Annotated in this window: 56 protein-coding genes and 1 tRNA gene (1 of these 57 cut by a window edge); 30 read left to right on the top strand and 27 right to left on the bottom strand. The window is 68.5% G+C overall.

The genetic code is table 11. From position 1 onward, the window contains the following. Nucleotides 1-309 carry the 3' portion of an META domain-containing protein gene (locus tag ACTZWU_RS11635; protein ID WP_444737528.1) on the top strand. The gene continues 141 nt to the left of window position 1, outside the view, so only the last 309 of its 450 coding nucleotides appear in the window; its start codon lies beyond the left edge, outside the window; its stop codon occupies nucleotides 307-309. Nucleotides 310-339: 30 nt separating this feature from the next. On the opposite strand, the gene recO is transcribed toward ACTZWU_RS11635, so the two are convergent. Genes recO through ACTZWU_RS11620 form a run of 3 tightly spaced genes read right to left on the bottom strand, consistent with a single transcriptional unit; the run spans nucleotide 340 to nucleotide 2,539 of the window. After that, complete coding sequence (gene recO, locus ACTZWU_RS11630; RefSeq protein WP_444737527.1) at nucleotides 340-1,059, bottom strand: DNA repair protein RecO; 720 nt, start codon at nucleotides 1,057-1,059, stop codon at nucleotides 340-342. Between the two features lie 6 nt (nucleotides 1,060-1,065). Further along, entirely contained in the window at nucleotides 1,066-1,761 is a 696-nt protein-coding gene (locus tag ACTZWU_RS11625) for a CDP-alcohol phosphatidyltransferase family protein (protein ID WP_444737526.1), read from the bottom strand. A 49-nt stretch (nucleotides 1,762-1,810) separates the two neighbouring features. Beyond that, entirely contained in the window at nucleotides 1,811-2,539 is a 729-nt protein-coding gene (locus ACTZWU_RS11620) for an SseB family protein (protein ID WP_444737525.1), read from the bottom strand. A gap of 122 nt (nucleotides 2,540-2,661) precedes the next feature. On the opposite strand from ACTZWU_RS11620, the gene ACTZWU_RS11615 reads away from it, so the two are divergent. Continuing rightward, nucleotides 2,662-3,663, top strand: coding sequence for a serine hydrolase domain-containing protein (locus tag ACTZWU_RS11615; RefSeq protein WP_444737524.1), 1,002 nt, complete (start codon nucleotides 2,662-2,664; stop codon nucleotides 3,661-3,663). A 12-nt stretch (nucleotides 3,664-3,675) separates the two neighbouring features. Here the strand turns inward: ACTZWU_RS11615 and ACTZWU_RS11610 are convergent, their stop codons facing one another. Next, nucleotides 3,676-4,125, bottom strand: coding sequence for an outer membrane protein assembly factor BamE (locus ACTZWU_RS11610; RefSeq protein WP_444737523.1), 450 nt, complete (start codon nucleotides 4,123-4,125; stop codon nucleotides 3,676-3,678). A gap of 134 nt (nucleotides 4,126-4,259) precedes the next feature. Here ACTZWU_RS11610 and ACTZWU_RS11605 point away from each other — a divergent pair, with 134 nt between their 5' ends. From ACTZWU_RS11605 to ACTZWU_RS11555, 11 genes are all read left to right on the top strand, one after another. After that, nucleotides 4,260-4,811, top strand: coding sequence for a YceD family protein (locus ACTZWU_RS11605; protein WP_444737522.1), 552 nt, complete (start codon nucleotides 4,260-4,262; stop codon nucleotides 4,809-4,811). Nucleotides 4,812-5,042: 231 nt separating this feature from the next. Next, a complete protein-coding gene (gene rpmF, locus ACTZWU_RS11600; protein WP_304617709.1) occupies nucleotides 5,043-5,249 on the top strand; it encodes a 50S ribosomal protein L32 in 207 nt (68 codons plus the stop codon). Nucleotides 5,250-5,297: 48 nt separating this feature from the next. Then, entirely contained in the window at nucleotides 5,298-6,374 is a 1,077-nt protein-coding gene (plsX, locus tag ACTZWU_RS11595; protein WP_444737600.1) for a phosphate acyltransferase PlsX, read from the top strand. Further along, entirely contained in the window at nucleotides 6,371-7,345 is a 975-nt protein-coding gene (locus ACTZWU_RS11590; RefSeq protein WP_444737521.1) for a beta-ketoacyl-ACP synthase III, read from the top strand. Before plsX ends, ACTZWU_RS11590 begins: the two co-directional genes overlap by 4 nt. A gap of 172 nt (nucleotides 7,346-7,517) precedes the next feature. Continuing rightward, nucleotides 7,518-8,033 carry a TRAP transporter small permease subunit gene (locus tag ACTZWU_RS11585; protein ID WP_444737520.1) on the top strand — a complete coding sequence of 172 codons (516 nt, stop codon included), beginning with the start codon at nucleotides 7,518-7,520 and terminating at the stop codon, nucleotides 8,031-8,033. After that, nucleotides 8,023-9,345 (top strand): TRAP transporter large permease, encoded by a 1,323-nt coding sequence (locus ACTZWU_RS11580; protein ID WP_444737519.1) that lies wholly within the window; start codon nucleotides 8,023-8,025, stop codon nucleotides 9,343-9,345. Before ACTZWU_RS11585 ends, ACTZWU_RS11580 begins: the two co-directional genes overlap by 11 nt. A 29-nt stretch (nucleotides 9,346-9,374) precedes the next feature. Next, nucleotides 9,375-10,460 (top strand): TRAP transporter substrate-binding protein DctP, encoded by a 1,086-nt coding sequence (dctP, locus tag ACTZWU_RS11575; RefSeq protein WP_444737518.1) that lies wholly within the window; start codon nucleotides 9,375-9,377, stop codon nucleotides 10,458-10,460. A 109-nt stretch (nucleotides 10,461-10,569) separates the two neighbouring features. Further along, complete coding sequence (gene ihfA / locus ACTZWU_RS11570) at nucleotides 10,570-10,878, top strand: integration host factor subunit alpha (protein WP_444737517.1); 309 nt, start codon at nucleotides 10,570-10,572, stop codon at nucleotides 10,876-10,878. 10 nt (nucleotides 10,879-10,888) lie between these two features. Next, nucleotides 10,889-11,452, top strand: a complete 564-nt coding sequence (locus tag ACTZWU_RS11565; RefSeq protein WP_444737516.1) for a MerR family transcriptional regulator — start codon at nucleotides 10,889-10,891, stop codon at nucleotides 11,450-11,452. A 77-nt stretch (nucleotides 11,453-11,529) separates the two neighbouring features. Continuing rightward, nucleotides 11,530-11,607 (top strand) — tRNA-Pro (locus ACTZWU_RS11560). An 87-nt stretch (nucleotides 11,608-11,694) separates the two neighbouring features. Further along, nucleotides 11,695-12,765 (top strand): 2'-deoxycytidine 5'-triphosphate deaminase, encoded by a 1,071-nt coding sequence (locus ACTZWU_RS11555; RefSeq protein WP_444737515.1) that lies wholly within the window; start codon nucleotides 11,695-11,697, stop codon nucleotides 12,763-12,765. Here the strand turns inward: ACTZWU_RS11555 and ACTZWU_RS11550 are convergent. The 7 genes from ACTZWU_RS11550 to argS form a co-directional block, all read right to left on the bottom strand. Then, nucleotides 12,762-13,868 (bottom strand): THUMP domain-containing class I SAM-dependent RNA methyltransferase, encoded by a 1,107-nt coding sequence (locus ACTZWU_RS11550; RefSeq protein WP_444737514.1) that lies wholly within the window; start codon nucleotides 13,866-13,868, stop codon nucleotides 12,762-12,764. The two genes, ACTZWU_RS11555 and ACTZWU_RS11550, sit on opposite strands and share 4 nt — an antisense overlap. Nucleotides 13,869-13,908: 40 nt before the next feature. Further along, nucleotides 13,909-14,130: a hypothetical protein gene (locus ACTZWU_RS11545; protein ID WP_444737513.1), complete on the bottom strand. Its 222-nt coding sequence runs from the start codon at nucleotides 14,128-14,130 to the stop codon at nucleotides 13,909-13,911. Next, nucleotides 14,127-14,825, bottom strand: a complete 699-nt coding sequence (scpB, locus tag ACTZWU_RS11540) for an SMC-Scp complex subunit ScpB (protein WP_444737512.1) — start codon at nucleotides 14,823-14,825, stop codon at nucleotides 14,127-14,129. Before scpB ends, ACTZWU_RS11545 begins: the two co-directional genes overlap by 4 nt. Then, nucleotides 14,809-15,657, bottom strand: coding sequence for a segregation and condensation protein A (locus ACTZWU_RS11535; protein WP_444737511.1), 849 nt, complete (start codon nucleotides 15,655-15,657; stop codon nucleotides 14,809-14,811). The genes scpB and ACTZWU_RS11535 overlap by 17 nt, the downstream gene beginning before the upstream one ends. 52 nt (nucleotides 15,658-15,709) lie before the next feature. Beyond that, nucleotides 15,710-16,699: a glycoside hydrolase family 3 N-terminal domain-containing protein gene (locus ACTZWU_RS11530; RefSeq protein ID WP_444737510.1), complete on the bottom strand. Its 990-nt coding sequence runs from the start codon at nucleotides 16,697-16,699 to the stop codon at nucleotides 15,710-15,712. A 1-nt stretch (nucleotide 16,700) separates the two neighbouring features. Continuing rightward, nucleotides 16,701-17,834 carry an SPOR domain-containing protein gene (locus ACTZWU_RS11525; RefSeq protein WP_444737509.1) on the bottom strand — a complete coding sequence of 378 codons (1,134 nt, stop codon included), beginning with the start codon at nucleotides 17,832-17,834 and terminating at the stop codon, nucleotides 16,701-16,703. 66 nt (nucleotides 17,835-17,900) lie between these two features. Continuing rightward, nucleotides 17,901-19,643: an arginine--tRNA ligase gene (gene argS, locus ACTZWU_RS11520; RefSeq protein WP_444737508.1), complete on the bottom strand. Its 1,743-nt coding sequence runs from the start codon at nucleotides 19,641-19,643 to the stop codon at nucleotides 17,901-17,903. A gap of 257 nt (nucleotides 19,644-19,900) precedes the next feature. Between argS and ACTZWU_RS11515 the strand changes: the two genes are divergently transcribed. Both ACTZWU_RS11515 and lnt read left to right on the top strand, forming a co-directional pair. Continuing rightward, nucleotides 19,901-22,045, top strand: coding sequence for a DEAD/DEAH box helicase (locus ACTZWU_RS11515; protein WP_444737507.1), 2,145 nt, complete (start codon nucleotides 19,901-19,903; stop codon nucleotides 22,043-22,045). After that, complete coding sequence (gene lnt, locus ACTZWU_RS11510) at nucleotides 22,045-23,628, top strand: apolipoprotein N-acyltransferase (protein WP_444737506.1); 1,584 nt, start codon at nucleotides 22,045-22,047, stop codon at nucleotides 23,626-23,628. The genes ACTZWU_RS11515 and lnt overlap by 1 nt, the downstream gene beginning before the upstream one ends. Nucleotides 23,629-23,674: 46 nt before the next feature. On the opposite strand, the gene ACTZWU_RS11505 is transcribed toward lnt, so the two are convergent. Beyond that, entirely contained in the window at nucleotides 23,675-24,304 is a 630-nt protein-coding gene (locus ACTZWU_RS11505; RefSeq protein WP_444737505.1) for a DnaJ domain-containing protein, read from the bottom strand. Between the two features lie 69 nt (nucleotides 24,305-24,373). Between ACTZWU_RS11505 and ACTZWU_RS11500 the strand changes: the two genes are divergently transcribed. The 5 genes from ACTZWU_RS11500 (at nucleotide 24,374) to ACTZWU_RS11480 (ending at nucleotide 30,050) form a co-directional block, all read left to right on the top strand. Continuing rightward, nucleotides 24,374-24,628, top strand: coding sequence for a BolA family protein (locus ACTZWU_RS11500; RefSeq protein WP_444737504.1), 255 nt, complete (start codon nucleotides 24,374-24,376; stop codon nucleotides 24,626-24,628). 82 nt (nucleotides 24,629-24,710) lie between these two features. After that, nucleotides 24,711-25,676: a class II fructose-bisphosphatase gene (gene glpX, locus ACTZWU_RS11495; protein WP_444737503.1), complete on the top strand. Its 966-nt coding sequence runs from the start codon at nucleotides 24,711-24,713 to the stop codon at nucleotides 25,674-25,676. A 70-nt stretch (nucleotides 25,677-25,746) separates the two neighbouring features. Next, nucleotides 25,747-27,495, top strand: coding sequence for a single-stranded-DNA-specific exonuclease RecJ (recJ, locus tag ACTZWU_RS11490; RefSeq protein ID WP_444737502.1), 1,749 nt, complete (start codon nucleotides 25,747-25,749; stop codon nucleotides 27,493-27,495). Nucleotides 27,496-27,564: 69 nt separating this feature from the next. Beyond that, entirely contained in the window at nucleotides 27,565-28,257 is a 693-nt protein-coding gene (locus ACTZWU_RS11485) for a metal-dependent hydrolase (protein WP_444737501.1), read from the top strand. Continuing rightward, entirely contained in the window at nucleotides 28,254-30,050 is a 1,797-nt protein-coding gene (locus tag ACTZWU_RS11480; RefSeq protein WP_444737500.1) for an aminopeptidase P family protein, read from the top strand. The genes ACTZWU_RS11485 and ACTZWU_RS11480 overlap by 4 nt, the downstream gene beginning before the upstream one ends. 12 nt (nucleotides 30,051-30,062) lie before the next feature. Here the strand turns inward: ACTZWU_RS11480 and ACTZWU_RS11475 are convergent, their stop codons facing one another. Together ACTZWU_RS11475 and kynU are read right to left on the bottom strand one after the other, a co-directional pair. Beyond that, nucleotides 30,063-30,686 carry a DsbA family protein gene (locus tag ACTZWU_RS11475; RefSeq protein WP_444737499.1) on the bottom strand — a complete coding sequence of 208 codons (624 nt, stop codon included), beginning with the start codon at nucleotides 30,684-30,686 and terminating at the stop codon, nucleotides 30,063-30,065. Between the two features lie 90 nt (nucleotides 30,687-30,776). After that, nucleotides 30,777-31,964, bottom strand: coding sequence for a kynureninase (gene kynU / locus ACTZWU_RS11470; protein ID WP_444737498.1), 1,188 nt, complete (start codon nucleotides 31,962-31,964; stop codon nucleotides 30,777-30,779). A 61-nt stretch (nucleotides 31,965-32,025) separates the two neighbouring features. Between kynU and ACTZWU_RS11465 the strand changes: the two genes are divergently transcribed. Further along, the gene (locus ACTZWU_RS11465) at nucleotides 32,026-32,811 is read left to right on the top strand and encodes an alpha/beta hydrolase (RefSeq protein WP_444737497.1); all 786 of its coding nucleotides are present in this window, start codon (nucleotides 32,026-32,028) and stop codon (nucleotides 32,809-32,811) included. Here ACTZWU_RS11465 and ACTZWU_RS11460 read toward each other — a convergent pair. Continuing rightward, nucleotides 32,808-33,278 carry a YbaK/EbsC family protein gene (locus ACTZWU_RS11460; RefSeq protein WP_444737496.1) on the bottom strand — a complete coding sequence of 157 codons (471 nt, stop codon included), beginning with the start codon at nucleotides 33,276-33,278 and terminating at the stop codon, nucleotides 32,808-32,810. The two genes, ACTZWU_RS11465 and ACTZWU_RS11460, sit on opposite strands and share 4 nt — an antisense overlap. A 118-nt stretch (nucleotides 33,279-33,396) precedes the next feature. On the opposite strand from ACTZWU_RS11460, the gene ACTZWU_RS11455 reads away from it, so the two are divergent. Together ACTZWU_RS11455 and ACTZWU_RS11450 are read left to right on the top strand one after the other, a co-directional pair. Beyond that, entirely contained in the window at nucleotides 33,397-33,723 is a 327-nt protein-coding gene (locus ACTZWU_RS11455) for a hypothetical protein (protein ID WP_444737495.1), read from the top strand. Between the two features lie 123 nt (nucleotides 33,724-33,846). Then, nucleotides 33,847-35,106, top strand: a complete 1,260-nt coding sequence (locus ACTZWU_RS11450) for a lytic murein transglycosylase (protein WP_444737494.1) — start codon at nucleotides 33,847-33,849, stop codon at nucleotides 35,104-35,106. Nucleotides 35,107-35,164: 58 nt separating this feature from the next. Here the strand turns inward: ACTZWU_RS11450 and ACTZWU_RS11445 are convergent, their stop codons facing one another. From ACTZWU_RS11445 to ACTZWU_RS11420, 6 genes are all read right to left on the bottom strand, one after another. Then, a complete protein-coding gene (locus ACTZWU_RS11445; RefSeq protein WP_444737493.1) occupies nucleotides 35,165-36,166 on the bottom strand; it encodes an ABC transporter ATP-binding protein in 1,002 nt (333 codons plus the stop codon). Nucleotides 36,167-36,176: 10 nt separating this feature from the next. Beyond that, entirely contained in the window at nucleotides 36,177-37,220 is a 1,044-nt protein-coding gene (locus ACTZWU_RS11440; RefSeq protein ID WP_444737492.1) for a Gfo/Idh/MocA family protein, read from the bottom strand. Then, a complete protein-coding gene (locus ACTZWU_RS11435) occupies nucleotides 37,217-38,056 on the bottom strand; it encodes a carbohydrate ABC transporter permease (protein ID WP_304617642.1) in 840 nt (279 codons plus the stop codon). The genes ACTZWU_RS11440 and ACTZWU_RS11435 overlap by 4 nt, the downstream gene beginning before the upstream one ends. Before the next feature lie 9 nt (nucleotides 38,057-38,065). Continuing rightward, entirely contained in the window at nucleotides 38,066-38,983 is a 918-nt protein-coding gene (locus tag ACTZWU_RS11430) for a carbohydrate ABC transporter permease (protein WP_444737491.1), read from the bottom strand. A gap of 82 nt (nucleotides 38,984-39,065) precedes the next feature. Beyond that, nucleotides 39,066-40,325, bottom strand: a complete 1,260-nt coding sequence (locus ACTZWU_RS11425; RefSeq protein ID WP_444737490.1) for an ABC transporter substrate-binding protein — start codon at nucleotides 40,323-40,325, stop codon at nucleotides 39,066-39,068. 50 nt (nucleotides 40,326-40,375) lie between these two features. Continuing rightward, nucleotides 40,376-41,263 (bottom strand): N-acetylmuramic acid 6-phosphate etherase, encoded by an 888-nt coding sequence (locus ACTZWU_RS11420; RefSeq protein ID WP_444737489.1) that lies wholly within the window; start codon nucleotides 41,261-41,263, stop codon nucleotides 40,376-40,378. 155 nt (nucleotides 41,264-41,418) lie between these two features. On the opposite strand from ACTZWU_RS11420, the gene ACTZWU_RS11415 reads away from it, so the two are divergent. From ACTZWU_RS11415 to nagA, 4 genes are read left to right on the top strand one after another with little or no spacing between them, the layout of a single operon-like run. After that, a complete protein-coding gene (locus ACTZWU_RS11415; RefSeq protein WP_444737488.1) occupies nucleotides 41,419-42,264 on the top strand; it encodes a BadF/BadG/BcrA/BcrD ATPase family protein in 846 nt (281 codons plus the stop codon). After that, nucleotides 42,261-43,028: a GntR family transcriptional regulator gene (locus tag ACTZWU_RS11410; protein ID WP_444737487.1), complete on the top strand. Its 768-nt coding sequence runs from the start codon at nucleotides 42,261-42,263 to the stop codon at nucleotides 43,026-43,028. The genes ACTZWU_RS11415 and ACTZWU_RS11410 overlap by 4 nt, the downstream gene beginning before the upstream one ends. Beyond that, nucleotides 43,028-44,053, top strand: coding sequence for an SIS domain-containing protein (locus ACTZWU_RS11405; protein WP_444737486.1), 1,026 nt, complete (start codon nucleotides 43,028-43,030; stop codon nucleotides 44,051-44,053). The genes ACTZWU_RS11410 and ACTZWU_RS11405 overlap by 1 nt, the downstream gene beginning before the upstream one ends. Then, nucleotides 44,053-45,213: an N-acetylglucosamine-6-phosphate deacetylase gene (nagA, locus tag ACTZWU_RS11400; protein ID WP_444737485.1), complete on the top strand. Its 1,161-nt coding sequence runs from the start codon at nucleotides 44,053-44,055 to the stop codon at nucleotides 45,211-45,213. Before ACTZWU_RS11405 ends, nagA begins: the two co-directional genes overlap by 1 nt. Here the strand turns inward: nagA and ACTZWU_RS11395 are convergent. From ACTZWU_RS11395 to rsfS, 6 genes are all read right to left on the bottom strand, one after another. Beyond that, the gene (locus ACTZWU_RS11395) at nucleotides 45,171-45,653 is read right to left on the bottom strand and encodes an RNA pyrophosphohydrolase (protein WP_444737484.1); all 483 of its coding nucleotides are present in this window, start codon (nucleotides 45,651-45,653) and stop codon (nucleotides 45,171-45,173) included. The genes nagA and ACTZWU_RS11395 overlap by 43 nt on opposite strands. Then, nucleotides 45,646-47,049 carry a S41 family peptidase gene (locus ACTZWU_RS11390; RefSeq protein WP_444737483.1) on the bottom strand — a complete coding sequence of 468 codons (1,404 nt, stop codon included), beginning with the start codon at nucleotides 47,047-47,049 and terminating at the stop codon, nucleotides 45,646-45,648. The genes ACTZWU_RS11395 and ACTZWU_RS11390 overlap by 8 nt, the downstream gene beginning before the upstream one ends. A 15-nt stretch (nucleotides 47,050-47,064) precedes the next feature. Further along, complete coding sequence (locus ACTZWU_RS11385; protein WP_444737599.1) at nucleotides 47,065-48,174, bottom strand: murein hydrolase activator EnvC family protein; 1,110 nt, start codon at nucleotides 48,172-48,174, stop codon at nucleotides 47,065-47,067. Nucleotides 48,175-48,299: 125 nt separating this feature from the next. After that, on the bottom strand, nucleotides 48,300-49,814 hold the full coding sequence (gene gpmI / locus ACTZWU_RS11380) for a 2,3-bisphosphoglycerate-independent phosphoglycerate mutase (RefSeq protein ID WP_444737482.1): 1,515 nt from the start codon (nucleotides 49,812-49,814) through the stop codon (nucleotides 48,300-48,302). Nucleotides 49,815-49,964: 150 nt separating this feature from the next. Then, on the bottom strand, nucleotides 49,965-50,432 hold the full coding sequence (gene rlmH, locus ACTZWU_RS11375) for a 23S rRNA (pseudouridine(1915)-N(3))-methyltransferase RlmH (RefSeq protein WP_444737481.1): 468 nt from the start codon (nucleotides 50,430-50,432) through the stop codon (nucleotides 49,965-49,967). Nucleotides 50,433-50,442: 10 nt separating this feature from the next. Beyond that, nucleotides 50,443-50,793 (bottom strand): ribosome silencing factor, encoded by a 351-nt coding sequence (gene rsfS, locus ACTZWU_RS11370; protein ID WP_444737480.1) that lies wholly within the window; start codon nucleotides 50,791-50,793, stop codon nucleotides 50,443-50,445. A 390-nt stretch (nucleotides 50,794-51,183) separates the two neighbouring features. Here rsfS and leuC point away from each other — a divergent pair, with 390 nt between their 5' ends. The 3 genes from leuC to ACTZWU_RS11355 are packed head-to-tail and all read left to right on the top strand — an operon-like array spanning nucleotide 51,184 to nucleotide 54,242. Beyond that, the gene (leuC, locus tag ACTZWU_RS11365; RefSeq protein WP_444737479.1) at nucleotides 51,184-52,617 is read left to right on the top strand and encodes a 3-isopropylmalate dehydratase large subunit; all 1,434 of its coding nucleotides are present in this window, start codon (nucleotides 51,184-51,186) and stop codon (nucleotides 52,615-52,617) included. 9 nt (nucleotides 52,618-52,626) lie between these two features. Further along, nucleotides 52,627-53,232, top strand: coding sequence for a 3-isopropylmalate dehydratase small subunit (leuD, locus tag ACTZWU_RS11360; RefSeq protein ID WP_444737478.1), 606 nt, complete (start codon nucleotides 52,627-52,629; stop codon nucleotides 53,230-53,232). Next, entirely contained in the window at nucleotides 53,223-54,242 is a 1,020-nt protein-coding gene (locus tag ACTZWU_RS11355; RefSeq protein ID WP_444737477.1) for an endonuclease/exonuclease/phosphatase family protein, read from the top strand. Before leuD ends, ACTZWU_RS11355 begins: the two co-directional genes overlap by 10 nt. The last annotated feature ends 158 nt before the right edge of the window (nucleotides 54,243-54,400 follow it).

Genomic DNA, 54,400 nt, shown 5'->3' with positions numbered 1-54,400 from the left:
CTGCGCAACATCACCCTGACGCTGCGCCCCGAGGGCGTGTCGGGCCGCACGCCCTGCAACGGCTATGCCGCGCGCAACACCGTGCCGCTGCCCGCCGTCGCCTTCGAGGCGATCCAGACGACCGGCGTCACGAACTGCAAGGATGCCGCGATCGAAGAGCGTTACCTGAACGCTCTGCAACAGGCCAACGAGATGGAATATTTCGGCGGCGTGCTGCGGATCAAGGGGCCGACCTGGCTGATCTTTGAAAGCGGCCGTCCCGCCGACATGGCGACCGACGCCCTGTCGCAGGCGCGCGGCAACCAGTAAGCGGGCGGGCGCGTTCCGACGCGCCCTGCCTCACGTCCGGGCCAGCCGGCGCATCAGGCGCGCGCGGGCCTCGGGCAGGGGGCGGCCCACCATCTCGCCGGCCAGCCGCGCATGCAGGAAATGGCCGGTGATCGCCAGACCCTCGGCCAGACCCTTGCCGCGATTGTCGCCCGCGCCCCCCATGATCGCGGGCAGGGGCAGCAGCCGATCCGCCCATTCCCCCGCCCCCGCCCGGCTGACCGCACGCCCCGAACGCGGGCTGACATAGGCCAGCCCGTCCCGCGCACCGGTCACCGCGCAGGCCGTCAGGTCGAGGCCAAGCCCAAGCTCGTCCAGCAGCAGCATCTCCCATTGCAGGTAATCCGTGGGCCAGTCGGCGGTGGATTCGATCAGGTCCAGAAGCCGCTCGGTCGCCAAAGCCAGCCTTGGATGGGGGTCGCGTTCGGGCAGGGCAAAGACCAGAAGCGCGCAGATCGCATTCAGACCGGCCAGCGCCAGCGGGTCCGCCATCAGGCCCGCGCGCAGGCGCAGGGGCTCGGCCGTCAGGGTGCCCAGCTGGTCATCGCGCCGCGCCCGCCAGCGCAGGGCCAGCCGCGCGCCCGGTTGCAGCATCGCAGCGCGTTTCTGGGACGCTCCGCCCGGCACGAGGCCCGCATGGCGGCCATGTTCGGCGGTCAGCACGTCGATGATCACGGCATTCTCGCCATGGGGCCGGCGCATCAGGACGGTGCCCTCGGCCTGCCACTCCAATGGCGGTCAGGCCCGGCGCGGGGGGATCAGCTGCTGCGCGGCTCCGGCGACCAGCAACCAGATCGAGGTGGCGATCAGCCCCGTGACGACCAGCGCAGGTGCGTCGAAATCAAGCCATGCGGCCCAGCCTGCAAGGATCGTCCAGGCCACCGCCACGGGCAGCGACACGACCCGCCAGCGTTCGGTGCGGACGGGGTGGATGAACTTGATGTTGGTGAACATCGCGATCGTCAGGACCGAGACGATCAGCAGGATCACCTCCCACACCGGCTGGGTGGCAAAGAGGACCAGCACGACCATGTTCCAGCAGCCTGGAAAGCCCGCAAAGGAATTGTCGCGCGTCTTCATGCGGGTATCGGCGAAATAGACGACGCTGCCGAAGACGATGACGATGATCGCGAACCAGCCCGTCCAGCCCGATAGCAGATCCGACTGGAACAGCGCGAAGGCGGGGATGAACACATAGGTCAGGTAGTCGATGATAAGGTCCATCAACTGCCCGTCATAGGCGGGCCAGTTGCGTTTGACCTCGTATCGACGCGCAAGGGGGCCGTCGATCCCGTCCACGACGAAGGCGACGACCAGCCACAGGAACATCAGCGACCATTCGGCATTCGCGGCGGCCAGCATGGCAAGCATCGACAGGACCGCGCCCGAGGCGGTCAGAAGATGGACGGACAGGGCCTTGTGACGCAATTGCATGGGCGCTCTTGTTGCAGGTTGGCGCGCGGCGTGCAACCGGGCCCGCGCCTCAGCGCAGGATGGGGGGGCCCTTGGGGCGGGGCGCGGGCGGCTCTGCCTGCGGCGGCGTCAGATCAAAGCGCAGCGCGGTCGCGGGCGGGGCCGCGTCGGTGAAGCTGATATCGACGCCGCCCGCTTGCGGGGGCAGGAAGGCCAGCGCCTCGGCCAGGGCCTTGGCGATGGCGGGCTGGCGGTCGGGGTCCGCGCCCCCGATCAGCAGGACATGGCCGCCCCCCGCGATACCGGCCAAAGCGGCGCCCGAGATCAGCGCATGCATGTCCAGAAGCCGCGCGCCAAGCGGTTCGGCCAGGGCCGCGACCGTGTCGGGATGCGGGCCGGTCAGGCGCAGCCGCGCCTCGTCGGGCTGGGGTTCGGCGGCCAGTGCGCCGGTCAGCCAGTCCAGCATCGCGGCATCCAGCAGCATTTCCGACGGCGCGCCGGGATTGACCAGCAGGCCCGCGCCCTCGGTCCGCAACAGGGCGGCCAGCGCCCGGCCCGGCATCGCGACATAGGCGACGGGCGCGCCGAAGAAGCCCGCCAGTCGATCCTCGGCATCGCAGGCCAGCGCGACATTGGCGCCGTCCAGCGGGAACAATTGCAGCTCGACCCGGTCGTCATGCGGCTCGCGCGTCAGGGCCACGAACAATTCCGTATCGGCCAGCCGCGACAGCATCCGCGCGCGCAAGGGCGCATCGGCGTCGTGAAAGGGGGTGGTGGCAAGTTCGTCCAGCGCGGTCATCAGCGGGCCTCATCGGTGGCGATGCCCCTGCCCTAGTCGGCCCGCGCCCGGCGGGCAAGACCGCGCGCTACCCCACGCAAGCGTGATTACGCCGCAGCGCCGATCCGCGCGATATTGTGCAGATGAATCGCAGATCCCTGATCCTGACCGCCGCCGCCACCCTGCCGGTGCTGGCGGCGCCTTTGCTGGCCCGCGCGGGCCTGTCCCCCCTGCTTGGCCGAGGCGACGCGCTGGAGCCCCTGCGCGCCATCGCCCTGTGGCGCGACGGCGAGGAAATCGCCGCGCGCGGCTATCACGGTTTCGACCCCGACCGGCCCACGAACATCAAGTCGGCCTCGAAATCGGTGATCTCGGCGCTGGCGGGCATCGCCATCGCGCGCGGCCTGCTGGAGGGCGCCGACCAGCCCATCGCGCCCCTGCTGCGCGCCGACCTGCCGCGCAACCCCGACCCGCGGATGGAGCGAATCACGCTTGGCCATCTGCTGTCCATGCAGGCCGGGCTGGAGCGTCAGTCGGGCCAGAATTACGGTCGGTGGGTCAGCAGCCCGAACTGGGTGCGCGCCGCGCTGGCCGCGCCCTTCACGCAGGAACCGGGCGGGCGGATGCAATATTCCACGGCCTCGACCCATCTGGTGGCGGCGATCCTGACGCGGGTGACGGGGCGGCCCCTGATGCAGGTGGCGCGCGACTGGCTGGGGCCGATCCCCGGCTTCCGCATCACCGGATGGGACCGCGACCCGCAGGGCATCTATCTGGGCGGCAACCAGATGGCGATGAGCACGCGGTCCTTGCTGGCCTTTGGCGCGACCTATGCCCAAGGCGGGCGCGCGGGCGGGCGGCAGGTGGTCCCGGCCTCCTGGATCGAGGAAAGCTGGCAGGCGCGCACGGCCTCGATCTTCAGCGGGCAGGGTTACGGCTATGGCTGGTTCCTGGGCCGGATCGGCGGGCGCGAGGTGCGTTACGGCTGGGGCTATGGCGGGCAGATGGTCTATGTCTTTCCAGCCACGCGGCGCGCGCCTGCCGTGGTGGTGGCGATGACCTCGAACCCCGACCAGCCCTCGGCCCGGACGGGGTACCGCAACGAATTGCACAGGCTGGCGGGTGATCTGGTGCGGGCGGCCTGAGCCGCGCCGGCGTCACTCGATGAAGTCGTCGGCCTGGAAATTGCCCAGATTGCCGAGAAGCTGACCGATCAGCGAGATCTCGGTCACGCTGCCCTCGGTCACGCGGCGCGACAGGGTGACGACGCGGCCGCGTTCCAGCCCGAAGCGTTCCACATTGCTGACCACGCCGTTGGGCGCGAAGGACACGGCGACGACCTGGCGTTCGACCTCGCGCGGGGGCAGCGCGCCGTATTCGCGCCAGCGCGAGCCGACGTAATACCAGCCCGACCCCGTCAGAAGCCCCTGCGCCGAGGGCCGCCCGATCAGTTCGGGCAGATCATCGACGCGGGTCTGGCCCGGCTGGACCTGCGCCAGCTCGATTTCCGGGGGCACATAGCCGTGATTGCGAAAGACGGGGGAGCAGGCGGCCAGACCCAGGACAGCAACGATCACGAAGCCAAGCAGGCGCTTGATGGTCGGCATGTGGCGAGGCCCTTTCCCTGTGGCGCCGACCGGGGGCGGTTGACGCGGCTTGCCCTGCCTAGCAAACTCGGCCACGACGCTCAAGAATGACAATCCGTGGCCCCGCCGGGCCGCCCGAGCCTTCAGGGAAGCCCTTGCCCCAGACGCCGCCAGACCAGAACCGCACCGATCCTCAGGCCCATCCGCAGCGCCTGCGCGTCGCGCATCTGAACCCGAACGCGGCGACGCCCTTCCTGCTGCGCCCCGATGGCGAGACCCGTGCCGCCATCGCCGCCGAACTGGGGGTCGAGGCGCTGCCGAAGCTGGAATTCCGGGGCGAGGTCCGGCCCGAGGGCGCGCAGGGCTGGCGGCTGGACGGCCAATTGGCCGCACGCGTCACGCAGGCCTGCGTGGTGACGCTGAAACCCGTCCGCAGCGAGATCGGCGAAGCCGTGCGTCTGCGCTATTCGCCCCATATCGCCACCCCCGAGGGTGACGAGGTCGAGATGGGCGACGAGACGCTTGAGCCGCTTGGCGCCTTCATCGACCTGACCGCCGCCATGATCGAGGCGCTGGCCTTGGCCCTGCCCGCCTATCCGCGCGCCGAGGGGGCCGAGCTGGCCACCCCCGAGGACGTTGCCGAACCGGCCGAGGATACGCGCCGTCCCTTTGCGGGTCTCGACAAGCTGCTCAAGCGAGACGGCTAGCCGCACCATAGGCGGCGATTCGCCTGAAGGCCCCCGTGACGCTTGCCAGCGCGGCTTGCAGCGACTAATTCGCACCAGACGCGCAATCATGTCCGAATAAACCTGTGGCCTCGCCGCAGCGAGGGCTTGCGGGCGGGACGTTGATCGCGTATCTGCGCGGTTCATTTACGAATTCAAATCCTACGGTGCCAAGGCGTTCCTGCGTCGCACCCAGACAACCGAGGTGGTGACATGGCTGTCCCTCAGAATCGCGTAACCCGCTCGAAACGCAACATGCGCCGCGCGCATGATGCGCTGGTCGCGGGCAACCCGAACGAATGCACGAATTGCGGCGAACTGAAGCGCCCGCACCACGTCTGCCCGTCCTGCGGCCATTACGCCGGGCGCGAGGTCGTGGCCCAGGCCAACGAGATCGACCTGGACGACGACGCGGCCTGATCCCTGGCGACCGGCCCTGCGATGAGCGTCGATCACGCGCCCCAGCCCATGCCGCGCGCCCCTGAAACCGGGGGCTACGTGGTCATATCGGTGGATGCGATGGGTGGCGATCGCGGCCCGGCCGCAGTCGTGGCGGGAATGGCGGCCAGTGCCGCCAAGAACCCCGAGATCAGCTTTATCGTCCATGGTGACGAGACGACCCTGCGCGGCCTTGTCGGCCGCCGCAAGGCGTTGGCGGGCCGCTGCGACATCCGGCACGCGGCTTCGGTCGTGACGATGGATGACAAGCCCAGCCAGGTTGTCCGCAAGGGCGGCGGCAGTTCCATGTGGGGCGCCATCGAATCGGTCCGCTCGGGCGAGGCCAGCGCGGCCGTGTCCTGCGGGAATACCGGCGCGCTGATGGCGCTGTCGATGCTGCGCCTGCGCAAGCTGCCCGGCGTGAACCGCCCGGCGATTGCCTGTCTCTGGCCCTCGCGCAATCCGCAGGGCTTCAACATCATGCTGGACGTGGGCGCCGATATCCGCGCCGACGCGCATGACCTGCTGCAATATGCCCAGATGGGCGCGTCTTACGCGCGCAACGGTCTTGGCCTCTCGCTGCCCCGCGTGGGCCTGATGAATGTCGGGACCGAAGAGCACAAGGGCCGCACCGAGCTTAAGCAGGCGGACGAGATGATCCGCGCCATCGCCGCCGAATCGCAGTTCGACTATGTTGGCTTCGTCGAGGGGGGCGATCTGCCCTCGGCTCGCGTCGATGTCATCGTGACGGACGGATTTACCGGCAACATCGCCTTGAAGACCGGCGAGGGGACCGCCAAGCTTGTAGGAGACTTCCTCAAGGAGGCGTTCTCGAACTCGGTCATGTCGAAATTCGCAGCCCTTCTGGCGATGACCTCGCTGCGCCGCCTGCAGAAGCGGATCGATCCGCGCCGTGTGAATGGCGGGATCTTTCTGGGCCTGAACGGCACCGTGGTGAAATCGCACGGCTCGGCGGATGCGACCGGCGTCTCGGCCGCCATCAAGCTGGCCTTCACCCTGACGAAATCCGGCTTTCAGGACAGGCTGGCCGCGCGCATTGCGCAAGCCAACCCCGCCGCAACCGGCGATTCAGGAGCCGCGCATTGACCATTCGTTCCGTGATCACCGGCACCGGGCATTACCTGCCCGAGCGCATCGTCGAGAATGCCTGGTTCGAGGACAAGCTTGAGACGTCCGACGAATGGATCCGCACCCGCACCGGGATCGAGCGGCGCCATTTCGCCGCCGAAGGCCAGATGACCAGCGACCTGGCCATCCGCGCCGCCCGCATCGCGCTTGATCGCGCCGGGCTGGGCGCCGATGACATCGACGGGATCGTGCTGGCCACCTCGACGCCTGATTTCACCTTTCCGGCGGTCGCCACGATGGTCCAGCAGGGTCTGGGGATCACGCGCGGCTTTGCCTATGACGTGCAGGCCGTCTGCGCGGGCTTCGTCTTTGCGCTGGCCAATGCGGACGCGATGCTGCGCGCGGGGCTGGCCCGCCGCATCCTGGTGATCGGGGCCGAGACCTTCTCGCGCATCATGGACTGGACCGACCGGGGCACCTGCGTGCTGTTCGGCGACGGCGCCGGCGCCGTGGTGGTCGAGGCGCAAGAGGGCGCGGGCACCAGCGACGATCGCGGCATTCTGGCCAGCGACCTGAACAGCGACGGCCGCTATCGCGACTTGCTGCATGTGGATGGCGGCGTGTCCTCGACCGGGACGGCGGGTCATCTGCGGATGCAGGGCAATCTGGTCTTTCGCCACGCGGTCGAAAAGCTGGCCCGCACCGCGCATGATGCGCTGGACAAGGCCGGGCTGAGCCCGGACGACGTCGATTGGCTGGTCCCGCATCAGGCGAACATGCGCATCATCACCGCCACCGCGCAGAAGATGCAGCTGCCGATGGACAAGGTCGTGTTGACCGTGGCCGATCACGGCAACACCTCGGCGGCGTCGATCCCGCTGGCCCTGGCCGTGGCCGATGCCGAAGGGCGCTTTGCCCCCGGCCAGGTGATCGTGACCGAGGCGATCGGCGGGGGCCTGTCCTGGGGCTCGGTCGTGCTGCGCTGGTAGGCACACAACCCGGCCGGGAATTCTGACCCTCTGCTCAATTTCCGTTACGTCACGGTAAAATCTTCCGCAACGGCATTCCGGGCAGTTGACACTCGTTCACCGCTTTTGAACACTCCGGTTCGTGCAGATGCTGCAAGCGCGCATCTGCCGACCTTGGGGAGGTTTCAGAAACATGCCGCTCATCCGTCTGATCGACGGCGTGAACGAGCTTGTCGGCCGCATCGTTTCGGTCGTCGCGATCGTTTTTGCCGGGATCATCATTTACGACGTCTTCATGCGCTATGTGCTGGGCCAGCCGACACGGTGGGCCTTTGACGTCACCAAGCAGCTTTACGGTTTCTATTTCATCATGCTGGGCGGCTATGCGCTGCGCCATCAGGCGCATGTCCGGGTCGATCTGCTGACCGCGCGGATGCGCCCCACCCTGCGCCGTTGGGTCGAGATCGCGGGCTATGTCGTCTTTTTCTTCCCCTTTGCGTGGATCTTCACCACCCGCAGCTACAACTTCGCCATGACTTCTTGGCGGCAGGGCGAGATGACCGTGGGCGCGATGCAGCTGCCCGTCTATCCGCTGAAGATGGCGATGTTCGTCGCCGCCTGCCTGCTGCTGGTCCAGGGCGTCAGCGAGGTGCTGAAGCTGCTGCTGAACCGCGCCCCCCATATCCAGGAGCCCGCCGATGTCCGGTGAAATGATCGCCCTCATCATGTCGGGCCTGCTTCTGCTGGGCCTGTTCATGGGGCATCCGCTGGCGCTGGTCCTGGGCGGCACGGCGGTTCTGGGCGCCTTCATCGCGGATCGCCCGCAGGTGCTGAACATCGTCATCAGCCGCGTCTTCGGCGACGTGCTGGACAATTACGTGCTGATCGCCATTCCGCTTTTCGTGCTGATGGCGCGGTTCCTGTCCGACAGCGGCGTGACCGACCGCATGTTCGAGGCGCTGCGCCACCTGATGGCGCGGGTGAAGGGCGGACTTGGCCTTGCGGTCGTGTTCATCTCGATCCTGCTGGCGGCGACGACGGGCATCATCGGCGCCTCGATCACGGTGATGGGCGTGATGGCGCTGCGCCCGATGCTGCAATACGGCTATGACAAACGGCTGGCGACGGGGCTGATCGGCGCCTCGGGCTGCCTCGGCATCCTGATCCCGCCCTCGATCATGCTGATCCTGATGGCGTCCTATGCGCCGGGCCTGTCGGTGGGCCAGCTTTTCGCCGGCGCGATGGTCCCGGGCCTGCTGCTGGGCGTGCTTTACGCGATCTATGTCGCGGTGATCGCGCGCATCCGCCCCGACTGGGCGCCGCCCGTCCGCGAGGAAGAGGCCCTGTCGCGCGCCGCCATGTGGAAGCTGCTGCTGATCGAGGCCGTGCCGCCGCTGGTTCTGATCCTGGGCATCCTTGGCTCGCTGCTGGCGGGCATCGCAACCGCGACCGAGGCCAGCGCCATCGGCGCCGTGCTGGCGCTGCTGATCGTGATCGCGCGCGGGCGTTTCCGGTGGGCGACCTTCTATTCCGCGCTGCTGGAGACGGGGCGCACCAGCGCGATGATCCTGTTCATCGTCGTGGGCGCGACGGCCTTTACCGGGGTCTTCAACATCACCGGGGGCCTGCGGGCCAGCCAGGACCTGATCCGCGGGCTGGCCGATGATCCCTATACGCTGATCGCGGTGATGCTGCTGGTCGTGTTCATCCTGGGGATGTTCCTCGACTGGACGGGGATCGTGCTGCTGTCCTTCCCGATCTTCCTGCCGCTGGTGAACGAGATGGGCGTGGACCCGCTGTGGTTCGTGGTGCTGATGGCGGTCGTGCTGCAGACCAGCTTTCTGTCGCCGCCCTTCGGCTATGCGCTGTTCTACATGCGCGCCATCGCCCCGCCCGAGGTCAAGACGGGCGACATCATCATCGGCGTTCTGCCCTTCATCGTGATGGTGCTTCTGATGTGCGCGGCGATGATCCTGTTCCCGACCCTGGTGACGTGGCTTCCCGCCGCGCTCTATGGCTGACGATTTTTTCAACGAGGAGGCTCTGAAACATGACCAAATTGCTGTCCACCGCCGCTCTGGCGCTGACACTGGCCACGCCCGCGATGGCGACGACATGGACCATGACCTCGACCTGGCCTTCGAGCCTGGAGCTGATCGAGATCGACAAATACTGGGTCGAGATGGTCGGCAAACTGGTGGACAGCGACACGCTGACCATCGACTTCTACGAAGGCGGCAGCCTTGTCCCGGCGGGCGAGGTCTTCGGCGCGGTCGAGTCCGGCACAATCCAGGCCGGCGCCGACTGGCCGGGCTATTGGGCGGGCCGCAACAGCGCGTTTTCGCCTCTGGCCACGACCGCCAGCCTGTTCAACGCGGTCGATTACGTCAACTGGATCAAGGAATGGGGCGGCGCGGATCTCTATAACGAGATCTACGGCCAGTTCGGCATGGTTTATCTGCCCTATGGCGTGACCAACAACGAATCGGGCTTCCGCACCGTCAGCCAGCCGATCCGCACGACCGAGGACCTGCAGGGCCTGCGCCTGCGCCTGTCGGGTCTGGAACAGGGCCGTCTGCTCGAGAAACTGGGCGGCAGCCAGGTCAGCATGGCCGGGGGCGAGATCTATCAGTCGCTGGAACGCGGCGTGATCGACGGGGCCGAGTTCTCGACGCCGAACGTGGACTTTTCGGGCGGCTTCCATCAGGTGACCAGCTACTGGTCCACGCCGGGCTGGCACCAGTCGGCCTCGGTCTTCGGGGTGATGATCAACAAGGATGCCTGGGACGCGCTGGACGAGGCCACGCAGGACCGCCTGAAGATCGCAGCCGATGCCACGCTGCTGTGGTCGCTGTCCTTCACCGAGCGCCGCGCCAACGAGGCCTATCGCCAGTTCGAGGAGGCGGGGATCGAGATCAATCGTCTGGACGACGAGACCCTGGCCCGCATTCAGGACATGGCGAACGAGACGATCCAGCAGGTCGCCTGCGAGAACCCCGATTCGGCCAAGGTCTATGTCAGCATGATCTCGTATCTGCAGGATTACGCGACCTGGCGGGATGCCTCGGCGCCGTTCAACCTGGGCCGCACGCCGGACGGCCCCGACCTGGCCGCGATCGAAGCCTGCGCCGGCTGATCGCCCTTTTCATCATGCAAGTATCGGGCGGGGAACGATATCCCCGCCCGATCCGTTGACAGTCGGGGCAAACAGGCCCATCCTTTGCCACGACGATTGGGGAACGAGCATGGGCGACAAGACACTCACCCGCATGGATCTTGCCGAAGCGGTGTTTCGCGATGTGGGACTGTCGCGGCACGAATCCGCGCAGCTGGTCGAAAGTGTGCTGAACCATATCTCGGACGCGCTTGTGGACGGGCAGCAGGTCAAGATCTCGTCCTTCGGCACCTTTTCGGTGCGCGACAAGAACGAGCGGATCGGCCGCAATCCCAAGACCGGCGAAGAGGTGCCGATCACGCCGCGCCGCGTGCTGTCGTTTCGGCCCTCGCATCTGATGAAGGACCGCGTTGCCGCCGGCAACAAGCGCAAGGGCTGACAGCGGGGCCATGCAAAAGGGCGATGACGCATTCAGGTCGATCGGAGAGGTCGCCAGCCTGATCGGTGTTCCGCCCCATGTGCTGCGCTATTGGGAAACGCAATTCACGCAGTTGAAGCCGATGAAGCGCCCCGACGGGCGGCGCTATTACCGGCCCGACGACGTGCGCCTGGCCGCCGGGCTGCGCGTGCTTCTGCGCGATGACGGGCTGACGATTCGCGGCGCGCGCAAGCTGATCGCCGCCGACCGGGGCGAGGCCGTGCGCCAGCGCGGGCTGGCCCATCTGGGCGCCGCGACCGAAGATCCCGTTGAAGTCACGCCCGACCCCCAGCCCGAGGCGATGCCCATGCCGCGCAAAAGCGATAGCCGTGCCGAACCCTCGCTGCCGCTTTTCGACGGGCTGGCGGCGGCCGATCCGGCGCCCGTGACGCCTTCGCTGCCGCAGGGCGAATGGCTGACCTGCCTTGTCGCGCTGCATCGCGCGCTGGCCCGGCCCGGCCCGCCCGAGGCGCGGCTGGGCGCGGCGCTGGCCCTTGCCGGGCGGTTGGGGCTGGTCCCTGCCCGGCCCCGCTGAGGCTTTTGCGATTTGGTGACGATTTCCGCATTGCGGCCCTTGTGCAGCCCCTTGAATCCGCTCTATACGATGCGCGTCGGGCCGTGGCGCAGCCTGGTTAGCGCGTCCGTCTGGGGGGCGGAAGGCCGCGAGTTCGAATCTCGCCGGCCCGACCATTCCGAAAACGCCCATTCCCTGCCGGGGATGGGCGTTTCCCTTTTCCGGCCCCTGCTTTCCCGGCCCCTGCTTGCAAAGGTCATGGCATGAACGGCGTGCTGCCCGATTTCGACATCCGCGCCCTGATCGCCTCGGGCCAGATTTCCGCCGACCTGCCGGTGATCCCCGAACAGATCCAGCCCGCCAGCCTTGACCTGCGCCTTGGCACCACGGCCTATCGCCTGCGCGCCAGCTTTCTGGCGGGCAAGGGGCGGCGCGTGGCCGACAGGCTGGCCGATTTCCGGATGCACCAGATGGACCTGTCGCAGGGCGCGGTGCTTGAACGCGGCTGCGTCTATCTGATCCCGCTGATGGAGCGGGTGCGCCTGCCGCGCGGCATGACGGCGGTGGCCAATGCCAAGTCATCGACCGGGCGGCTGGACCTGCTGACGCGGCTTGTCACCGATGACGGGACCGAATTCGACCGCCTGCCCGAGGGCTATGACGGCCCCCTCTATGCCGAGATCTGCCCGCGCAGCTTTTCCGTGCTGGTGCGTCCGGGGATGCGCCTGAACCAGCTGCGGCTGCGCGCGGGTCAGGCCGTGCTGGACGACGCCGCGCTGACCGCGCTGCACGAGGCGACGCCTCTGGTCGGCGGCGCGCCCGCGCTGATCGACCAGGGCCTGGGGTTTTCGGTCGATCTGCGCCCCGCATCGGGCGATCTGGTTGGCTACCGCGCGCGCCCTCATAGTGGGGTGATCGATCTGGACCGGATCGGAGCCTATGACGCGCGCGATTTCTGGGACGAGCTGCGTTCGACCGAGGGGCGGCTGATCCTCGATCCCGGCGCCTTCTACATTCTGGTCAGCCGCGAATCGGTGGCGATCCCCGCCGATTACGCCGCCGAGATGGCCCCCTATCTGGCCATGGTGGGCGAGTTCCGCGTCCATTACGCGGGCTTTTTCGATCCGGGATTCGGCATCGGCACGCAGGGCGCGGGCGCGCGCGGCGTGCTGGAGGTGCGCTGCCACGAGGCGCCCTTTGTGCTGGAACACGGGCAGGTCGTGGGGCGTCTGGTCTATGAACGGATGCGCGCCCGGCCCGAGCGGCTTTACGGGCAGGACATCGCCTCGAATTATCAGGGGCAGGGCCTGAAACTGGCCAAGCAGTTCCGCTAAAGCGGCCCCGTCCGCCACAGCCGCACCTTCAGCCCGCCATGCGCGACGATGGGTCCGGGTTCCTGCCAGGGCAGGCCGGTAGCGCGGGCCAGACCGGCCTCGGTCGTGACCATGCCGACGCGCCAGCCCGGGAAATGGCTGCGAAAACGCTCGCCCATCTGAGCATGTAGGCCGAAGAGTGGACCCTTGTTGCCGATCCGCGTCCCGTAAGGCGGGTTCAGCATGATCAGGCCGGGCGCGCAATCGGGGGCCTCAAGCTCGGTCACGGCGGAAACGGCAAAGCGCGTCACCGCATCGACGCCGGCGCGTTCGGCATTGGCGATGCTCATGCGGATGGCGCCCGGATCGCGGTCGCTGCCGAAGAACTGCACCGGCACGGCGCGCAAGGCGGGCGGCTGGCGCAGCGCGACCCATGCGGCGGGATCGAAGCTGGCAAGCTGCTGAAAGGCAAAGTCGCGGCTGCGTCCGGGGGCAAGGCCAAGCGCGATCTCGGCGGCCTCTATCGGGAAGGTGCCGGAGCCGCACATCGGGTCAAGCACCGGCTGGCTGCCGTCGTAACCCATCTCGCTGAGGAACATGGCGGCCATCGTCTCGCGCAGCGGGGCCTTGGCGACGGCCTGCTTGTGGCCGCGCTTGTGCAGCGATTCGCCGGTCGTATCGACGCTGAACGTGACCAGATCATCCTCGATCCGGGCCTTCAGCGTCACCGGCGCATCATCGGCAATGGTCACGCCAAGCGTGTCCGTGATCGCCCGCGCGATGCGCTGCGTCGCCGCCCCCGCGTGATAGATGCGCGAGGCGCGGCAGGTGGTTTCCACCTTCACCGGCAGATCGGCCCGCAGGATCGAGGCCCAGGGAAACTTGTGCGCCCGCTTGTCCAGCTGCGCCAGATGCATGGCGCGAAAGCCGCCCACCCGTGCCAGAACGCGCGTCGCGCCCCGCAGCCACAGGTTCGCGCGCCAGACATCGGGCCATCCGCCGCTGATCGTCACGCCGCCGGGCTGGATCACGGGGGCCCAGCCCAAAGAGGCCGCCTCGGCGGCCAAGGGCGCTTCGAGGCCGGGTGTGGCGACCAGAAAGATGTCGAATTTCTGCTGTTCCATCCCGCAGCCCTAGCGCGGGCGCGCAGGAAAGGGAACGGCCCTAGCGCCGCGTCATGCGGCCGAGCGTCCGCATCTTCTTGGCCATGTCGCGGGTCTGCTTGTCGTTACGCGGGCGCGGCTGGCCCTCGGGCTGCTCGCCGGGCTGGCCGGTAGGTTGCCCCTTGCCGCGCGACAGCTGATCCATGCCCTTGTTGATGCCCCAGTTCATCGCGCGCCGCATCACGAGGCGGGTGAACATGTTGATGATCTGGTTCATGTTCATGGCTGATCCTCTTTGGCGGGCCAGGCGGCAGGGTCGTGGTCATCCTCGAACAGGTCGCCGGGCGCCACAGGGGCAATATCGTCATCCGCGTCCTCTGACGCAAGAGGCAGGCCCAGCCCTTCGCCGGGGGGGCGCGATTCCAGCAGGCCCGCTGCTCGCAATTCGGCCAGACCCGGCAGATCGCGCGGAGATTCGAGGCCGAAATGGTCCAGAAACGCCTCGGTCACGACAAAGGTGGCGGGGCGGCCCGGCGTCATGCGGCGGCGGCCCATGCGGACCCATTCCATCTCGATCAGCTGGTCCAGCGTGCCACGGCTGACGGCAACGCCGCGGATCTCCTCGATCTCGGTGCGGGTGACGGGCTGGTGATAGGCGATGATGGCCAGCGTCTCGATGGCGGCGCGCGACAGGCGGCGGCTTTCGACCGTTTCCGTCTGCATCAGGAAGGACAGGTCCGCCGCCGTGCGAAAGGCATAGCCCTGCCCCACCTGTTCGACCGTCACGCCGCGGCCCTGATAGCGGCGGCGCAACGCGGCCACGGCCTCGGCCGGGTCGCAGCCCACGGGCATCCGGTCGGCCAGATCGCGCAGGCTCAGCGGCGCGGTCGCGGCGAACAGGATCGCCTCGACCATGCGTTCCTGCTGGTCCAGCGGAGGCGGCGGGAAATCGGTCGAGGGGTCAGGCGCGGTCGTCATCTTGTCTCTGGCGATAGGAAATGGGCGCGAAGGTCTCGGCCTGCCGTATCTCCAGCCGGCCCTGGCGCGCAAGCTCAAGCGAGGCGGCAAAGGTCGCGGCCGTCGCGCTGCGGCGGCGGGCGGGGTCGTCGGACCAGCCATCGGGCAGAAAGACCGACAGATCGGTCCAGTCCCCCGCAAAGCCGATCAGGCCGCGCAGCCGGTCCAGCGCCTGTTCCATCGTGAACACATCGGTGCGGTCAAAGGCGAAGGGGCGGAATTCGTCGCGCGTCTTCAGCCGGGCATAGGCGCGCATCAGATCGATCAGGCTGGCCTGCCATTCCGTGCGCCGCGTGCGGATCACCGCATCGGGCGCGCCGCGTCCGAAGCGGGAAATCCCCAGCCGGTCGCGCGCCATCAGCTGCGCCGCCGCCTGCCGCATCGCATCCAGCCGTTCCAGCTGAAAGGCCAGATGCGCGGCCATATCCTCGGCCGAGGGGCCTTCGGCCTGCGGATCGGGCGGCAGCAGCAGCCGCGATTTCAGAAAGGCCAGCCAGGCGGCCATGACCAGATAATCGGCGGCCAGTTCGATCCGCAGCGCGCGGGCCTCTTCGACAAAGGTCAGGTATTGTTCGGCCAGGTTCAGGACGCTGATCTTCATCAGGTCCACCTTTTGCGTGCGCGCCAGCGTCAGCAGCAGGTCCAGCGGGCCTTCATAGCCATCGACATCGACGATCAGCGCCTCTTCGGCGCGGCGTTGGGCGATGCTGGCGGCATCAGGCGCGGGCAGGTCCAGCCCGGCCTGGGCGGGCGGGTCATCGACCGGGCGCAGATAGGGAACCTTGGCGGGCATCTGGTCCTTCGGGATCACGGGCGCCACAGGGTCCGGCCCGGACGCCGCGCTGTCAAGCCACGGCTTGGGTCAGCGCGCGCCATTCGGCATGCAGGGCGGGCAGATCGGCGGCCTCGGGCGCGCGGCGCAGGGCCAGCGCGGCATTCGCGCGGCGGATCGCGTCCATGCTCATCGCGCCCGCAGCGGCGACAACAGGCGTCATCTGCGCGATGTCGCCGTTGCAATGCAGCACCAGATCGCAGCCCGCCGCGATCGAGGAAGCGGCGCGTTCGGCATGCGTCCCCGGCAGGGCGTTCATGGTGATGTCGTCGGTCATCAGCAGCCCGTCGAACCCGATCCGGTCACGGATCAGCGCGATCATGCGGGCCGATTGCGTGGCCGGCGCGGGGTCCAGCGCGGCAAAGCGGATATGGGCGGTCATGCCCATCGGCAGGTCGGCCAGCGCGCGGAAGGGCGCGAAATCCAGCGCGTCGAGCGCATCCAGATCCGCCGCGACCTCGGGCAGGGCGTGATGGCTGTCGGCCTGCGCCCGGCCATGGCCGGGCATGTGCTTGACCACGGGCAGAACCCCTGCCGCCAGCATCCCCTCTGCCGCCGCACGGCCCAGTTCCGCGATCCGCGCGGGATCAGAGCCAAGGCAGCGGTCGCGCAGGAAGGGGTGCGTCGCATCCTGCGCCACGTCCAGCGTGGGCGCGCAGTTCGAATCGATGCCCACCGCGCGCAATTCCTGCCCGATCAGGTGATAGCGCAGCCACATCGCGCGCGGCCCCGCCGCCGCTTGCGCCAGCGGCGTGGGCCATTCGGTCCAGTGCGGGGCGCGCAGGCGTTGGACGCGCCCGCCCTCCTGATCGACGGTGATGACGCAATCGCGGCCCACCGCGTCGCGCAGATCGCCCGTCAGGCGGCGCAGCTGGTCGGGCGTTTCGACATTGCGGCCAAAGAGGATGAAGCCCCAAGGGTCTGCCTCGCGGAAAAAGGCGGCCTCGTCGGGCCCCAGAACGGGACCGGCGATGCCGCCCAGAATCGTCGCGTTATGGGCCACGTTACTGGCCGATGGCCAGACAATCGGTGCCGGCCGATTGCAGGGCCGAGCAGAACTGCCGCGCCTCGCTGATGCCGCCGAAGCCCGCGACGCGCAGCCGCCAGAAGGTGCGGCCATTGGCCTGATGCTGCTGGATCACGGGCGACTTGCCCGAGAACAGCGATCCGTGGCGACCCGCCAGACGCGACCATTCGCCCTGGGCGATGGCGTTGCTGTCGAAGGCACCGACCTGCACGACCGGCCCGCTGGCGCTGCTGGCGGCCTGCACAGGAGCGGGGGCGGGGGCGGGCTGCGCCTCCGACGGCGCGGGTGCGGCGGCCGGGGCTGCGGCGGGTGCCGATGCGGCCACGCGCGTCACGCGGGGGCGCGGCGCCGGACGGGGGCTGGCCACGAGAATGCCGGGATTGGCCTCGGCTTGGGCCATGGCCAGGGCTGCGGTGATGGCGGTCGCCTGGGCGGGGGCGCCGGTCTCGTCGGTGACGACGCCGGTCACGGGGCCTTCGCTGGCGGGCGCGTCAAGGATCGGCGCGTCAGCCACGGCCTGATCGGCCAGGGCGCGTTCGGCGGCGGCAGCGGCCTCGGCTTCGGCCAGGGCGCGCGCTTCGGCATCCGACAGCGGCACGATCGGTTCACCCGAGAAGGTCAGCGGCGTCTCGGTCTGGTGCGAGGGCTCGCGCGCGGTCGCGCCAAGCGCGCCCATCGGCAGATCGTCGGGCGCCAGATCGACCGGCGCGGGCGCGATGGCCACCTGCTGGGTGGGCGCCGGCGCCTCGCCCCCGGCCACGCTGTTCACCGCAAGCCCGGTATGGGGCGTCAGGCGGCCGCCCGGTTCCTCGGGGGCGGTGCGGGCCTCGCCCTCGATGGCGCGGATGATCGGCACGCCCGACACGTCGCGCGACACAAGCTGCCAGCCCCAGGCCATCAGCCCGACCATCAGCCCGACCGAGGCCACCGCACCCATGTAATGCGTGACACGGGCCAGCCGCGCGGGCAGGCCGTCGCCCTGAGGCAGGCCGCCCTGTCCCGGTTCCTGCCCCGGACGCTGGCCCGGAGCGGCCTGATCATATGCGAATTCCCGCTTCACCTTGTGACGCGAGAAAACATAGCCGCCTTCGCGGAAATCCATCACTGCCATATCTGCCTGCCCGCCGGTTGATCCGGTTTCACTCTGCCTGCTCGCACCCCGGGCCGTGGCTGTTGGTCAGCGCATCTCGTCCATCGGAGTGACGCCAAGAATACCCAGACCGCTTGAAATAACAACGCCAACGGCTCGTACCAGCGCGATTTTTCCTTGGGTCGTTGCTGCGTCGCCCTCTTGCACGAAGCGCAAGGCGGTCTCGTCATTGCCGCGATTCCACAGCGAATGCAGGTCGGACGCGATGTCATAGAGGAAGAACGCGACCCGATGCGGTTCATGCGCGCGGGCGGCATGTTCGACCAGACGCGGCCATTCGGCCAGTTTCGCGGCCAGCGCCAACTCGGCCGGATGGGCCAAAGTGCTCAGATCGGCGGCGGCCAGCGTCGAATCGTCCACCGCGATTCCCGCCTCGCGCGCCCGGCGCAGGACCGAATTCACCCGCGCATTGGCGTATTGGACATACCAGACCGGGTTGTCCTTGGACTGTTCCAGCACCTTGGCAAAGTCGAAATCCAGCGCCGCGTCGTTCTTGCGCGTCAGCATGATGAAGCGCGTGACGTCGGCGCCCGCCTCTTCCACCACGTCGCGCAGGGTGACGAAGGTTCCGGCGCGCTTGGACATCTTGAACGGCTCGCCGTTCTTGAACAGCTTGACCAGCTGCACCAGCTTGATGTCCAGCGGCACGCGGCCGTTCGACAGCGCCTTGACCGCCGCGTTCATCCGCTTGACGTAGCCGCCATGATCGGCGCCGAACACGTCGATCAGCTGGTCGAAGCCACGGTCGATCTTGTCCCAGTGATAGGCGATATCGGGCGCGAAATACGTCCAGGCCCCGTCCGATTTCTGGATCGGCCGGTCAACGTCGTCGCCATGAGCGGTGGATTTGAACAAAAGCTGCTCGCGCGCCTCCCAATCCTCGGGCAGCTTGCCCTTGGGGGGTTCCAGCACGCCGCGATAGATCAGGCCCTGCGATTGCAGCCGCTCGATCGCGGCCTCGATCCGGCCCGTGCCGTAAAGCGCTTTTTCGCTGGAATAGACATCCATCTGCACGCCCAACAGGGCCAGATCCTCGCGGATCATTCCCATCATGCGTTCGGTCGCGAAATCGCGGATCTCGGCCAGCCACTCATCCTCGGGGCGGTCCAGCAGGCTGTCGCCGTATTTCTCCTTGAGCGCCTCGCCGACCGGGATCAGGTAGTCGCCGGGATAAAGCCCCTCGCGGATCTCGGGCTCAAGCCCGTTCGCCTCGCGGTAACGCTCGTAGGCCGAGCGCGCCAGAACATCGACCTGCGCGCCGCCGTCGTTGATGTAGTATTCGCGCGTCACGTCATGGCCGGAAAAGGCCAGAAGCCGCGCCAGCGCGTCGCCGAATACCGCGCCGCGCACATGGCCCACATGCATCGGGCCGGTCGGGTTCGCGCTGACGAATTCGACGTTGACCCGGGACCCCGCCCCCATGTCCGAGCGGCCGAAATCGACACCAGCCTTCAGCGCGGCGCGCACGACGTCGTGCCAGATCGCGGGCGCCAGGCGCAGGTTCAGAAAGCCCGGCCCCGCGACCTCGGCCGCGGCGATGCGCGGATCGGTCAGGCGCGCGGCCAGCCGGTCGGCGATGTCGCGCGGCTTCATCCCGGCGGGCTTGGCCAGCACCATCGCGGCATTCGTCGCCATGTCGCCATGCGCCGGATCGCGCGGCGGCTCGACCGCGACATTGGACAGGTCCAGCCCCTGGGGCAGCTCGCCCGCCTCGGCCATTTTGGTCAGCGCCTCGATGACGACGGCGCGGATGTCGTTGAACAGGTTCATCGGTGTCCCCGGCTGGTTCCGACCGTCACCTAAACGACGCCAAGGCCGAAAGGTCAACCTTGCGGCAATCCGCAGCGCCGCAAAACCCGCACGATTCTTGACGCGAGGCCCCGCTTGGTCTAAGGCCACCTGACCCGCATCCGGCGGGCAAAGGCGGGGCGTCCGATCTTGCGTCCCTTTTACCGCTGCCAGGCGTCGTTCGGACGCGCAGCAGGGAACGCAGCGCCAAAGGCGCGCGACAGCAGAGAAAGCCCCGAATGACCAAATTCTCCGATCTGAAACTCGACCCCAAGGTTCTGCAGGCCATCGCCGAGGCAGGCTATGAGACGCCGACCCCCATCCAGCAGGGCGCCATCCCGCCCGCATTGGAGGGCCGCGACGTTCTGGGGATCGCGCAGACCGGGACCGGCAAGACCGCCAGCTTCACGCTGCCGATGATCACGCTGCTGGGCCGTGGCCGGGCGCGGGCGCGTATGCCGCGTTCGCTGGTCCTGTGCCCGACGCGCGAACTGGCCGCCCAGGTGGCCGAGAATTTCGACGTCTATGCCAAGCACACCCGCCTGACCAAGGCGCTGCTGATCGGCGGCGTCAGCTTCGGCGAACAGGACAAGCTGATCGACCGCGGCGTCGATGTGCTGATCGCCACGCCGGGCCGCCTGCTGGACCATTTCGAACGCGGCAAGCTCTTGCTGACCGGCGTGCAGATCATGGTCGTGGACGAGGCCGACCGGATGCTGGACATGGGCTTCATCCCCGATATCGAGCGCATCTTCCAGCTGACGCCCTTCACCCGCCAGACTCTGTTCTTCAGCGCCACGATGGCGCCCGAGATCGAGCGCATCACCAACACCTTCCTGCATTCGCCCGAACGGATCGAGGTCGCGCGCCAAGCCACGACCAGCGAAACCATCACGCAGCGCCTGATCGAACTGACCCCCACCCGCCGCGACATGGCCGCCAAGCAGAAGCGCGATCTTCTGCGCGGCCTGATCGACGCCGAGGGCGAGGGCCTGACCAACGCGATCATCTTCTGCAATCGCAAGACGGATGTGGACATCCTGTCCAAGTCGCTGGCCAAGCACGGCTATGACGCGGCGCCCATCCACGGCGATCTGGACCAGAGCCAGCGCACCCGCACGCTGGAATCGTTCCGCGACGGCAAGCTGCGGCTGCTGATCGCCTCGGACGTAGCTGCGCGGGGTCTCGACATCCCCGCCGTCAGCCATGTCTTCAACTACGATCTTCCCAGCCACGCCGAGGATTACGTCCACCGCATCGGCCGCACGGGCCGCGCCGGGCGTCTTGGCACCGCGATCAGCATTGCCACCCCCTCGGACGAGAAATACCTGACCGCGATCGAGAGCCTCGTGAAGAAGACCCTGCCCCGCGCCCCCCTTCCCGAGGGCTTCAGCGCCTCGGCCGAACGTCCCGAATCCCGCGAGGCCGAGCGCGAGGACCGCGCCGGCGGCAGCCGCTCGCGCCGTCGCCGCAGCGGCAGAGGCCGTGACGAGGCCGCGCCTGAGGCCGCGGCCAAGCCCGCCCCCCGCGCCGAGCCCGCCCCCGAGGCGCCCGCCGAACGCGCCGCCCAGCAGCAGCCGCGCGAGGAACGCCGTGATGACAGGCGCGAAGGCCGCCGTGATGAACGCCGTGACGACAGGCGCGATGACCGCCGCCCCCGCTCGGGCGGACAGGATCGCGGCCCGCGGATCGTCGGCATGGGCGACCATGTGCCGAACTTCATGCTGGTCGAGCTTCGCACCAGCGCGACCATGAGCGACAGCACCGAGGACAGCACCGACAGCAAGGTCGAAGTGACCGAGACCGTCGAGGCCGCCCGCCCCGAACAGCCCGCAGATAAGCCTGCCGAGAAAACCTCGTCGCGCCGTTCGCGCAGTCGCTCGCGCGGCCGCAACGCGCAGGACAAGCAGGCGGAGGCCCCGGCCGAGGCGCAGCCCGTGGCCGAGGCCGAAGCCCCTGTGGCAGAGGCTCCCGTGACCGAGGCTCCCGTGACCGAGACTCCCGTGACCGAAGCGCCCGTGGCAGAGGCTCCCGAAGCGGTCGCCACGCCGCCGGAGACCCAGCCCGAAGCAACCCCGGCCAAGCCCCGGAGCCGCCGCAAGAAGGCCGAGTCCCCGGACGCCGGCGAAGCGACAGAGGCCAAGCCCAAAGCCTCGCGCAGCCGCAAGGCCAAGCCCGAACCCGAAGCCGCAGAAGGGACCGAGGCCAAGAAGCCAGCCCCCCGTTCGCGCAAAAAGGCGGCTACCGCGTCCGAGGTCCCTGCCGAACCGCAGGATACGGCCGAGAAACCCGCGCCGAAGCCGCGCAGCCGCCGCAAACCGGCCGCCAAGGCCGAGGCCGCGACCGACAGCGCCCCCGCAGAGGCGGGCAACGCCGAGGCGTGATGGCCCGCCCCACAAGCCGGGCCGCACGGGCGTCGGCCCTGCATCCGCCCCGGCTTCACCGCCGGGGCCGACCTCCTTTCAGGCAGCTTCTGCCCGACCTGGCCCTGGGGGCCATCGCCGCGCTTGGGCTTGCGCCCTTCGGCATCTGGGGTGCGACGATCGGCGCGCTGGCGCTGATCCTGTGGCGGCTGGCCCGCGCCCGTCCCGCCACCGCCTTCTGGCACGCCCTGGCGGCCGGCATGGGCTGGTTCGCGCTCGGCCTTTTCTGGATCGTCGAGCCGTTTCTGGTCCAGCCCCAGATCCACGGCTGGATGGCCCCCTTCGCGCTGATCCTGATGGCGCTTGGCGGCGGGCTGTTCTGGGCGATCCCGGTCTGGGCGGCGGCAAGGCTGACCGCCGATTGGCGACGCCGCGCGCTGGCCATGGCGGCGGCGCTGGCGCTGTCGGACTGGCTGCGCGGCTGGATCCTGACCGGCTTTCCCTGGGCGTTGACCGGCCATGTCTGGATCGGCACGCCCACCGCGCAGATGGCAGCCACCTTCGGCGCGCTCGGCCTGTCGGTCCTGACGCTTGCGGTCGCCTGCCTGCCCACGATCCTCTGGCGCCCGACGCGGCCAAGGCTGGCGGGCTTCGCGCCCGGCACGGCGCTGGCCGCGGCGCTGATCGCGGGCAGCTGGGCCGCAGGCCACGCCCGCCTAGCGCAGCCCCTGCCGCCCGACGAGCCGACGATCCTGCGCATCGTCCAGCCCAACGCCACGCAGGCCCTGAAATGGGACCCCGACTGGTCGGGCATCTTCTTCCGCCGTCTGCTGGACCTGTCAGCCGAACCCGGCCCCCGCGATCTGGTCATCTGGCCCGAAACGGCCGTGAACTTCCTGCTGGATCAGGCGGGCGAGGTCCTGCCCGTCATGTCCGAAGCCGCCGCAGCCCCCCTCATCATGGGCATCCAGCGCCGCGAGGGGACGCGCTTCTACAACAGCCTCGCCACAATCCGGCCGGGCGGCGCGGTGAGCGAAATCTACGACAAGTTCCACCTCGTCCCCTTCGGCGAATACATCCCCTGGGGCGATCAGATGGCGCGCCTTGGCATCAGCGCCTTCGCCGCGCAGCAGGGCTTCGGCTATTCGGCCGGCCCCGGTCCGATGCTCATGACCGCGCCCGGCGCCCCCGACTTCCAGCCGCTGATCTGTTACGAGGCGATCTTTCCCCGGCACCTGCGCGCGCTGGACACCCGCCCCGGCTGGCTGCTGCAGGCAACCAACGACGCCTGGTTCGGCACGATCTCGGGCCCCTACCAGCACCTCTCGCAGGCACGGCTGCGCAGCATCGAGACCGGCCTGCCGATGATCCGCGCCGCCAATACCGGTGTCAGCGCGGTGATCGACGCACGCGGCCATATCCGCGCCAGCCTGCCCCTGAACACGGACGGCAGGATCGACGCCCCCCTGCCCGGCGCGCTGCCGCCGACCCGCTGGCTGGCTTGGGGCGACGCGCCCATGCTGGCATTGATCGCACTGGCCCTCGGCGCCTCGCTCAGGCGCCGCCCTTCTTCTTCACGAAAATATCCGCGGGGGAGTCGGTGAAACCGACGGGGGCGGCAGCCCCCAGCCTCGACCGGGGCAATGCACCTCAGTCGCGGATGTAGCGGCTGTCCTTGATCTGATCCCAGGCCCAGACGACCTCGGACAGACGATCCTCGTCAGACCGGTCGCCGCCATTCATGTCGGGATGCAGGTCCTTGACCAGCGACTTGTACTGCTTGCGGATTTCGGCGCGGGTCCAGGTATCCTTGGCTTCCAGGATGTCCAGCGCGCGGCGCTCGGTCGGGGGCAGCTTGCGGGCGGCGACCTGTGCGCGGGCTTCGGGGGCGGTGCCGTTCGCGCCCAGAATCTCCAACGGATCGCTGACGCCGTGACGCGCCCATTTCTGTTCCTGCGCCGCGCGGCCAAAGGGCTTGGTCGGACGTTCCCACACGGTCGCATTGTCGATGAATTGCTGGAATTCCTCTTCGGACTGGCCCTGAAAGTAATTCCAGTTCGCGTTGTATTCGCGGACATGTTCTTTGCAGAACCAGAAGTAATCGTCGAGGTTTCGCGGATTCTTGGGCGCCCGATACTGGCCCGGCTCGTCGCAACCCTCGCGCTCGCAGATCCGGGTCGAGGTTTCGAAGGCACCCGACATCCCGCGCCGACCCTTGGCCTTGCGCTTCTTGTCCTTGGCGGCCGAAATATCGAAACCGAACGGGTCGTTCTTGCTCATGTCAGGGCACCTTTGCGACTCGGAGGCGGCAGTTTAGGCTATTTGGCGGGACATGAAAGGGCTTGATGGATGACAATCGCCACGGAAATGATCGCGCGGCTTTCGGCGCTGGAACCGACCCTGCTGGAGGTCACGGACGAAAGCGAAAGCCATCGCGGCCATGCCGGTTTCCGCGAGGGAGGGCAGACGCATTTCCGCATCCGCATGGCCAGCCCGCGCCTTGCGGGCCTCAGCCGGATCCAGCGGCACCGCCTTGTCCATGCTACCTTGGGCGACATCGTGCCGCGCATCCATGCGCTTGCGCTGGAACTGGCGGAAAGCTGAGCCGTTAGCGCGCGCAGGCTTGCCGCTGGCCTCCACCCCTCCTAAAACCCGCCGTGAACCCAAGGAGAGAGGGACGAGGGACATGACCGCGCCGAAGGATTTCAACGATCGCATGCTGTCTCTGGGCCTGGCCCGTGTCAGCGAAGCCGCCGCCCATGCCTCGGCCCGGCTGATCGGTCGCGGCGACGAGAAGGCCGCCGACCAGGCCGCCGTGAACGCGATGCGCGACCAGCTGAACAAGCTGGACATCAAGGGCGTCGTCGTGATCGGCGAGGGCGAGCGTGACGAGGCGCCGATGTTGTATATCGGCGAAGAGGTCGGCACCGGCGAAGGCCCCGAGGTGGACATCGCCCTCGACCCGCTGGAAGGCACGACCCTGACCGCCAAGGACATGCCGAACGCGCTGACCGTGATCGCCATGGCCCCGCGCGGCACGCTGCTGCACGCGCCCGACGTGTATATGGACAAGCTGGCCGTGGGTCCGGGCTATCCGGTCGATGTGGTCAGCCTGGACATGAGCCCGGCCGAACGCGTGCGCGCCCTGGCCCGCGCGCGCGGCTGCGAGGACAGCGACATCACCGTCTGCATCCTCGAACGTCCGCGCCACGAGGACATGATCGCCGAGGTCCGCGAAACCGGCGCCGCGATCCGCCTGATCACCGATGGCGACGTGGCGGGCGTGATCCACTGCGCCGAGGCCGAGCTGACCGGCATCGACATGTATATGGGTTCGGGCGGCGCCCCCGAGGGCGTTCTGGCCGCTGCCGCACTGAAATGCATGGGCGGGCAGATGTGGGGCCGCCTCCTGTTCCGCAACGAGGACGAGAAGGGCCGCGCCCGCAAGGCCGGCATAACCGAGCTGGACCGGATCTACAGCCGCGACGAGCTGGTGACGGCGGATGTGATCTTTGCGGCGACGGGCGTCACCAACGGCTCGATCGTGGCGGGCGTCAAGCGCGAGCCGGGCTATCTGACGACCGAGACGATCCTGATGCGGTCCAAGACCGGATCGGTGCGGCGGATGACCTATCGCAACCCGGTGAAGTGAGGTATGGGGGGCTCTGCCCCCCGTCCCCGTTCCGGGGACTCCCCCCGGGATATTTGAGTGAAGAAGAAGCATGACGGCGTTTCTGGGCATCGAGAGTTCGTTGACCGGGCGGCGTTGGATCGGCCCCGAGGCGGCGCTGGAGCGCCGGGCCGAGGGTCTGGCGCAGCAGGCGGGCCTGCCCTTGCCGGTGGCGCGGGTTCTGGCCGAGCGGGCCGTCGCGCCCGAGGAGGCGCCGGGTTTCCTGGCGCCGAAGCTGCGCGATCTGCTGCCCGACCCGCTGACCCTGCGCGACATGGCGGCGGCGGCCGAGCGGCTGGTCGAGGCGGCCGTGTCGGGTCAGCGGATCGCGATCTTCGCGGATTACGATGTGGATGGCGGGTCATCGGCCGCATTGCTGCTGGACTGGCTGCACCAGCTGGGGCGGCAGGCCAGCCTCTATGTGCCGGACCGGATCGACGAGGGCTATGGCCCCAACGCCCCCGCCATGGCCAAGCTGGCAGAGGCGAATGACCTGATCGTCTGCGTCGATTGCGGGACGCTATCCCATGACGCGCTGGCGGCCGCGACGGGCTGTGATGTTGTCGTGCTGGACCACCATCTGGGTGGCGAGACCCTGCCCCCCGCCCTGGCCGTGGTGAACCCGAACCGCATGGACGAGGATGGCGCGCTTGGCCATCTCTGCGCCGCGGGGGTGGTGTTCCTGACGCTGGTGCAGGCGGGACGCGTCCTGCGCGCGCGGGGCCTGCGCGAGCCCGATCTGATGGCGATGCTGGATCTGGTCGCTCTGGCGACGGTGGCGGATGTGGCGCCGCTGGTCGGCGTGAACCGCGCCTTCGTGCGGCAGGGTCTGGCCGTGATGGCGCGGCGCCAGCGGGCGGGGCTGGTCGCGCTGTCGGATATCGCGCGGCTGGACGGCGCGCCGAGCGCGTTTCATCTGGGCTTTCTGCTGGGGCCGCGCATCAATGCCGGGGGTCGCGTCGGGCGCGCCGATCTGGGCGCTTTGTGCCTGTCCTGCCGCGATCCGCGCGATGCGGGCGAACTGGCCCGGCAACTGGACGAGCTGAACCGCGACCGCCGCGCGATCGAGGCCGCCGTCCGGCAAGAGGCCATCGCGCAGGTCGAGGCGCGGGCCGAGGCGCGCCTGTCCTGGGCCGCCGGTCCCGGCTGGCATCCCGGCGTGGTGGGCATCGTCGCCGCGCGGGTGAAAGAGGCAACCGACCTGCCCTCGGTCGTGATCGGGGTCGAGGGCGGGATCGGCAAGGGCAGTGCGCGTTCGGTTCCCGGCGTCGATCTGGGCCGCGCGATCCAGCGGCTGGCGCGCGAGGGGCTGTTGCTGAAGGGCGGCGGGCACATGATGGCCGCAGGGCTGACCGTGGCCGAGCCGATGATCGCCCCCGCGATGGAGCGCTTGGCCGACCTGATCGCCCGCGATCTGGCCGGGCGCACGGGGGCGGGCGATCTGCGGATCTCGGGCCTGCTGGAGCCATCGGGCGCCACGATCGAGATGTTCCGGATGCTCGAGGATGCAGGCCCCTTCGGGCAGGCCGCCCCGGCGCCGCGTTTCGCGCTGGCCGATCAGCTGATCGACAGCGCCGCCACGATGGGCGACCGGCATCTGCGCCTCCAATTCCGCAGCCCCGGCAGCCCGCCGCTGGAGGCCGTGGCCTGGGGCGCGATGGACGGCCCGCTTGGTCCGGGCCTGATCGGCGCCAAGGGCCGGCGCTTTCATCTGGCGGGCAAGCTGGAATTGTCCACCTGGGGCGGGCGCGAAAGACTGCGGCTGCGGCTGGACGATGCCGCGCCGGTGGGCAACCTTTGACGCGGCTGCGGGTTCTGGTCAGGGCCTGCAAGCGCGGCTAACCTGCCGCAAAGCGCGAAGGAGGATCTGATGAAACTGACCTGGCTTGGCCATTCCGGCTTTCGTCTGGAAATCGAGAATGCGGTGATCCTGATCGACCCGTGGTTCACCGGAAACCCGCTTTTTCCCGCCGAGGCGCGGGACGAGGCCGTCGCGGGCGCGACCCATATCCTGATCACCCATGGTCATGGCGACCATACCGGCGACACGCTGGCGCTCGCGCGCGAACTGGGCGTGCCTGTCGTCGGCATCTACGATCTGATCAGCCATTGGGAATCGGCCGAGGGGATCAGCGGCATCGGCTTCAACAAGGGCGGCACGGTCGATCTGGGCGGCGCCCAGGTCACGATGGTCAATGCCAGCCATTCCAGTTCGCTTGGCGGGCCGGACGGGCCGATCTATGCGGGCCATGAATCGGGCTACATGATCGCGGGCGAAGGCCATGTGATCTATGTCTCGGGCGATACCGACATCATGGCCGACATGGAATGGATGGGGGACCTGCACAAGCCCGATATCGGCATCCTGTCGGCGGGCGGGCATTTCACCATGGACATGGCGCGGGCGGCCTATGCGGCGCGGCGCTACTTCAACTTCAAGACGGTGATCCCCTGCCATTACAAGACCTTCCCCCTGCTGGAGCAATCCGCGCAGGCGCTGATCGACGGCCTGCCCGGCGTCACCGTGATCGAGCCCGAAGTGATGAAGGCGATCACGCTGTGAGCTTCCAGCGCTTCGACGATCCGGCGGGCGGGGGCGATCACGCCGCACGTCTGGAGGCCCTGAGGACCGAGATGGCGGCGCGCGGGCTCGACGCGGTGATCGTGCCGCGTGCCGACGCGCATCAGGGTGAATATGTTGCCGACGCCGATGCGCGGCTGGCCTGGCTGACGGGCTTCACCGGCAGCGCGGGCTTTGCCGTCGTGACGACCGAAGGCGCCGGTGTGTTCATCGACGGGCGCTACCGCGTGCAGGTGCGCGACCAGATCGACCTGCGCCATTTCGCGCCGGTGAACTGGCCCGAGACCTGCCCCTCGGACTGGCTGCGCGAGGCGCTGCCGCAGGGGGGCCGGGTGGGTTTCGACCCCTGGCTGCACACCCGCCGCGATATTCAGGGGCTGGAAAAGGCCCTGCACGGCACCGGGATCGCGCTAATCGCGCTGGACGACAACCCGGTGGATGCGATCTGGCCGGATCGTCCGGCGCCTCCGGTCGGGGCGGCGCGCATCCATTCCGACGACTTGGCGGGCGAAAGCGCCGCGCAGAAGCGCGCGCGGCTGGCGGCCGAGTTGAAGGCTGCGGGCCATGCCTCGGCGCTGATGAACCTGCCCGATTCCATCTCGTGGCTGCTTAACATCCGGGGCAGCGACCTGCCGCGCAATCCGGTGGTGCAAGGCTTCGCGGTCCTGTCCGATGATGGCCATGTCGCGCTGTTCGCGGACGCCGGCAAGTTAGACGACAGCCTGCGCGCGCATCTGGGCAACGAGGTCTCGATCCTGCCGCCCGAGGGGCTGGCCGCCGCGCTGACCGATCTGGAAGGCCCGGTCCGTCTGGACCCCGGCAGCGCGCCCGAAGCCGCGTTCCGCATTCTGGAAGCCGCGGGCACGGCCATCGCGCGCGGCCCCGATCCGGCGATCCTGCCCAAGGCCGTGAAGAACGCCGCCGAACTGGCCGGGATGCGCGCCGCCCATCGCCGCGACGGGCTGGCGATGGTGCGCTTTCTGGCCTGGCTGGACGCGCAGGACCACGCCGCGCTGACCGAGATCGACGTGGTGCGCCGCCTCGAAGATCTGCGCCGCGAGGCCGGGATTCTGGATATCAGCTTCGACACGATCATGGGCGCGGGGCCGAACGGCGCCATCGTCCATTACCGCGTGACCGAGGCGACCAATCGCCGTCTGGTGCCGGGCGATCTGCTGCTGGTGGATTCGGGCGGGCAATATGCCGACGGGACGACCGACATCACCCGCACGCTGGCGCTTGGGCAGGCGCGGGCCGACGCGGTGGCGCCCTTCACCGCTGTCCTGCGCGGGATGATCGCGCTCAGCCGGGCGCGGTTTCCGCGTGGCGTGGGCGGCGCGCATCTGGACGCGCTGGCGCGGCAATTCCTGTGGTCGCAGGGGATGGATTTCGACCACGGCACCGGTCACGGCGTCGGCGCGGCGCTGTGCGTCCATGAAGGCCCCGCCCGGATCAGCCGCGCCAGCGACATGCCTCTGCAACCCGGCATGATCCTGTCGAACGAGCCGGGCTATTACCGCGAGGGCAGCTTTGGCATCCGGATCGAGAATCTGGTCGTCGTGACCGAGGCCGATGCCGAACCCGGTCGCGCCATGCTGGGTTTCGAGACGCTGACCCTCTGCCCGATCGACCGCCGCCTGATCGACCGGGCCGCGCTGGCGCCCGAGGAACGGGCATGGCTGGACGATTACCACATGCGCGTGCGGATCGAGCTGGCGGGCGATCTGGACGGGGCCGAACGCGACTGGCTGGTTGCCGCGACCGAGCCGCTTTAAACTGGGGTGCCGCTAGACGCCAAGCGTCTGGCGGCCCCGCGCGACCAGCCCGCGCAGATCGTCCATGCTCAGGGCGCCAAAGGCGGCCTCGTCGCCGCAGACGAAGGTCGGCGTTCCGGCCAGCCCCATATGGTCGCCCAGAAGATAGGTCATCGAGATGTGCCGCTCGACCCGGTCGCTGTCCATCTCGGCCAAGAGGGCGGTCTCGTCCAGCCCGATCTCGCGCGCGACGCGCATCACGACAGGGCGTTCGATCCGCTGGCGGGTGGACAGCAGGCGCGAATGCATCTGCCAGTAGCGCCCCATCGACAGCGAGGCCAGCGAGGCCCGCGCCGCGAAATCCGACCCCGGCCCGAAGATCGGCCATTCGCGGAACACGACGCGCAGGTTCGGATCCTCGCCGATCAGTGCCTGAATGCGGGGCATCATCGTGCGGCAATGCGGGCAATTGTAGTCGAAGAACTCGCTGAGCGTGATGTTGCCGTCGGGATTGCCCAGAACCGGCGAGGTGTCGTCGCGTTCCAGCACGCGGCGGATTTCCTCGGGCATGGGATTGGCGCGTTCGGCGCGCGCAGGCAGGGCCGACAGCGCCAGCCCGGCGCTGGCGGTGGTCAGAAGGCTGCGGCGGGTCGGCATGGCTTGTCCTTTCGCGGTCTGTCCCCTTGGCGTATCGGGCGGGCATACATGCGTAAATCCCGATACGACCCCGGACGGGTCACGATGGTGTCAGGTCACGGCCGACTTGCGGTGGAATTCGGGCCGGTCCCACGACCCCTCGCGCAGGATGCGGGCCAGCACGGCGACGGCGTGGTCGACATCCTCGGCGCTGTTGTAAAGCGGCGCGAAGCCAAAGCGCAGCACGTCGGGCGCGCGGAAATCGCCGATCACGCCCTGGGCGATCAGGGCCTGCATCACGGCGTATCCCTGGGGGTGACGGAAGCCCACCTGCGACCCGCGCCGGGCCGGATCGCGCGGCGAATTGAGGCTGAGGCCGGGACACTCCGCCTCGACCCCCGTGATGAAGCGTTCGCTCAGCGCGATGGATGCGGCGCGCAGATCGGCCATGTCCACCTGATCCCAGACATCCATCGCGGCCTCCAGCGCGGCCAGCGCGATGACCGGCGGCGTGCCGACCCGCATCCGCTGGATGCCCGGCGCGGGGCGGTAATCCAGATCAAAGGCAAAGGGGGCGGCATGGCCAAGCCATCCCTGCAGGATGGGCTGCGCCTGATCCTCAAGCCGCGGATGGGTCCAGATGAAGGCGGGCGCGCCCGGCCCGCCGTTCAGATACTTGTAGGTGCAGCCCACCGCGAAATCGGCATCCGCGCCCAGCAGGTCCACATCGACCGCGCCCGCCGAATGGGCCAGATCCCAGACCGTCAGCGCGCCCGCCTTGTGCGCCAGCGCGGTCAGGGCGGCCATGTCGTGGCGGCGGCCGGTGCGGTAATCCACCTCGGTCAGCATCAGGACGGCCAGATCGGGGGTGATGGCGGCCTCGACATCCTCGGGGGCGACGACGCGCAATTCGGCGCCGACGGCGCGGGCCAGCCCCTCGGCCACATAGAGATCCGAGGGGAAGTTCCCGCTATCTGACAGGATCACCCGCCGGTCGGGGCGCAGCGCGCGCGCGGCGCTGACGGCCTGAAACACCTTGACCGACAGCGTGTCGCCCATCACGACCTGCCCCGGCCCGGCGCCGATCAGCCGCGCGATCCGGTCGCCCACCCGGCCCGGCTGGTCCATCCAGCCCGCCCGGTTCCAGCCGGTGATCAGCATTTCCGACCATTCGTCGGCCATCATCCGCGCGACGCGATCCGTCGCGGCCTTGGGCATGGGGCCAAGGGAATTGCCGTCCAGATAGGTGACGCCCTGCGGCAGGTGAAAGGCTTGGCGGGTACGGGTGAAATCGGTCATCTCTGTCTCCTCTTGACGGCACGCTAGCAGGGGGGTTCGCTGCCCGAAAGAGGGAGAGAAGATGCTCTATCACGTCACCGACTGGGACGACGCCTATGCCAACGCCGCCCATATCGCGGGGGGTGAGGGCTACCCGGCCCGCTGGCAGGCGGCAGCCGCCGCGTTTCGTGACGCACATCCGCCGCAGGCCCTGCGCGGCGGGCACCTGTTTCGGCCCGCAGGGGATGCGCGCGGGCTTATGGTCTTTATCCATGGCGGCTACTGGATGCGCTTTGCGCCCGGCGACTGGTCGCATCTGGCGGCGGGGGCGCTGGCGCGGGGCTGGGCCTGTCTGATGCCCGCCTATCCGCTGGCGCCCAAGGCGCGCATCGCCGCGATGACCGCCGAGGTCGCCGCCAGCATCGCCGAGGCGGCGGCGCTGATCCCCGGCCCCATTGCCATCAGCGGCCATTCGGCGGGCGGGCATCTGGCCGCGCGCATGATCTGCCCCGGCGTGCTGCCCGACCCGGTCGCGGCGCGGGTGACGGCCTGCCTGCCGATCTCGCCCCTGTCGGATCTGCGCCCGCTGATGCGGACCGCGATGAACGCGACGCTGGCGCTGGACCTGCCCGAGACCCTTGCCGAAAGCCCTGCCCTGCTGCCCCCGCGCGGGGGCATCCCCGTCACCGTCTGGGTCGGCGGGGCCGAACGGCCCGAGTTCCTGCGGCAGGCGCGGGTGCTGGCCGATCTGTGGGCCGGGATGGGGGCCGCGACGGAATGCGTGGTCGATCCGGGGCGGCATCATTTCGATGTGGTGGACGCGCTGGCCGATCCGGGCAGCCCGATGATGCGGCGCCTGCTGGCCTAGGCCGTGAAATCCGCGACCGTCGCGCCGGCCAGCTCTGCCAGCCGGTCGGGCGCGATGGCAAAGATGTGGCGCGGCGTGCCTGCCGCCGCCCAGACCTGCCCGAAGCTCAGCAGATGCCGGTCGAAGAAGGCACGCGGCGGGCGCAGATGGCCAAGGGGCGCGACGCCGCCGATGGCAAAGCCCGTCTCGGCCCGGATCAGCGCGGCATCGGCGCGACCTAATGCCTCGCCCGCCAGGGCCGAGGCGCGCGCCGGATCGACCTGCCGCCCGCCCGCCGTGACGAACAGGACGACATGGCCGCTGGTCTCGCCGCGAAAGATGATCGACTTGGCGATCTGATCCACATGGCAGCCCGCCGCCGCCGCGGCCTCGACGGCGGTGCGGGTGCTGTCGGCCATCTCGATGATCCGCGCGGCCTCGCCTGCCTGTTCCAATGCGGCGCGCACGCGCGCAAGGCTCTTGCTCATCCCCTGCCCCCTGTTCCGGTTCGCGCGCATCTGACCCGTCCCGCGCGCCTTGGGCAAGCCGCCCCTTGCACGACGCGCCATCATGGTGTTGGCAGGGCCACCAACCAAGGAGATTGCGATGCAGGTCTATACGCTGGTGATCGAACTGGGCCGCCGCGAGGGCGACGGCCTGCCCAAGGGCGCGACGGGCGCCGGGCTGGTCTGCTACGCGCCAGGCAAGGACGAGGCCGAGGCCGTGCGCGAGACCGTCGCCATCCTTAAACAGGCCGAGATGGCGCCTTTGGACGTGACCGGCTACGGCACGCTTGAGGAACGGCTGGCCGAGGGCCACGAGATCGACGACGAAGAACGCGCCCTGATGCAGCGCGCGCTGGACGAGAATTCCGTCATCATCGCGCAGATGACGCCCTGGTTCGGGGACCGCCCCGAGGATACGGCTCACTGATCCTCACGCCTTCGTGAGGGTGCCGGGGGCGCGCCCTTTCCCGGGCTTGGCTAGGCAAGGGACGGCCTTTCGGCTAGGCTGGCCGCAATCAAGAAACTCGGCAGTCACGAACAGGCGAACCAGATGATCCTTTCCCGTATCTTCCTGTCCACCGCGATTGTGGGCGTTCTGGCCTCTTGCGCGGCCCCCGTCTCGCGCAGCCCGGTGGCCGCCGCGCCCGCCGCGGTGACGCCCGCCGCGATCCCGCCCGCAGCCGCTGGCGATCAGGCGGGGCTTCAGCGCTTCGTCCAGAACTTCCGCGCCCGCGCGCTGGCTTCGGGCATCTCGGCCGCCACCTATGACCGCGCGATGCAGCTGGCCCGCTACAACCCCGAGGTGATCCGCCTGGACCGCCGTCAGGCCGAGTTCACGCGCCCGGTCTGGCTGTATCTGGACAGCGCCGTCTCGGATAACCGCATCACCACGGGCCGCCAGAAGAACGCCGAATTGTCGCGCAGCCTGGCCGCGATCGAGGCCCGCTACGGCGTCCCGCGCGAGATCGTGCTGTCGGTCTGGGGGATGGAATCGAACTTCGGCGCGAACCGTGGCCGGATGCAGATCATCCCGTCGCTGGCGACGCTGGCCTATGACGGCCGCCGGGGCGAGATGTTCCAGAACCAGCTGATCGCCGCGCTGCGGATCCTTCAGGCCGGCGACACCGCGCCCGAGAACATGCTGGGCAGCTGGGCGGGTGCCATGGGCCATACGCAGTTCATGCCGACCTCGTATCTGGAATATGCGGTTGATTTCAACGGCGACGGCCGCCGCGACATCTGGTCCGAGGATCCGACGGACTCGCTGGCCTCGACGGCGAATTACCTGCGCCGCAACGGCTGGGTTCCGGGCCAGCCCTGGGGCGCCGAGGTGCAGCTGCCCGCGAATTTCAACATGAGTCTCATCGGCAAGAGCACGCGGCGTTCGGCCTCGGACTGGTCGGCGCAGGGCGTGCGGCGGATCGGCGGGGGCGCGCTGCCCAATGTCAACGGCTCGATCATCATGCCGGCTGGCGCGCGCGGCCCGGCCTTCCTGATCGGCGACAACTTCCGGTCGATCCTGCGCTACAACAACTCGGACAATTACGCGCTTGGCGTGTCGTTCCTGGCGGAACGCATCGCGGGCCGTCCGGGCATCCAGGGGTCCTGGCCACGCAGCGACCGCCCCCTGTCCACGTCCGAGCGCGAGGAAATCCAGCGCCGTCTGGCGCAGCGCGGCTTCTATCAGGGCGAGATCGACGGCCTGTTCGGCTCGGTCACGATGGAGGCCGTGTCGGCCTTTCAGCGTTCGATCGGGGTCACGCCGGACGGCTATCCGACCTCGATCCTGCTGGATCAGCTTCGCCGCTGAGGCCTGCGGCACGAAACGGAAAGGCGCCCCACAAGGGCGCCTTTTCGCGTTTTGCGCCTCAGTCGCGCATCCGCTGGCCGTTCTCGTGGAAATGCAGCGCGCGGGTCGCGTCGGGGGTCAGCCAGACCGTGCTGTCGGGCGCGTGGTCATGTTCGCCGAACAGCCGCACCGTCAGCAGGCCATCGGCGGGTGTCGTCACATAGACCAGCGTCTCGCCGCCCAGTTTCTCGACATGGCTGATGCGGCCTTCGATCTGCCCGCCCGTGGTCGAGATCGCAAGATGTTCGGGCCGGATGCCCAGAATATCCGACCGCAGGCCCAGAGGCCCGGCCTTGAGGAAATTCATCTTGGGGCTGCCGATGAAGCCCGCGACAAAGACGTTGTCGGGGTCGTTATAGAGGTCCATCGGCGCGCCGATCTGCGCCACGCGGCCCGCATTCAGCACCACGATCTTGTCGGCCAGCGTCATCGCCTCGACCTGGTCATGGGTGACGTAGATCATCGTGGCGCCAAGGTCGCGGTGCAGGCGCGCGATCTCGATCCGGGTGGCGACGCGCAGGGCGGCGTCGAGGTTGGACAGGGGCTCGTCGAACAGGAACAGCTTGGGCGTCCGCACGACCGCCCGACCGATGGCCACGCGCTGGCGCTGGCCGCCCGACAATTCCGCAGGCCTCCGGTCCATCAGCGCGCCCAGTTCCAGCATCGCGGCCGCCTTGTCGGTCGCGGCGCGGATCTCGGCGCGCGACTTGCCCGCCTGTTTCAGCGCCAGCCCCATATTGTCGCGCACGGTCAGGTGCGGATAAAGCGCGTAGGACTGGAACACCATCGCGATCTCGCGCTTGGCGGGCGCCACGCCGTTGACGCGGACCCCGTCGATGGCGACCTCGCCCGCGCTGACATCCTCCAGCCCCGCGATCATCCGCAAAAGCGTCGATTTCCCGCAGCCTGAAGGGCCGACGAAGACGCAGAACTCGCCATCCTCGACGGCCAGATCGACGCCCTTGATGACATCGGTCGTGCCGAAGGATTTGGTCACTTGGGTCAGGGTCAGGGCTCCCATGGGGCCTCCTTCAAAGGGTGACGGCGGCGCCGGTCCGCACGCTTTCATCCGCCGCCAGGCAGACGGCCAGCGAACGCAGCGCGTCGGTCATGTGCCGGGTCAGGTCGAGATCCTCGGTGATCGCGCGGGCCATGAAGGCCTGCTGGCGGTCGCATAATTGCTGGTGGCCGGGCTCGTCGCTCATGTCCAGATCCTCGTCGCCCGCGCCCACGCGGTGGATGCGCAGGGTCGAGGTGCGGGTATGCGCGTCGATATCGTCCGAGCGCGCATCCCCCGGCATCCGGATCGAGACCGCGCCGCGCGGGCTGACCACATCCTTCACGAAGAACGCCGTGTCCGACATCATCGGACCCCAGCCCGCCTCGTACCAGCCGACCGATCCATCGGCGAACAGCACCTGGAAATGGCCGTAATTGTACATGTCCTCCGGGATCTCGTCGGACAGGCGCAGGCCCATGCCGCGCACCTCGACGGGGGCAGCGTCGGTGATCTGGCACATCACATCGACGTAATGCACGCCACAATCCACGATGGGCGAGGTCGTCTGCATCAGCGCCTTGTGGACGGCCCATGTCGGGCCGGAGGATTGCTGGTTCAGGTTCAGGCGGAACACATAGGGGCCCCCAAGGGCGCGGGCCTCGGCGATCAGGCGCTGCCAGCTGGGATGGTGGCGCAGGATGTAGCCCACGACCAGCTTGCGACCTGTCGCCTGCGCGCAATCGACGACCCGGCGCGCATCCGCAAGCGTGGTGGCCAGCGGCTTTTCGACGAAGACATGCGCGCCCGCCTGCATCGCCGCGATGGCGTAATCGGCATGGCTGTCGGAATAGGTGGCGACGATCACCAGATCGGGGCGCAGGCTTTCCAGCGCCTGTTCGTAATCGTGGCCGAAGGGATAGCCCCGCAGCGCCTCGGGCAGGTCGGGCGCGCTGCGGTTCACCAGCCCCACGATCTGGAAAGCCGGATCGGCATGGCAGGCCAGCGCATGGGACAGGCCCATATTGCCAAGGCCGACGACAAGGGTCCGGATCGGAGCGGGATCATGGGCGGTCATTTGACGGCTCCTGCGGTGATGCCACGGATGAGCTGGCGCGAGAAGATCAGGTAGAGGACCAGCACCGGCACGATCGCCAGCCCAAGTGCGGCCAGAACCGCGTTCCAGTCGGTGACGAACTGCCCGATGAAGGATTGCGACCCAAGGGTCAGGGTCTTGGTCTCCTCTGACGGTGCGAGGATCAGCGGGAACCACAGGTCGTTCCAGATCGGGATCATGGTAAAGACCGCGACCGTGGCCATCGCCGGACGCACCAGCGGCAGGACCAGCCGGAAAAAGATCGTGTATTCCGACAGCCCGTCGATCCGCCCCGCATTCTTCAGATCGTCGGAAACGTTCCGCATGAACTCGGACAGGATGAACACCGCCAGCGGCAGGCCCTGCGCGGTATAGACCAGGATCAGCGCGGTCAGCGTGTTGACCAGACCCGAGGCGACCATCATCTGAAGGATCGCCACCGTCCCCAGCCGGATCGGGATCATGATGCCAAGCGCCAGATACAGCCCCATCAGGCTGTTGCCGCGAAAGCGGTATTCCGACAGCGCGAAGGCCGCCATCGCGCCGAACAGCAGCACGAAGAACAGGCTGGCCAGCGTCACGATCATCGAGTTCTGGAAATACAGCAGGAAATCGCCCTGTTGCAGCACCGTCCGGTAGCCGACCAAATCGAAGGTCTCTGCCCTGGGCAGGGCCAGCGGCTCGGCGAAGATCGCGCGGCGTGACTTGAAGCTGTTGACCACGATCACGAAGACCGGGAACAGCGCGATCAGCGTATAGAGGATCAGGACCGCATGGGCGGCAAGGCTGCGGCTGGTCGAATGGCGTGCGATGCTCATGGCCGGCCCCTAGAACTGATAGCGGCGCAGCCGCGTCTGGATGGTGAACAGATAGATGCAGACCCCCACCAGGATGATGCCGAACATGGCCGTGGCGATGGTGGCGCCCATATGCGGATCGCCCAGTTGCAGCTGGAACCCGAAGAAGGTGCGGTAGAGGAACGTCCCCAGGATATCGGTCGAGAAGTTCGGCCCCGCCAGCGCGCCCTGACTGACATAGATCAGATCGAAGGCGTTGAAATTGCCCACGAAGGTCAGGATCGAGATGATCCCGATCGAGGGCAGGATCAGCGGCAGCTTGATCTTCCAGAACTGAGACCAGCCGGTGACGCCGTCCATCTCGGCGGCCTCGATCACCTCGTCGGGGATGGACAGCAGCGCGGCATAGATCAGCATCATCGGGATGCCCACGAATTGCCAGACCGAGATCAGCGCCAGCGTGGTCAGCGCCGTCCCCTCGCGGCCCAGCCAAGGGGCGAACAGCGATTTCAGCCCGACCGCGTCCAGCATTCCGGGCGCGATGCCCCAGATGGGCGACAGGATCAGCTTCCAGACAAAGCCCACCACGACAAAGGACAGGATCGTCGGAATGAAGATCGCGGTGCGATAGAAGGCCGCCATCCGCAGGCGCGGCGATGACAGCAGTGCGGCCAGCAGGATGCCGATGGGGTTCTGGACCAGCATATGGACCAGAAAGAACCAGGCATTGTTGCCAAGCGCGTTCCAGAACGCGTCCGACCAGCGCGGATCGCCGAACAGCGTGGCGAAGTTTCGCAACCCGACAAAGACCCTCTGGCCCTGTTCCAGATTGAACAGCGACAGGTTCAGCGTGCCGATCAGCGGCAGGATCATGATCGCGCTGTAGACCAGCAGGGCGGGTGCCAGAAACACCCCGACATGCCAGCGGAACGGCTTTCGCGTCGCCATGGCTTACCTCGTCACCGTGGGAAAGGTGCCGGGGGGCGGGGCGCCCCCTCGGCGGTGGCGGGCCGTCGGGCCCGTCCTTGCGTCAGTTCTGCTGCGGCTCGAACCAGCTGGCCAGGCCCTGTTGCAGGCGGGCGGCGGCATCCTCGGGCGTCTCGGCGCCGGTGATGACGTTGGCGCTGGCGTTCCAGGTCTCGTTTTCCAGGTTCGGCGTGCCGCGCGACAGGATCTGATAGGTCGAGCGGATCGTCGGCTCGCAGGTCTCGCGCCAGCTGACGAATTCCTGCGCCAGCGGGTCCTGCATCTCGACCGGGCTGGAATTGAGCGAGAAGAACCCCGGCAGCGCATTCGCGTAAAGCGTGGCGAATTCGGCCGAGCCGACCCATTCCAGGAAGGTGCGCGCCGCATCCGCATTGGGCGAGGCCGCGTTCAGGCCAAGCGCGATATCGGTATGGTCGCTGATATAACAGGTATCGCCCGAGGCCGCGACCGGCGGCGGGAAGGCGCCCATCTCGAAATCGCCCGCGATCTGGGGCGTAAAGACGCCGATCTCCCAGCTGCCGGCGGGATAGATCGCCGCGCGGCCCAGAGTGAACAGGTTCTGGCTGTCGGGATAGGTCTGCGCCTCGAAGCCGTCGCCCAGATAGTCGCGCCAGCGGGCCAGCTGGCGGAAGGGCTCGACCCACTCCTCGTCGGTCAGGCTGGCCTCGCCCGCGATCAGCGCCCGGCGGCCTTCCTCGCCGCGCCAATAGGTCGGGCCGATGTTCTGGTAGCCCATCGTGGCGGCCTCCCACTGGTCGGCGGTGCCCATGGCCATCGGGATATAGCTGCCATCCTCCTTGATCGCGTCCAGAAGGGCGTAGAATTCGTCATTCGTGGCGGGGGGCGTCAGGCCCATTTCCTCGAACGCGGTCTTGTTGTAGATGAAGCCGTGGATGACCGAGGCCATCGGCACGCAGAAGGTCGAGGCACCGTCATCCGTCTGCCAGGCCGATTTCGCCACGTCCGAGAAATTGGCCATCGAGTCCAGGTCGGTCAGATCCGCCAGATGCCCCTTGTTGAACAATTCCAGCGAGGCGTCGAAGGGGCGGCAGGTGATCAGATCGCCCGCCGAGCCCGCATCCAGCTTGGAATTCAGCACCGCGTTGTATTCGGCGGGCGCGGTGGGCGCGAAGCGCAGCTTGATGCCGGGATGGGCCGCCTCGAAGGCGGGGATGATCTGCTGCTGCCAGATCAGCAGGTCGTCATTGCGCCAACTTTCGATGGTCAGCGTGACATCCTGCGCAGCTGCCGCCCCTGTCAGCATGGTGCTGGCCAAGAGGCCCATGCGAAGTGTTCCTGTCATTGTCGTCGCTCCCTGTTGCGGGATCTTGATGATCCCTTGGTTATGTCGTGTCAGCCCATCAGCGGGCCCAGATGGCCGCCGCTGCGCTGCAAGGCCGTGCGCGCGGTCTCCGGATCGGCGCCCCGCGCGACAAGGATCGCCGGCTTGACCGCGCCATCCGTGCGGGCAAGCGCGTCGCGGGCCTCAGGCTCGGGGACGTCGGCCAGATCGGTGACGATGCGCACTGCACGCTCGACCAGCTTGGCGTTGTCGGCGATCAGGTTGACCATCTGTCCGGCATGGACATGGCCCAGCCCGATACCGACCAGCACCGAGACCATGTTCAGCGCCACCTTCTGCGCCGTCGCAGCCCCCATCCGGGTCGAGCCCGCGACCATTTCCGGCCCGGTCTCAAGCAGCACGGCGATGTCGGAATCGCGCAGCAGTGCCGAGCCCGGCACATTCGCGATCCCCGTGACGGTCACGCCCCGCGCCCGCGCGCCCTGCGCCACGGCCAGCGCATAGGGCGTCGTCCCCGAGGCCGACACGACCATGATCGCATCACCCGCCCCAAGGCCCGCCCTTTCCAGATCGGCCAGCGCAAGGGCGGTATCATCCTCGACATGACCATGCATCCGCAGCAGCGCGTCCGACCCGCCCGCAAACAGCATCGGCGTGCGGTCGGGCGACAGGCCGAACGTGCCGGGCAGTTCCAGGCAATCGGCCAAAGCCATCAGCCCGGAACTGCCCGCCCCGGCATAGCCCATCCGCCCGCCATCGCGCAGCGCCCGGACCCCCGCCGCGGCGGCACGCACCAGATCGGGGATCGCGGCCTCGATCGCGGCCAGCGCCGTACGCTGTGCACTCAGCAGCAGCGCCATCGCCTGCTTTGGGTCCAGCAGGTGCAAGTCCTCCGAAGCGGGGTGGCGGCGTTCCGTGCCGGACAGGGGTTTCGTCATCTGATTCTCCTCTGTGGACAAGATAATGCCAAAACAATACCACTTGTAAAGAGGCTTGCTGATAGGCCCCATATTAACTAGAAATTCAGGGCTTTTCGCTTTGGCTCTTGCTGTTTGGTATTGTTTTGGTATCTTGCCGCAAACAAGGAGGCCACATGGCGCTGTTTCTGGGAATCGATGGCGGGGGGACGGGTTGCCGCGCGGTTCTGGCCGATCCGTCCGGGCGCATCCTGGGGCACGGCGCGGGCGGGCCGGCCAATATCAACACCGATATCGACCTTGCCGCCGCCAGCATCATGGAAGCCACCGCCGAGGCGCTGACCCGGTCGGGGACCGGCGCCACCCCTGCTGAACTGACCGCCGTTCTGGGCCTTGCGGGCGGCAGCATGCGCGCTGCCGCATCCCGGCTGGGGGCGATGCTGCCCTTTGCGCGGCTGCGGGTCGTGAATGACGGGATCACCGCCGCGCGCGGCGCGCTTGGCCCGGATGACGGTATCCTCGCGGCGATGGGGACCGGATCGGTCTTTGCCGTCCAGCGCGGCGGTGCGCTGCGCCAGGTCGGCGGGCGCGGCTTTCTGATGGGCGACGAGGGCAGCGGCGCGGTTCTGGGGCGCAGCCTTCTGGCGCTGGCCATGCGGGCGGCGGACGGGTTCCACCCGATGTCGCCGCTGCTGGCGCAGATTTTGGAGGAATTCGACGGGATCGAGGGAATCATCGGCTTCGGCAACACAGCCAGCCCCGGCGACTTCGCGCGTCTGGCCCCGCGCATCGTCGCATTAGACGACCCGGCTGCGCGCAAGGTCTTCGACGCGGCGGTGGATGAGCTGGATGCCTCGATCATCGCCCTGCAACAGGGCGACCGGCTGCCCGTGGTCCTGACCGGCGGGCTGGGGCCGCATTACGCCGCGCGGCTGGCCGATCGCTGGCCGCTGCGTCCGGCCTTGGGCGACTCCGTGAGCGGCGCGTTGGCCATGGCCCTGCAATGGGAGGCCGAGCCATGAGCGACCTGTTCAGTCCCGAAGCCTTTGCCGACACGAATGCGGGGCCGCTTTACCTGCAACTGCACCGCCGCATTGCCGAGGCCATCGCGGCGGGCGAGCTGAAGGCCGGCGACAGCCTGCCCTCGGAACGCGAGATGGCGGCGATGACGGGCCTGTCGCGCGTGACCGTCCGCAAGGGGGTCGAGGCGCTGGTCGCATCGGGCCAGCTGATCCAGAAACGCGGATCAGGCACTTTCGTGGCGCCCAGGGTCGAGCGTCTGGAACAGGCGCTGTCGCGGCTGACCTCGTTCACCGAGGACATGCAGCGGCGCGGCAAGCAGGTCGAAAGCCGCTGGCTGGCGCGCGCGCTGCACACCCCCTCGCCCGAAGAGATCATGGCCCTTGGCCTTGGCGCCGATGACAGCGTGGCGCGGCTGGAACGTGTCCGCAGCGCCGACGGCGTGCCGCTGGCGATCGAGCGCGCCTCGCTGCCCGCGCACCTGCTGCCCGACCCGGAATCGGTCGAGGCCTCGCTTTACGCGCTGCTGCTGTCGCGCGGCACGCTGCCGGTGCGCGCCGTCCAGCGCATTTCGGCCGCCAATCTGGGCCCGAAGGACGCCGAATTGCTGGGCGTCGGCACGGGCGTCGCCGGTTTGCGGATCGAGAGGCTGTCCTACCTGCCTTCGGGGCAGGTCGTCGAATTCACACGCTCGGTCTATCGCGGCGATGCCTATGACTTCGCCGTCGAGCTGAAACTCGCCCCCGAGGCGGAAAGGACATCGTGATGACCCAAAGCCACATGGCCCGCGAAGTGGCCGAAATCCCTGAGGCCGCCGCACGTTTTCTGGACCGCTCGCGCGATGCCCTTGCCCGGACCGCCGCCGCCCTGCGCGACCGCGACCCCGCGCTGGTCGCGACCGTCGCGCGCGGATCGTCCGACCATGCGGCAAGCTACCTGAAGTATGCGATCGAATTGCAGGCCGGTATCCCGGTTGCCTCGCTCGGGCCCTCCATCGCCTCGATCTATCGCCGCCCGCTGCGGCTGGAAAACGCCGCCTGCATCGGGATTTCGCAATCGGGCCGCAGCCCGGACATCGTCGAGATGATGCGCGCGGCAGGCAAGGGCGGCGCGCTGTCCATCGCCATCACCAACCACGCCGACAGCCCCATGGCCGAGGCGTCCGCGCATTGCCTGGCCCTTGCCGCCGGCGAAGAGAAAAGCGTGGCGGCCACCAAGACCTTTGTGAACTCGGTGCTGGCCGGGCTGGCCCTGCTGGCGGAATGGCGTCAGGATGACGACCTGCGCCGCGCGGTCGCGGACCTGCCGCGGGCGCTGGCGCAAGCGGTGGCGCTGGACTGGTCGCCCCTGTCGGCACGGCTGACGCGCGCGGCACAGGCCTTTGTTCTGGGGCGCGGGCCGGGCTGTGCGATCGCGGCCGAGGCCTCGCTGAAGATGAAGGAAACCTCGGGCATTCACGCCGAGGCCTACAGCGCCGCCGAGGTGCTGCACGGCCCCGCCGCCATCGTTCAGGCGCAGTTCCCGGTTCTGGTTCTGGGCGTCGAGGACGCGGCGCTGCCGCAGGTGGTGGAAACCGCCGAGCGGATGGCCGCACAAGGCGCCGACGTGTTCCTGACCGGCGCCGAGGCGCGCGGCGCCACGCGTCTGCCCTCGGTCGCGGGGCTGCATCCGCTTGTCGCGCCTCTGGTGCTGATCGCCAGCTACTACGCCTTTGTCGAGCAACTGGCCCGCCGTCGCGGCTTTGACCCCGACACGCCGCCCCATCTTCGCAAGGTGACGGAGACCATCTGATGCGGCACATCCTTGCGGCGGCGCGCATCTTCGACGGGACCACGCTGCACGACAACGCCGCGCTGGTGATCGAGGACGGCGCGGTTGCCGCGATCCTGCCCGAGACCGAGGCCGGTCCTCCGACCGAACGGGTCGAGGGGATCATCGCGCCGGGCTTTCTGGACCTGCAGGCCAATGGCGGCGGCGGGCTGATGGTCGATGGCGCGACCGACGTGGCGGCGCTGCGGGCGATCTGTCAGGCCCATCGCAGGCTGGGCACGGCGGGCATCCTGCCCACGCTGATCACCGACACGCCCGACGCGACCGCCCGGGTGATCGAGGCCGGGATCGAGGCCGCCCGCCAGCAGGTGCCGGGCTTTCTGGGCCTGCATCTGGAAGGTCCGCATCTGGACCCGCGCCGCAAGGGGGCCCATGACGCGGCCCTGATCCGGCCGATGGGCGACGCCGATCTGGACCGCCTCTGCACCGCCGCGCGGCATCTGCCGTCCTTGATGGTGACGCTGGCGCCCGAGGCCGCGCGCCCCGACCAGATCGCCGCCCTGCGCGCCGCGGGCGCGGTGGTCAGCCTTGGCCACAGCGATTGCGCACTGGATCAGGCCGAGCAGGCCTTTGCCGCAGGCGCGACCTGCGCCACGCATCTGTTCAACGCCATGAGCCAGATGGATCACCGCCAGCCCGGTCTGGTCAGCGCGGTCCTGTCGGGCGAGGCCCATGCCGGGCTGATCGCCGACGGCATCCATGTGCATCCGGCGATGATGCGGATCGCGCTGCGCGCCAGACCGCAGGGCCTGTTTCTGATCACCGACTGCATGGCCTTCGCCGGGACGGACCTTACGCAGATGGATCTGGGCGGGCGGCGCATCCTGCGCCATGACGGGCGCCTGACGCTGGCTGATGGCACGCTGGCGGGGGCCGATCTGACGCTGGCCCAGGCGGTGCGCCGCATCGCCGCCCTGCCCGAGGCCGGGCTGGCCCGCGCCCTTGCGATGGCCACCAGCGAACCGGCGCGCGTGCTTGGACGGCCGGGCGATCTGGGCATCCTGCGCCCCGGCCTCAGGGCCGACCTGACCCTGCTGGATCACGACCTGACGACGGCGCGCCTATGGCCGGACGGGGATCAGCGCACCCAGTCGCGGAAGGCGTCCAGCACCTCGGCATAGACGGCGCGCTTGAAGGGGACGATGCTCGCCAGCAAATCGTCTGCCCCCATCCATTGCCAGCGGTCGAATTCGGGATGGTCGGTGTCGATGCGGATATCCTGATCGCGGCCAAGGAAACGCAGGCACAGCCATTTCTGGCGTTGCCCGCCATAGCGACCCTTCCAGACGCGGCCCACCATGTCGGGGGGCAGGTCGTATGTGACCCAGCCGGGCGTCTCGGCCAGCACCTCGACCAGATCGGCAGGGACGCCGGTTTCCTCGGTCAACTCGCGCAAGGCGGCCTCGCGCGGGGTCTCGCCCTTGTCGATCCCGCCCTGCGGCATCTGCCACGCGCCCGGCATGTCAAGGCGCTGGCCCGCAAAGACCAGCCCCCGATCGTTCAGCAGCACCACCCCCGCGCAGGGACGATAGGGCAGACCGCCCGGACCCGTATCAGCCATTGCTGGACGAACCCGCGCCTTCGCCGGTGGCGGCGGGGGTCACAGCGGCGGGCACCTGATCGGCGCGGAAGTTCACCGCAGACAGCCCTTTGAGGATATCGACCGCATAGGCCAGCTGGTAATCCTCTTCGCGCAGGGCCGCGGTGGCGGCCAGTTCGGCGGCTTCGCGTTCCATCAGCTCGCGCTGGTCGTCGCTGACCTCGTTGCCAAGCGCGCCGCGCAGCTCCGCCTCGGACCGCGAGAAGCTGCTGTTGCTGCGCGCTTCCTCGTCCTCGACCTCGGGGTTGCGGCGGGGCTGTGCGACCAGGATGTCGGGCTGGATGCCCATCGCCTGGATCGACCGGCCCGCAGGCGTGTAATAGCGCGCCGTGGTCAACCGGATCGCGCTGTCCGCTGTCACCGGCATCACCGTCTGGACACTGCCCTTGCCAAAGGATTTTTCGCCCACGACGATGGCGCGGCGGTGATCCTGCAACGCACCGGTCACGATTTCCGAGGCGCTGGCCGAGCCGCCATTGATCAGCACGACCATCGGCTTGCCCTCGGCCAGATCGCCCGGTTCGGCGTTCCAGCGTTCGCTCTGATCAGAGTCGCGGCCGCGCGTGCTGACGATCTCTCCGGCGTCGAGGAACGCGTCGGAGACGCTGATCGCCTGATTGAGCAGCCCGCCGGGATTGTTGCGCAGATCCAGCACGAAGCCGGTCACGCGGTCGATGCCGCCCGCTTCCTCGACGGCCTTTTCCAGTTCCGTGCGCAGGGTGTCGTAAGTCTCGTCGTTGAAGGTCGAGACGCGCAGGATCACCGCGTTCCCCTCGACCCGCGAACGGACGACGGTCAGCTTGATCGTGTCGCGCGTCATGGTCAGGTCGAACGGCTCGGTCTCGCCCTGGCGCAGGATGGTGATGGTGATTTCCGACCCGACCGGGCCGCGCATCATCTCCACGGCCTGATCCAGCGTCAGGCCCAAAAGCGATTCGCCGTCCACATGGGTGATGAAGTCGCCCGCCTGAACCCCGGCCTGCGCGGCGGGCGTGTCGTCGATGGGCGAGACGACGCGGACCATCCCCTCTTCCTGGCTGACCTCGATCCCCAGCCCGCCGAAACTGCCGCGCGTCTGCGTGCGCATGTCGGAATAGGCATCCGCCGACAGAAAGCCTGAATGCGGGTCCAGCGAGGTCAGCATCCCGTTGATCGCGGCCTCGATCAGGGCCTTGTCGTCGGGCGCCTCGACGTAGTCGGTGCGGATTCGTTCGAAGATGTTGCCGAACAGTTCAAGCTGCTCATAGACCGAGACATTGCGCCCCGCCTCTTGCGCGACCAGGGGCCCCGCGATCTGGGTCGTGACCAGCGCCCCGGCCAGCACGCCCCCGATACCTGCGATCAGATAATGTCTCATGACGGCCTTTCTGCCTCAGTCCTGTTGCGGCTCGACAAAGGGATTCAGCACGAACCACTCTGCCGGGTCCAGAGTTTCATTGCCACGGCGCAGTTCCAGATACAGCGTTTCGGGGCGGCCCGCCGTGCCACCGCTGGCGGCATCGGCGACGAAGCGCGCGCCGAATTCCTGCGCCGGAGCCTCGGCGCCGCCCATCAACCCGACGGGATCACCCGCCGCAAGCACATCGCCGACCTCTCCGAACACCTGCGAGAGGCCCGCAAAAATCATAAGATAGCCGCGCGCAGGCTCGGCGATCATCACATTGCCGTAATCCAGAAACGGGCCGCGATAGCGAATTGTCGCAGGCCAGGGCGTCTGGACCAAGGCGGCGGGGGCGGTGGCGATCACCCATCCGGGACGGCGCACGCCGGCGGCATCGGGTTCGTTGTAGGGCCGCAGCACGGTGCCGACCACGGGCAGGCGCAGGCTGCCCTGCGCGCCCTCGAAATCCTCCATCGGCGGGCCGACATCCTTTTCCATCCGCGCGATCCCCTGCGCGAAATCGTCAAGCGAGGACGCCGCATCCCGCAGCGCCTGCAATTCCTCGGGGTCCTCGGCATAACGCATCGGCATCGAACTGCGGTCGCCCGCCGCGCTGGCCAGAAGCCGACGCGCCTCCTGGACCGAGGCCAGCCCGTTGCCCAGCATCGCCGAGGCATTGGCCTGCAGCGCGCGCACGGTCGCAATCTCGTCCAGATCGGCCTGCAGGGCCTCGGCCTGGGCGCGCAGACCCGGTGTGACATCGGACAGGATCATCCCCGAGCGCGCATTCGACAGCGCCCCCGCCGGGTGCAGCAGCATCGTCGTCTCGGGGCTTTGCTGCAATGCGGTCATGGCCCCCAGCACGCGTGACAGCTGCGCGCTCTGGGCCTCGAAACGGTCGCGCAGTTCCAGCTCGCGCGCGTGGGCCTGCCGCAACCCGTCGCGCAGGGCGGCAAGGCCCAGCTCGTAGGCGCGGATCACCTCGGTCAGGGCAACGACCTGATCATCGGCCGCGACCGCCTCGGACAATTGCCCAAGCGCCGCGCGCAACAGCGCGGCCGCCGCCTCGGCATCGGCCACGGCGCGCCCGGCGGGCGTCATCAGCGCGCTTTCGGCCAGCTCGGGGCCGCCCGTGACAAGGCCCGGACCGGTGATGTCCTCGACCACATCCTGCGCGGCGGCGGAACCCGCCAACAGCACGGCCAGCACAAGGCCAAGCGCGCGGCTCATGCGACGATCAGACTGGTGCCGGTCATCTCGGCAGGCTGGTCCAGACCCATCAACTGCAGGACGGTCGGCGCCAGATCGGCCAGCCGCCCGTCGCGCAGCCGCGCGCCCTTCGGGCCGCCGAACAGGATCACCGGCACCGGGTTCAGCGTATGCGCGGTATGCGCGCCGCCGGTCTCGGGGTCGATCATCTGCTCGCAATTCCCGTGGTCGGCGCAGATCAGCGCGGCACCGCCGACCGCTTCAAGCGCGCGCGTCATCGCAGCAAGACCCCGGTCCACGGCCTCGCAGGCGCGGGCGGCGGCGTCCAGACTGCCGGTATGGCCCACCATGTCGGGATTGGCATAATTCACCACGATCAGGTCGTAGCCTTGGCCGATCACCTCGACCAGTTTCTCGGTCACCTCTGCGGCGGCCATCTCGGGCGCCAGATCATAGGTCGCGACCTTGGGGCTGGAGGGCATGTAACGATCCTCGCCCGGCTCTGGCGCCTCCTTCCCGCCATTGAGGAAAAAGGTCACATGCGGATATTTCTCGGTCTCGGCCAGCCGGAACTGCCGCAACCCCTTCGAAGCGACCCAGGCCCCCAGGGTGTTCACCACCTGCCGCTTGGGATAGGCGGCCTGCATGAAGGTGTCGTGACGCGCGCTGTAATCGACCATCCCCAAAAGCGCGGCCCATTCCGGCCGGACCGAAACGTCAAAGGCATCGAAACCGGGATCGCCGATGGCCGACAGGATCTCGCGCGCGCGGTCAGCACGGAAGTTCAGGCAGAAAAACCCGTCGCCATCCTGCGCGCCATTATAGCCGTCGATGACGAAAGGCGCGATGAACTCGTCGGTCTCGCCCCGCGCCCATGCAGCGGCCACTGCGTCCGAGGCACTGGCAGCATCCTCGCCCCGGCCCGCGACCATGGCGTCAAAGGCGCGCTGCACACGCTCCCACCGGTTGTCGCGGTCCATCGCGTAATAGCGCCCGATCACGGAGCCGATCCGCGCGCCCGGAGGCAGGCCCGCCTCCAGCGCGGCTATGAACCGATCCGCCGATGAGGGCGGCACGTCCCGCCCATCGGTCACGGCATGGACCACGACCGGCACACCGGCCCCGGCCACGGCCCGCGCGGCGGCAAGCACGTGAGAAAGATGCCCATGCACGCCACCATCCGACACGACGCCCATCAGATGCGCCGTGCCGCCGGTCTCGCGCAGCCGCGCGACAAAGGCGATCAATGCCTCGTTCTGCGCGAAACTGCCCTCCTCGATCGCCAGATCGATGGCGCCCAGATCCATGGCGACCACCCGGCCCGCGCCGATATTCGTGTGCCCCACCTCGGAATTGCCCATCTGCCCGCGCGGCAGGCCGACATCCGGGCCATAGGTGATCAGACTGGCATGCGGACAATCTCGCATCAGCCGGTCGTAACAGGGCGTCGCCGCGCGGTCGGGCGCGCTCTGCTCGGGCCGGTCCGACAGGCCCCAGCCATCGAGAATGCACAGGATAACGGGTTTGCTCATCTCTGCCTCGCCGAGTTTTCCCTCTTCTACGCGCCCGCCCGCCCGGCGGCAACCAAGCGACAGCCCGCTTTGCCTTGGTCCAAATATCCTCAGGGGGGAGTCGCGGCACGCGACGGGGGGCGCGAGCGCCCCCCTGCCCGCCCACGGCCCCTAGACCCGGTGATAGGGCGAACCGGCCAGGATCGTGGCGGCGCGATAAAGCTGCTCGGCCAGCATGACGCGCACCAGCATGTGCGGCCAGACCATGCGACCCAGACTGATCTGCCAATCGGCCCGCGCGCGCAGCGAAGGGTCGATTCCGTCCGCGCCGCCGATGATGAAGCAGACATCGCGCGCCTCGTCGCGCCAGGCGGCCAGCCGCGCCGCGAAACCGGGCGAGTCGGGCAGATCGCCCCGCTCGTCCAGCATCACCAGCGCCGCCCCGGCAGGGGCCGCGCGCGACAGTAGCTCGGCCTCGGCGGCCATGCCGCCTCCGGCGCGCGCCTCGACCTCGTGCAGGGTGACGGGGGGCAGGCCAAGCGCGCGGCCCGTGCGGGCAAAGCGCGTCAGGTAATCCTCGACCAGCGCGGCCTCGGGGCCTTTCTTCAGCCGCCCGACGGCGGCAAGGTCGATCCGCATTCCGGCGCCGTCAGGGCGCCGGGCGGTCGGTGTCGCGCAGCCGGGTCAGGGCGTCTGCGGGCAGCCACATCTTTTCCAGCTGGTAGAACTCGCGGACCTCGGGGCGGAAGACATGCACGACCACGTCATCGGTGTCGATCAGCACCCAGTCGCCGGCATCCTTGCCCTCGATCCGGGGGCTGCGGCCGGTGGCCTGCTTGACGCGCTCGGCCAGCTTCTCGGCGATGGCGGCGACCTGGCGCGAACTGCGGCCCGAGGCGATCACCATATGGTCGGCGATGGCGGAACGGCCGCGCAGGTCGATGCTGATCACATCCTCGGCCTTGTCGTCATCCAGCGACGTCAGAACGAGCGACAGCATCCGATCCTCTCCCGAGGCCGGATTGGCGGTGGTCTTGGCCGGCCCTTGGGCCGACGGGACGTCTTGTGACAGGGTTTCATCCTCCGGTCATCGCGCCGAAGGCCCCGGCGCAGGGATGGCTCAAAGATAGCATCTTTTCGGGCCATCTCAATCTCTGGCGGGCCGGATTCGCGCCCCGCAGGCGGAAACGGGCCCCTCAGCGGCCTTGCCAGACGCCACGGCACGCCCTAAGGTCGGCCCATGATGCGTTATTTCGACATTCATGACCGCGCGCGCCTGCCGCAGCGATTCTATGGCGAAACGCTCTGCGTGACGGCGCGGGGCTGACGGCGCGCGGGCATTTGCCCGGCCCTGCCCCCATTCCTGCATCACAGCCGAAAGACATCAGCCATGACCATTCCCGCAGCCGCAGCGCCGCGCACGCTTTACGACAAGATCTGGGACGCCCACGTGGTGGACCGGCAAGAGGACGGCACCTGCCTTCTCTATATCGACCGACATCTGGTCCATGAAGTGACCAGCCCGCAGGCCTTCGAGGGTCTGCGCATGACCGGCCGCAAGGTCCGCGCCCCCGAACGCACCATCGCCGTGCCCGATCACAACGTCCCCACCACCTGGGACCGCGAAAAGGGCATCGACAACGAGGAATCGCGCATCCAGGTCGATGCGCTGGACCGCAATGCCCGCGAATTCGGCGTGGTCTACTATCCGGTGAACGACATCCGTCAGGGCATCGTCCATATCGTCGGCCCCGAACAGGGCTGGACCCTGCCCGGCATGACGGTGGTCTGCGGCGACAGCCACACCGCGACCCACGGCGCCTTTGGCGCGCTGGCCCATGGCATCGGCACATCCGAGGTCGAACACGTGCTGGCTACCCAGACGCTGATCCAGGGCAAGTCGAAGAACATGAAGGTCGAGATCACCGGCCGCCTCGCCCCCGGCGTCACCGCCAAGGACGTGGTGCTGGCCATCATCGCCGAGACCGGCACCGCAGGCGGCACCGGCCATGTCATCGAATATTGCGGCGAGGTGATCCGCAACCTCTCGATGGAAGGCCGCATGACGATCTGCAACATGGCCATCGAGGGCGGCGCCCGCGCCGGCCTGATCGCCCCGGACGAGACGACCTTTGCCTATGTGAAGGGCCGCCCCCATGCCCCGAAAGGCGCCCAATGGGAGGCCGCGCTGGCCTGGTGGAAAACGCTCTTCTCGGATGAGGGCGCGCATTTCGACAAGGTCGTGACCCTGCGCGGCGAGGATATCGCCCCGACCGTGACCTGGGGCACCTCGCCCGAGGATGCGCTGCCCATAACCGCCCGGGTCCCCGCCCCCGAGGACTTCACCGGCGGCAAGGTCGAGGCCGCGCGCCGGTCGCTGGACTACATGGGCCTGATCGCAGGCACCCCCCTGACCGAGATCGCCATTGACGCGGTCTTCATCGGCTCTTGCACCAATGGCCGGATCGAGGATCTGCGCGCAGCCGCCGACGTGCTGCGGGGTCGCCATCTGGCCGAGGGCGTGCGCGGCATGGTCGTGCCAGGCTCGGGCCTCGTGCGCGCGCAGGCCGAGGAAGAGGGGCTGGACCAGATCTTCAAAGATGCGGGCTTCGAATGGCGCCTGGCGGGCTGTTCCATGTGCCTCGGCATGAACCCGGACCAGCTTGCGCCGGGCGAGCGCTGCGCCGCGACCTCGAACCGCAATTTCGAGGGGCGTCAGGGCTACAAGGGCCGCACCCATCTGATGAGCCCGGCCATGGCCGCGGCGGCGGGCGTGGCCGGTCGTCTGGTCGATATCCGCGAATTCGCCGCCCAGCCCGCGTAAGGACAGATCATGGACAAGTTCACCACCCTCACCGGGATCGCCGCGCCCATGCCGCTGGTCAATATCGACACGGACATGATCATCCCCAAGCAGTTCCTCAAGACGATCAAGCGCTCGGGCCTTGGCGTCAACCTGTTCGACGAACTGCGCTATGACCGCGAGGGCCGCGAGATCCCCGATTTCGTCCTGAACCAGCCGGCCTATCGTGACGCGCAGATCCTGATCGCGGGCGACAATTTCGGCTGCGGCTCGTCGCGCGAACACGCGCCCTGGGCGCTGCTGGATTTCGGCATCCGCTGCGTGATCTCGACCAGCTTCGCCGACATCTTCTTCAACAACTGCTTCAAGAACGGCATCCTTCCGGTGGTCCTGCCGCAAGACGCCGTGGACGCGCTGATGGAAGATGCCCGAAACGGCGCGAATGCCCGCCAGACCGTCGATCTTGAGGCGCAGACCGTCACCGCCTCGGACGGGCGCAGCTGGTCCTTCGAGATCGACCCCTTCCGCAAGCATTGCCTGCTGAACGGGCTGGACGATATCGGGCTGACGATGGAGAAAGCCCCCTCGATCGACAGCTACGAGACGCAGATGGCCCAGGCCCGCCCTTGGGTCTGAGGCTTGCCGCGATCCTTCTGGCGCTGGCCCTGCCTGCCAGCGCCAAGGATCTGCGCCTTGCCACATGGAACCCCGGTCTGTCGCGCGACGGGCCGGGGCTTTTGTTGCGCGACATCATGGACCGTGATCCGCAGGTCCTGGCCGCCGCGCAGGTGATCGCCGCGACCGCGCCCGACGCGATCCTGCTGACCGGCTTCGACTGGGATCTCGAGGGACGCGCACTGGCGGCCTTTGCGGCGCTGCTGGCGGAACAGGGCCATGCGATGCCCCACAGCCATGCCAGCCAGCCCAATTCGGGCATGGACAGCGGCGTCGATCTAAACGGCGACGGCCGCCTTGGCGGGCCGCGCGACGCGCAGGGCTATGGCAGCTTCCCCGGCCAGTCCGGCATGGCGATCCTGTCGCGCCTGCCCATTGCCAGCGTCACCGACCACAGCGCGACGCTCTGGCGGGACCTGCCCGGCCACCGGATGCCCGACAGCGCCCATGCCGATGTTCGGCGCCTGTCCTCGACCGCACATTGGGACGTGGCCCTGGCCACGCCGCAAGGGCCGCTGCATGTGCTGGCCTTCGCCGCGACGCCTCCGGCCTTCGAGCCGCGCAATGCGGCCCGCAACCATGACGAGGTCGCCTTCTGGCTGCACCGCCTGCCGAACGCGCCCTTTGTCATCATGGGCAATCTCAATCTGGACCCGCTGGACGGTGACGGCGATCCGGCCGCGCTGAATGCGCTGCTGGAGGTCGTGCAGGACCCGCAACCCCGCGGCGCCTGGCAGCCCCCTCAGACCGGCCCGAACACGGATCACCGCGGCGACCCGGCGCTGGATACGGCGGAATATGCGCGTGCGCCCGGCAATCTGCGCCTCGATTACATCCTGCCGTCGCGGTCTCTGACCGTGACCGGAGCGGCAGTGCTCTGGCCCACAGCCGACGATCCCCTGGCCGAGGCCGTGACGCTCGCATCCCACCGCAAACTGGTCCGGGCCGACCTTCGCCTGCCACTGGAATAGCGTCTTTCGCGGGAATGTCGGCAGCGCAGCGGCGCTGCCATTGCGGCCACGGATCACGTTGCCCCCTCGGGCCCGCCGCCCCTGTTGGCCTGCGCCCATCCACGCTGCGGACCAGAGAAAGACGCCGATCTCGCAAAACCCGGGTCGGATCTGGTAAT

The sequence above is a fragment of the Paracoccus sp. NSM genome, assembly GCF_052379855.1.
Classification (GTDB): Bacteria; Pseudomonadota; Alphaproteobacteria; order Rhodobacterales; family Rhodobacteraceae; genus Paracoccus.
The sequence above is the reverse complement of the archived record's forward strand: the minus strand, read 5'-3'. Positions and strand labels throughout refer to the sequence as shown.

Excerpts from the sequence above, each read along its gene's own strand:
- ACTZWU_RS11440 (WP_444737492.1), bottom strand. The coding sequence starts at position 37,220 with ATGACCGCCCATGATCCCGCTCCGATCCGGACCCTTGTCGTCGGCCTT.
- ACTZWU_RS11565 (WP_444737516.1), top strand. The coding sequence starts at position 10,889 with ATGCAAAAGGGCGATGACGCATTCAGGTCGATCGGAGAGGTCGCCAGC.
- ACTZWU_RS11625 (WP_444737526.1), bottom strand. The coding sequence starts at position 1,761 with ATGCAATTGCGTCACAAGGCCCTGTCCGTCCATCTTCTGACCGCCTCG.
- ACTZWU_RS11455 (WP_444737495.1), top strand. The coding sequence starts at position 33,397 with ATGCAGGTCTATACGCTGGTGATCGAACTGGGCCGCCGCGAGGGCGAC.
- ACTZWU_RS11505 (WP_444737505.1), bottom strand. The coding sequence starts at position 24,304 with ATGAGCAAGAACGACCCGTTCGGTTTCGATATTTCGGCCGCCAAGGAC.
- ACTZWU_RS11615 (WP_444737524.1), top strand. The coding sequence starts at position 2,662 with ATGAATCGCAGATCCCTGATCCTGACCGCCGCCGCCACCCTGCCGGTG.
- ACTZWU_RS11485 (WP_444737501.1), top strand. The coding sequence starts at position 27,565 with ATGAAACTGACCTGGCTTGGCCATTCCGGCTTTCGTCTGGAAATCGAG.
- plsX (WP_444737600.1), top strand. The coding sequence starts at position 5,298 with ATGCCGCGCGCCCCTGAAACCGGGGGCTACGTGGTCATATCGGTGGAT.
- dctP (WP_444737518.1), top strand. The coding sequence starts at position 9,375 with ATGACCAAATTGCTGTCCACCGCCGCTCTGGCGCTGACACTGGCCACG.
- ACTZWU_RS11415 (WP_444737488.1), top strand. The coding sequence starts at position 41,419 with ATGGCGCTGTTTCTGGGAATCGATGGCGGGGGGACGGGTTGCCGCGCG.
- ACTZWU_RS11405 (WP_444737486.1), top strand. The coding sequence starts at position 43,028 with ATGACCCAAAGCCACATGGCCCGCGAAGTGGCCGAAATCCCTGAGGCC.
- ACTZWU_RS11410 (WP_444737487.1), top strand. The coding sequence starts at position 42,261 with ATGAGCGACCTGTTCAGTCCCGAAGCCTTTGCCGACACGAATGCGGGG.
- gpmI (WP_444737482.1), bottom strand. The coding sequence starts at position 49,814 with ATGAGCAAACCCGTTATCCTGTGCATTCTCGATGGCTGGGGCCTGTCG.
- ACTZWU_RS11515 (WP_444737507.1), top strand. The coding sequence starts at position 19,901 with ATGACCAAATTCTCCGATCTGAAACTCGACCCCAAGGTTCTGCAGGCC.
- ACTZWU_RS11525 (WP_444737509.1), bottom strand. The coding sequence starts at position 17,834 with ATGGCAGTGATGGATTTCCGCGAAGGCGGCTATGTTTTCTCGCGTCAC.
- ACTZWU_RS11545 (WP_444737513.1), bottom strand. The coding sequence starts at position 14,130 with ATGAACATGAACCAGATCATCAACATGTTCACCCGCCTCGTGATGCGG.
- leuC (WP_444737479.1), top strand. The coding sequence starts at position 51,184 with ATGACCATTCCCGCAGCCGCAGCGCCGCGCACGCTTTACGACAAGATC.
- ACTZWU_RS11430 (WP_444737491.1), bottom strand. The coding sequence starts at position 38,983 with ATGGCGACGCGAAAGCCGTTCCGCTGGCATGTCGGGGTGTTTCTGGCA.
- recJ (WP_444737502.1), top strand. The coding sequence starts at position 25,747 with ATGACGGCGTTTCTGGGCATCGAGAGTTCGTTGACCGGGCGGCGTTGG.
- rsfS (WP_444737480.1), bottom strand. The coding sequence starts at position 50,793 with ATGCTGTCGCTCGTTCTGACGTCGCTGGATGACGACAAGGCCGAGGAT.
- rlmH (WP_444737481.1), bottom strand. The coding sequence starts at position 50,432 with ATGCGGATCGACCTTGCCGCCGTCGGGCGGCTGAAGAAAGGCCCCGAG.
- ACTZWU_RS11420 (WP_444737489.1), bottom strand. The coding sequence starts at position 41,263 with ATGACGAAACCCCTGTCCGGCACGGAACGCCGCCACCCCGCTTCGGAG.
- ACTZWU_RS11435 (WP_304617642.1), bottom strand. The coding sequence starts at position 38,056 with ATGAGCATCGCACGCCATTCGACCAGCCGCAGCCTTGCCGCCCATGCG.
- leuD (WP_444737478.1), top strand. The coding sequence starts at position 52,627 with ATGGACAAGTTCACCACCCTCACCGGGATCGCCGCGCCCATGCCGCTG.
- ACTZWU_RS11385 (WP_444737599.1), bottom strand. The coding sequence starts at position 48,174 with ATGACGCCCGCCGGGCGCGCCGTGGCCGATGCCGAGGCGGCGGCCGCG.
- ACTZWU_RS11425 (WP_444737490.1), bottom strand. The coding sequence starts at position 40,325 with ATGACAGGAACACTTCGCATGGGCCTCTTGGCCAGCACCATGCTGACA.
- ACTZWU_RS11395 (WP_444737484.1), bottom strand. The coding sequence starts at position 45,653 with ATGGCTGATACGGGTCCGGGCGGTCTGCCCTATCGTCCCTGCGCGGGG.
- ACTZWU_RS11550 (WP_444737514.1), bottom strand. The coding sequence starts at position 13,868 with ATGGAACAGCAGAAATTCGACATCTTTCTGGTCGCCACACCCGGCCTC.
- scpB (WP_444737512.1), bottom strand. The coding sequence starts at position 14,825 with ATGACGACCGCGCCTGACCCCTCGACCGATTTCCCGCCGCCTCCGCTG.
- nagA (WP_444737485.1), top strand. The coding sequence starts at position 44,053 with ATGCGGCACATCCTTGCGGCGGCGCGCATCTTCGACGGGACCACGCTG.
- ACTZWU_RS11620 (WP_444737525.1), bottom strand. The coding sequence starts at position 2,539 with ATGACCGCGCTGGACGAACTTGCCACCACCCCCTTTCACGACGCCGAT.
- ACTZWU_RS11585 (WP_444737520.1), top strand. The coding sequence starts at position 7,518 with ATGCCGCTCATCCGTCTGATCGACGGCGTGAACGAGCTTGTCGGCCGC.
- kynU (WP_444737498.1), bottom strand. The coding sequence starts at position 31,964 with ATGACCGATTTCACCCGTACCCGCCAAGCCTTTCACCTGCCGCAGGGC.
- ACTZWU_RS11535 (WP_444737511.1), bottom strand. The coding sequence starts at position 15,657 with ATGCCCGCCAAGGTTCCCTATCTGCGCCCGGTCGATGACCCGCCCGCC.
- ACTZWU_RS11580 (WP_444737519.1), top strand. The coding sequence starts at position 8,023 with ATGTCCGGTGAAATGATCGCCCTCATCATGTCGGGCCTGCTTCTGCTG.
- rpmF (WP_304617709.1), top strand. The coding sequence starts at position 5,043 with ATGGCTGTCCCTCAGAATCGCGTAACCCGCTCGAAACGCAACATGCGC.
- ACTZWU_RS11450 (WP_444737494.1), top strand. The coding sequence starts at position 33,847 with ATGATCCTTTCCCGTATCTTCCTGTCCACCGCGATTGTGGGCGTTCTG.
- lnt (WP_444737506.1), top strand. The coding sequence starts at position 22,045 with ATGGCCCGCCCCACAAGCCGGGCCGCACGGGCGTCGGCCCTGCATCCG.
- glpX (WP_444737503.1), top strand. The coding sequence starts at position 24,711 with ATGACCGCGCCGAAGGATTTCAACGATCGCATGCTGTCTCTGGGCCTG.
- ihfA (WP_444737517.1), top strand. The coding sequence starts at position 10,570 with ATGGGCGACAAGACACTCACCCGCATGGATCTTGCCGAAGCGGTGTTT.
- ACTZWU_RS11555 (WP_444737515.1), top strand. The coding sequence starts at position 11,695 with ATGAACGGCGTGCTGCCCGATTTCGACATCCGCGCCCTGATCGCCTCG.
- ACTZWU_RS11390 (WP_444737483.1), bottom strand. The coding sequence starts at position 47,049 with ATGAGACATTATCTGATCGCAGGTATCGGGGGCGTGCTGGCCGGGGCG.
- ACTZWU_RS11465 (WP_444737497.1), top strand. The coding sequence starts at position 32,026 with ATGCTCTATCACGTCACCGACTGGGACGACGCCTATGCCAACGCCGCC.
- ACTZWU_RS11610 (WP_444737523.1), bottom strand. The coding sequence starts at position 4,125 with ATGCCGACCATCAAGCGCCTGCTTGGCTTCGTGATCGTTGCTGTCCTG.
- ACTZWU_RS11475 (WP_444737499.1), bottom strand. The coding sequence starts at position 30,686 with ATGCCGACCCGCCGCAGCCTTCTGACCACCGCCAGCGCCGGGCTGGCG.
- ACTZWU_RS11445 (WP_444737493.1), bottom strand. The coding sequence starts at position 36,166 with ATGGGAGCCCTGACCCTGACCCAAGTGACCAAATCCTTCGGCACGACC.
- ACTZWU_RS11460 (WP_444737496.1), bottom strand. The coding sequence starts at position 33,278 with ATGAGCAAGAGCCTTGCGCGCGTGCGCGCCGCATTGGAACAGGCAGGC.
- argS (WP_444737508.1), bottom strand. The coding sequence starts at position 19,643 with ATGAACCTGTTCAACGACATCCGCGCCGTCGTCATCGAGGCGCTGACC.
- ACTZWU_RS11500 (WP_444737504.1), top strand. The coding sequence starts at position 24,374 with ATGACAATCGCCACGGAAATGATCGCGCGGCTTTCGGCGCTGGAACCG.